The organism is Pseudomonas sp. PVC-3-1 (genome assembly GCF_057444315.1).
In genome coordinates, this window is the sequence record NZ_CM172023.1 from 5,927,269 (window position 1) to 5,984,034 (window position 56,766).

Annotated in this window: 51 protein-coding genes and 1 pseudogene (2 of these 52 cut by a window edge); 32 read left to right on the forward strand and 20 right to left on the reverse strand. The window is 62.8% G+C overall.

The window, feature by feature from the left end:
* The 11 genes from lpxD to rpsB all read right to left on the reverse strand — a co-directional run.
* Positions 1-437 carry the start of a UDP-3-O-(3-hydroxymyristoyl)glucosamine N-acyltransferase gene (gene lpxD, locus AC2T4A_RS27400; RefSeq protein ID WP_416747675.1) on the reverse strand. The gene continues 625 nt to the left of window position 1, outside the view, so 437 of the gene's 1,062 nt are visible here — the first part of the coding sequence; it begins with the start codon at positions 435-437; the stop codon falls past the left edge of the window.
* Complete coding sequence (locus tag AC2T4A_RS27405) at positions 437-940, reverse strand: OmpH family outer membrane protein (protein WP_138522701.1); 504 nt, start codon at positions 938-940, stop codon at positions 437-439. The genes lpxD and AC2T4A_RS27405 overlap by 1 nt, the downstream gene beginning before the upstream one ends.
* A gap of 48 nt (positions 941-988) precedes the next feature.
* Positions 989-3,376, reverse strand: a complete 2,388-nt coding sequence (gene bamA, locus AC2T4A_RS27410; protein ID WP_416747673.1) for an outer membrane protein assembly factor BamA — start codon at positions 3,374-3,376, stop codon at positions 989-991.
* 73 nt (positions 3,377-3,449) lie between these two features.
* On the reverse strand, positions 3,450-4,802 hold the full coding sequence (gene rseP, locus AC2T4A_RS27415) for a sigma E protease regulator RseP (RefSeq protein ID WP_478377125.1): 1,353 nt from the start codon (positions 4,800-4,802) through the stop codon (positions 3,450-3,452).
* Positions 4,803-4,818: 16 nt separating this feature from the next.
* On the reverse strand, positions 4,819-6,009 hold the full coding sequence (gene ispC, locus AC2T4A_RS27420) for a 1-deoxy-D-xylulose-5-phosphate reductoisomerase (RefSeq protein ID WP_478377126.1): 1,191 nt from the start codon (positions 6,007-6,009) through the stop codon (positions 4,819-4,821).
* A complete protein-coding gene (locus AC2T4A_RS27425; protein ID WP_478377127.1) occupies positions 6,006-6,821 on the reverse strand; it encodes a phosphatidate cytidylyltransferase in 816 nt (271 codons plus the stop codon). The genes ispC and AC2T4A_RS27425 overlap by 4 nt, the downstream gene beginning before the upstream one ends.
* Entirely contained in the window at positions 6,815-7,570 is a 756-nt protein-coding gene (uppS, locus tag AC2T4A_RS27430; RefSeq protein ID WP_478377128.1) for a polyprenyl diphosphate synthase, read from the reverse strand. The genes AC2T4A_RS27425 and uppS overlap by 7 nt, the downstream gene beginning before the upstream one ends.
* 16 nt (positions 7,571-7,586) lie before the next feature.
* A complete protein-coding gene (gene frr / locus AC2T4A_RS27435; RefSeq protein ID WP_045210004.1) occupies positions 7,587-8,144 on the reverse strand; it encodes a ribosome recycling factor in 558 nt (185 codons plus the stop codon).
* A 1-nt stretch (position 8,145) separates the two neighbouring features.
* Positions 8,146-8,883, reverse strand: coding sequence for a UMP kinase (gene pyrH / locus AC2T4A_RS27440; RefSeq protein WP_017521181.1), 738 nt, complete (start codon positions 8,881-8,883; stop codon positions 8,146-8,148).
* Positions 8,884-9,089: 206 nt separating this feature from the next.
* The gene (tsf, locus tag AC2T4A_RS27445; RefSeq protein WP_416747662.1) at positions 9,090-9,959 is read right to left on the reverse strand and encodes a translation elongation factor Ts; all 870 of its coding nucleotides are present in this window, start codon (positions 9,957-9,959) and stop codon (positions 9,090-9,092) included.
* Positions 9,960-10,084: 125 nt separating this feature from the next.
* On the reverse strand, positions 10,085-10,825 hold the full coding sequence (gene rpsB, locus AC2T4A_RS27450) for a 30S ribosomal protein S2 (protein ID WP_054908326.1): 741 nt from the start codon (positions 10,823-10,825) through the stop codon (positions 10,085-10,087).
* Positions 10,826-11,143: 318 nt separating this feature from the next.
* Between rpsB and map the strand changes: the two genes are divergently transcribed.
* From map to dapC, 3 genes are all read left to right on the forward strand, one after another.
* A complete protein-coding gene (map, locus tag AC2T4A_RS27455) occupies positions 11,144-11,926 on the forward strand; it encodes a type I methionyl aminopeptidase (protein ID WP_486742272.1) in 783 nt (260 codons plus the stop codon).
* Between the two features lie 143 nt (positions 11,927-12,069).
* A complete protein-coding gene (locus AC2T4A_RS27460) occupies positions 12,070-14,769 on the forward strand; it encodes a [protein-PII] uridylyltransferase (protein WP_416747660.1) in 2,700 nt (899 codons plus the stop codon).
* 39 nt (positions 14,770-14,808) lie between these two features.
* Positions 14,809-16,011, forward strand: a complete 1,203-nt coding sequence (gene dapC / locus AC2T4A_RS27465) for a succinyldiaminopimelate transaminase (RefSeq protein ID WP_478377129.1) — start codon at positions 14,809-14,811, stop codon at positions 16,009-16,011.
* 93 nt (positions 16,012-16,104) lie between these two features.
* Here dapC and AC2T4A_RS27470 read toward each other — a convergent pair whose 3' ends face one another.
* Entirely contained in the window at positions 16,105-17,766 is a 1,662-nt protein-coding gene (locus AC2T4A_RS27470) for a Na+/H+ antiporter (protein WP_486742273.1), read from the reverse strand.
* Positions 17,767-17,978: 212 nt separating this feature from the next.
* Here AC2T4A_RS27470 and AC2T4A_RS27475 point away from each other — a divergent pair, with 212 nt between their 5' ends.
* From AC2T4A_RS27475 to AC2T4A_RS27495, 5 genes are all read left to right on the forward strand, one after another.
* Positions 17,979-18,287 carry an arsenate reductase gene (locus AC2T4A_RS27475; RefSeq protein ID WP_240201774.1) on the forward strand — a complete coding sequence of 103 codons (309 nt, stop codon included), beginning with the start codon at positions 17,979-17,981 and terminating at the stop codon, positions 18,285-18,287.
* 11 nt (positions 18,288-18,298) lie between these two features.
* On the forward strand, positions 18,299-18,925 hold the full coding sequence (locus AC2T4A_RS27480; RefSeq protein WP_486742274.1) for a LysE family translocator: 627 nt from the start codon (positions 18,299-18,301) through the stop codon (positions 18,923-18,925).
* 41 nt (positions 18,926-18,966) lie between these two features.
* Positions 18,967-20,001 (forward strand): 2,3,4,5-tetrahydropyridine-2,6-dicarboxylate N-succinyltransferase, encoded by a 1,035-nt coding sequence (dapD, locus tag AC2T4A_RS27485; protein ID WP_478377132.1) that lies wholly within the window; start codon positions 18,967-18,969, stop codon positions 19,999-20,001.
* 95 nt (positions 20,002-20,096) lie between these two features.
* Positions 20,097-21,302 (forward strand): aminotransferase class V-fold PLP-dependent enzyme, encoded by a 1,206-nt coding sequence (locus AC2T4A_RS27490; protein WP_486742275.1) that lies wholly within the window; start codon positions 20,097-20,099, stop codon positions 21,300-21,302.
* A complete protein-coding gene (locus AC2T4A_RS27495) occupies positions 21,299-21,706 on the forward strand; it encodes a SufE family protein (RefSeq protein WP_416747647.1) in 408 nt (135 codons plus the stop codon). The genes AC2T4A_RS27490 and AC2T4A_RS27495 overlap by 4 nt, the downstream gene beginning before the upstream one ends.
* Before the next feature lie 100 nt (positions 21,707-21,806).
* Here AC2T4A_RS27495 and tcdA read toward each other — a convergent pair whose 3' ends face one another.
* Positions 21,807-22,613: a tRNA cyclic N6-threonylcarbamoyladenosine(37) synthase TcdA gene (gene tcdA, locus AC2T4A_RS27500; RefSeq protein ID WP_478377134.1), complete on the reverse strand. Its 807-nt coding sequence runs from the start codon at positions 22,611-22,613 to the stop codon at positions 21,807-21,809.
* A gap of 283 nt (positions 22,614-22,896) precedes the next feature.
* Here tcdA and AC2T4A_RS27505 point away from each other — a divergent pair, with 283 nt between their 5' ends.
* The 5 genes from AC2T4A_RS27505 (at position 22,897) to AC2T4A_RS27525 (ending at position 28,203) form a co-directional block, all read left to right on the forward strand.
* Entirely contained in the window at positions 22,897-25,494 is a 2,598-nt protein-coding gene (locus AC2T4A_RS27505) for a glycosyltransferase (protein ID WP_416747643.1), read from the forward strand.
* Between the two features lie 184 nt (positions 25,495-25,678).
* Positions 25,679-26,836 carry a succinyl-diaminopimelate desuccinylase gene (gene dapE / locus AC2T4A_RS27510; protein WP_478377135.1) on the forward strand — a complete coding sequence of 386 codons (1,158 nt, stop codon included), beginning with the start codon at positions 25,679-25,681 and terminating at the stop codon, positions 26,834-26,836.
* The gene (locus AC2T4A_RS27515; protein ID WP_416747639.1) at positions 26,833-27,012 is read left to right on the forward strand and encodes a hypothetical protein; all 180 of its coding nucleotides are present in this window, start codon (positions 26,833-26,835) and stop codon (positions 27,010-27,012) included. The genes dapE and AC2T4A_RS27515 overlap by 4 nt, the downstream gene beginning before the upstream one ends.
* A complete protein-coding gene (locus tag AC2T4A_RS27520; RefSeq protein ID WP_486742276.1) occupies positions 27,012-27,821 on the forward strand; it encodes a putative RNA methyltransferase in 810 nt (269 codons plus the stop codon). Before AC2T4A_RS27515 ends, AC2T4A_RS27520 begins: the two co-directional genes overlap by 1 nt.
* A 10-nt stretch (positions 27,822-27,831) precedes the next feature.
* A complete protein-coding gene (locus AC2T4A_RS27525; protein WP_478377136.1) occupies positions 27,832-28,203 on the forward strand; it encodes a hypothetical protein in 372 nt (123 codons plus the stop codon).
* 69 nt (positions 28,204-28,272) lie between these two features.
* Here AC2T4A_RS27525 and AC2T4A_RS27530 read toward each other — a convergent pair whose 3' ends face one another.
* Together AC2T4A_RS27530 and AC2T4A_RS27535 are read right to left on the reverse strand one after the other, a co-directional pair.
* A complete protein-coding gene (locus tag AC2T4A_RS27530; protein ID WP_015476243.1) occupies positions 28,273-28,482 on the reverse strand; it encodes a cold-shock protein in 210 nt (69 codons plus the stop codon).
* A 555-nt stretch (positions 28,483-29,037) separates the two neighbouring features.
* Positions 29,038-29,508, reverse strand: a complete 471-nt coding sequence (locus AC2T4A_RS27535) for a hypothetical protein (protein WP_486742277.1) — start codon at positions 29,506-29,508, stop codon at positions 29,038-29,040.
* 168 nt (positions 29,509-29,676) lie between these two features.
* Between AC2T4A_RS27535 and plsB the strand changes: the two genes are divergently transcribed.
* From plsB to AC2T4A_RS27625, 18 genes and pseudogenes are all read left to right on the forward strand, one after another.
* Positions 29,677-32,187 (forward strand): glycerol-3-phosphate 1-O-acyltransferase PlsB, encoded by a 2,511-nt coding sequence (gene plsB, locus AC2T4A_RS27540; protein WP_486742278.1) that lies wholly within the window; start codon positions 29,677-29,679, stop codon positions 32,185-32,187.
* 89 nt (positions 32,188-32,276) lie between these two features.
* On the forward strand, positions 32,277-32,723 hold the full coding sequence (locus tag AC2T4A_RS27545; RefSeq protein WP_416747628.1) for a low molecular weight protein-tyrosine-phosphatase: 447 nt from the start codon (positions 32,277-32,279) through the stop codon (positions 32,721-32,723).
* Positions 32,724-32,872: 149 nt separating this feature from the next.
* Complete coding sequence (locus AC2T4A_RS27550; protein ID WP_478377138.1) at positions 32,873-33,925, forward strand: glycosyltransferase family 4 protein; 1,053 nt, start codon at positions 32,873-32,875, stop codon at positions 33,923-33,925.
* A gap of 275 nt (positions 33,926-34,200) precedes the next feature.
* Positions 34,201-34,646, forward strand: a pseudogene (locus AC2T4A_RS27555) (low molecular weight protein-tyrosine-phosphatase).
* A 19-nt stretch (positions 34,647-34,665) separates the two neighbouring features.
* On the forward strand, positions 34,666-36,909 hold the full coding sequence (locus AC2T4A_RS27560) for a polysaccharide biosynthesis tyrosine autokinase (RefSeq protein ID WP_486742279.1): 2,244 nt from the start codon (positions 34,666-34,668) through the stop codon (positions 36,907-36,909).
* Between the two features lie 28 nt (positions 36,910-36,937).
* A complete protein-coding gene (rfaH, locus tag AC2T4A_RS27565) occupies positions 36,938-37,444 on the forward strand; it encodes a transcription/translation regulatory transformer protein RfaH (protein WP_478377141.1) in 507 nt (168 codons plus the stop codon).
* A 148-nt stretch (positions 37,445-37,592) separates the two neighbouring features.
* Positions 37,593-38,054 carry an adenylyltransferase/cytidyltransferase family protein gene (locus tag AC2T4A_RS27570; RefSeq protein WP_478377142.1) on the forward strand — a complete coding sequence of 154 codons (462 nt, stop codon included), beginning with the start codon at positions 37,593-37,595 and terminating at the stop codon, positions 38,052-38,054.
* A 5-nt stretch (positions 38,055-38,059) separates the two neighbouring features.
* Positions 38,060-39,328 (forward strand): oligosaccharide flippase family protein, encoded by a 1,269-nt coding sequence (locus AC2T4A_RS27575; protein WP_478377143.1) that lies wholly within the window; start codon positions 38,060-38,062, stop codon positions 39,326-39,328.
* Positions 39,312-39,995, forward strand: a complete 684-nt coding sequence (locus AC2T4A_RS27580; protein WP_478377144.1) for a CDP-alcohol phosphatidyltransferase family protein — start codon at positions 39,312-39,314, stop codon at positions 39,993-39,995. Before AC2T4A_RS27575 ends, AC2T4A_RS27580 begins: the two co-directional genes overlap by 17 nt.
* A gap of 751 nt (positions 39,996-40,746) precedes the next feature.
* Entirely contained in the window at positions 40,747-41,121 is a 375-nt protein-coding gene (locus AC2T4A_RS27585) for a hypothetical protein (RefSeq protein WP_478377145.1), read from the forward strand.
* Positions 41,093-42,169, forward strand: a complete 1,077-nt coding sequence (locus tag AC2T4A_RS27590; protein WP_486742280.1) for a glycosyltransferase family 4 protein — start codon at positions 41,093-41,095, stop codon at positions 42,167-42,169. The genes AC2T4A_RS27585 and AC2T4A_RS27590 overlap by 29 nt, the downstream gene beginning before the upstream one ends.
* A gap of 25 nt (positions 42,170-42,194) precedes the next feature.
* Positions 42,195-43,610, forward strand: a complete 1,416-nt coding sequence (locus AC2T4A_RS27595) for an undecaprenyl-phosphate glucose phosphotransferase (protein ID WP_486742281.1) — start codon at positions 42,195-42,197, stop codon at positions 43,608-43,610.
* A gap of 163 nt (positions 43,611-43,773) precedes the next feature.
* Complete coding sequence (locus AC2T4A_RS27600; RefSeq protein WP_486742282.1) at positions 43,774-44,880, forward strand: polysaccharide biosynthesis/export family protein; 1,107 nt, start codon at positions 43,774-43,776, stop codon at positions 44,878-44,880.
* Positions 44,881-44,889: 9 nt separating this feature from the next.
* Entirely contained in the window at positions 44,890-45,546 is a 657-nt protein-coding gene (locus AC2T4A_RS27605) for a YjbF family lipoprotein (protein WP_486742283.1), read from the forward strand.
* On the forward strand, positions 45,543-46,310 hold the full coding sequence (locus AC2T4A_RS27610; RefSeq protein WP_486742284.1) for a capsule biosynthesis GfcC family protein: 768 nt from the start codon (positions 45,543-45,545) through the stop codon (positions 46,308-46,310). Before AC2T4A_RS27605 ends, AC2T4A_RS27610 begins: the two co-directional genes overlap by 4 nt.
* A 2-nt stretch (positions 46,311-46,312) precedes the next feature.
* Positions 46,313-48,400, forward strand: coding sequence for a YjbH domain-containing protein (locus AC2T4A_RS27615; RefSeq protein ID WP_486742285.1), 2,088 nt, complete (start codon positions 46,313-46,315; stop codon positions 48,398-48,400).
* A gap of 95 nt (positions 48,401-48,495) precedes the next feature.
* Positions 48,496-48,894 (forward strand): YbaY family lipoprotein, encoded by a 399-nt coding sequence (locus AC2T4A_RS27620; protein WP_416747595.1) that lies wholly within the window; start codon positions 48,496-48,498, stop codon positions 48,892-48,894.
* A 110-nt stretch (positions 48,895-49,004) separates the two neighbouring features.
* Positions 49,005-49,682 carry a DUF4197 domain-containing protein gene (locus AC2T4A_RS27625; RefSeq protein ID WP_478377153.1) on the forward strand — a complete coding sequence of 226 codons (678 nt, stop codon included), beginning with the start codon at positions 49,005-49,007 and terminating at the stop codon, positions 49,680-49,682.
* A 105-nt stretch (positions 49,683-49,787) separates the two neighbouring features.
* Here AC2T4A_RS27625 and AC2T4A_RS27630 read toward each other — a convergent pair whose 3' ends face one another.
* Positions 49,788-52,856 (reverse strand): efflux RND transporter permease subunit, encoded by a 3,069-nt coding sequence (locus AC2T4A_RS27630; RefSeq protein WP_486742286.1) that lies wholly within the window; start codon positions 52,854-52,856, stop codon positions 49,788-49,790.
* Between the two features lie 6 nt (positions 52,857-52,862).
* The gene (locus AC2T4A_RS27635) at positions 52,863-53,966 is read right to left on the reverse strand and encodes an efflux RND transporter periplasmic adaptor subunit (RefSeq protein ID WP_416747589.1); all 1,104 of its coding nucleotides are present in this window, start codon (positions 53,964-53,966) and stop codon (positions 52,863-52,865) included.
* Between the two features lie 97 nt (positions 53,967-54,063).
* On the opposite strand from AC2T4A_RS27635, the gene AC2T4A_RS27640 reads away from it, so the two are divergent.
* Entirely contained in the window at positions 54,064-54,696 is a 633-nt protein-coding gene (locus tag AC2T4A_RS27640; protein ID WP_486742287.1) for a TetR/AcrR family transcriptional regulator, read from the forward strand.
* Between the two features lie 231 nt (positions 54,697-54,927).
* Here the strand turns inward: AC2T4A_RS27640 and AC2T4A_RS27645 are convergent, their stop codons facing one another.
* The 3 genes in view from AC2T4A_RS27645 to AC2T4A_RS27655 are tightly spaced (at most 55 nt apart) and all read right to left on the reverse strand, a layout consistent with a single transcriptional unit that may run on beyond the window.
* A complete protein-coding gene (locus AC2T4A_RS27645; protein ID WP_486742288.1) occupies positions 54,928-55,710 on the reverse strand; it encodes a class I SAM-dependent methyltransferase in 783 nt (260 codons plus the stop codon).
* Between the two features lie 55 nt (positions 55,711-55,765).
* Positions 55,766-56,458, reverse strand: a complete 693-nt coding sequence (locus AC2T4A_RS27650; RefSeq protein WP_486742289.1) for an extensin-like domain-containing protein — start codon at positions 56,456-56,458, stop codon at positions 55,766-55,768.
* A gap of 3 nt (positions 56,459-56,461) precedes the next feature.
* Positions 56,462-56,766, reverse strand: partial view of an isocitrate lyase/PEP mutase family protein gene (locus tag AC2T4A_RS27655; protein WP_486742290.1) — the end only. 538 nt of this gene lie beyond the right edge of the window; the window shows 305 of its 843 coding nt (coding positions 539-843); the start codon falls outside the window, past its right edge — the gene reads right to left on this strand; its stop codon occupies positions 56,462-56,464.

The window sequence follows — 56,766 nt, forward strand, 5'->3', positions numbered from 1 at the left end:
CCGACGAAGCAATGGGCACCAATGGTGACATTCGCGCCGATCTGCGCGCCTGCCTCGATCACGGCATAAGGACCGACACTGGCAGTCGCGTCGACCTGGGCACCTTCATCGACCACCGCAGTGGGATGAATGCCCACCGGCGCCTTGGGCTTGCGATCGAACTGGTGGGACAAGCCGGCGTAAGCCAGGTAGGGATTGGGAACGATCAGCGCATTGCCGGTATAGCCCTCGGCATCAGCGGCAGTCAGCAGGATGGCGCTGGCTTTGCTGCCTTCGAGGAACTTGCGGTACTGCGGATTGGCCAGGAAGCTCAGCTGACCGGCGCCTGCATCCTGCAGGGTAGCCAGCCCACTGATGACCTGAGCGGGATCGCCGCGCAACTCGGCATCGAGTTGCGCGGCCAGTTCGGCGAGGGTAAAGGACAGCTCGGTCATCATCAGCGCAGTTGGTTCATGCGCTCGATGACTTGACGGGTGATGTCGTACTGCGGCTTCACGTCGACCACGGCACCACGCTCGACCACGAGGTCATAACCACCTTTCTTGATGGTTTCCTCGACGGCCTGGTCCAGCTTCGGCTTGAGCTTCTTGAGCATGTCGCGGTCAGCGACGGCCTTGGCTTCGTTCAGTTCCTTGGACTGGAACTGGAAGTCACGGGCCTTCTGCTTGAAGTCGCCCTCGGCCTTTTCACGCTCGGCGTTGGACATCTTGCTGCCGCCGTTGACCAGCTTGTCCTGCAGGGACTTGGCGTCGGTTTCCAGCGCCTTGAGCTTGGTCAGTTGGGGGCCGAACTTCTTCTCGGCGTCCACGGCGTACTGCTTGGCCGCGTCGGACTCGAGGAGTGCCATCTGATAGTTGAGCACCGCGATCTTCATGTCGGCGAACGCGGGACTCGCCGCCAGGGCTGCGGTGATCAGGACGAACTGGGTCAACTTACGCACAATGCACTCCTGCACAAAGCATGGTTGTCATTACAACGATACGGCCAATTAGAAGGTCTGTCCCAGGGAGAACTGGAAGATCTGGGTTTCGGCGTTGTCCGGTTTCTTGATCGGAGTCGCCAGGCTGAAGCTCAGCGGGCCCAGAGCGGTGATCCAAGTCAGACCCACACCCGCGGACATGGCCATGTCCTGGAATTTGACGCCGTCACACCCCTGAGTGGTCGATGTCGGGCAATCGGTGTCGAACACGTTACCGATGTCGTAGAACAGGACGGTACGCAGCTGGCGCTGATCCTTCACGAACGGCAGCGGGAACAGCAGTTCGGCGCCACCGGTGATCAGGATGTTACCACCGAAGGCCTCGCGATCCTGATCCGGGTCGGTGTAGCGGCCTTTGCTATCCGGGCCGGGAATCTGATTGCCGTTGGCGTCGCGAGCGATACTCGGGGTACTGCGCGGACCGAGGGAACTATCCTTGAAGCCACGGACCGAGTTGAAGCCGCCAGCGTAGTAGTTCTCGTAGAACGGCAGGCGATCGGTATCGCCATAGGCACCGCCATAACCAAGCTCGGTATGGAAGCGCATGGTGTAGTTCTCAGTCAGCGGCGCAAAGATCTGGCCGCGGTAATCGAGCTTGTAGAACGACAGGTCGCTGCCCGGAATGGTGGTTTCCAGCACCAGGCTCTGCGAGTGGCCACGGTTGGCCAGCACGCCCTTGTTCAGGGTCGACTCGGACCAGCCGATGGACGCCTTGAAGTTGGTGAAGCTGTCGCCTTCCTTGTCGATGAAGTCGAAGATTTCGTCGACGGTGTAGACGCCGGTATCGATATCGTCGCGCTGAACGGTCAGACCATAGGTCAGGCGCGAGGTCTCGCTGATCGGGTAGCCGATGCTGACGCCGGCGCCCAGACTGTTGACCGAGTAGCTGGATACGTCGGTGTCGAGCTCGTCGTAGTCGGTCTTGCGGTAGAAGGCGTTGTAACCCAGGCTCACGCCGTCGACGGTCCAGTAGGGGTCGACGAAGCCGAAGTTGTAGCGAGTCTGGTAGTCGGATTTGGTCAGGCCGATGCTGACCTTGTTACCGGTACCCAGGAAGTTGTTCTGGCTGATCGAGCCACCGAGGATCAGACCGGCGCTCTGGGCGAAGCCCACGCTGGCGGTGATCGAGCCGGACGGCTGTTCTTCCACGCTGTAGTTGACGTCCACCTGGTCGTCGGTGCCCGGTACGGCCGGAGTCTCGACGTTGACTTCCTTGAAGTAGCCCAGGCGCTCCAGGCGCTGCTTGGACTGGTCGATCAGGTAGGTCGAAGCCCAGCCGCCTTCCATCTGGCGCATTTCACGACGGAGCACTTCGTCCTCGGTCTTGGTGTTGCCGCGGAAGTTGATGCGGTTGACGTAGGCGCGCTTGCCCGGATCGACCACGTAGGTGATCGATACGGTCTTGTTCTCGTCGTTCGGCTCAGGAACGCCGTTGACGTTGGCGAAGGTGTAACCCTCGTTACCCAGGCGGCGGGTGATCAGGTCGGAGGTGGTGGTCATCACCTTGCGGGAGAACACCTGGCCTTTCTTCACCAGCAGCAGTTTCTTCACTTCATCTTCCGGCACCTTCAGGTCGCCGGAGAGCTTCACGTCGCTGACGGTGTACTTCTCACCTTCGTTGACGTTGACGGTGATGTAGACGTGCTTCTTGTCCGGGGTGATGGATACCTGGGTGGAAGCGATATCCATGTGGATGTAGCCACGGTCCAGGTAGTAGGAGCGCAGGCGCTCCAGGTCACCGGAGAGTTTCTCGCGGGAGTACTTGTCGTCGTTCTTGAAGAAGGACAGCCAGTTGGTGGTCTTCAGCTCGAACAGGTCGGTCAGGTCTTCCTCGGAGAAGACGGTGTTGCCCACAACGTTGACATGGGCGATGGCCGCCACAGTGCCTTCGTTGATGTTGATCTTCAGCGCGACGCGGTTGCGCGGCTGCGGCACCACTTCAGTTTCGATCTCGGCGGAGTAGCGACCCTGGGCCACGTACTGGCGCTGCAACTCGTTGCGCACGCCTTCAAGGGTGGCGCGCTGGAAGATTTCACCTTCGGACAGGCCGGACTGCTTCAGCCCCTTCATCAGGTCTTCGGTGGTGATGGCCTTGTTGCCCTCGATCTCGATGCTGGAGATGGACGGACGCTCGACCACATTGACGATCAGCACATTGCCATCACGGCTGAGCTGGATGTCCTGGAAGAAACCGGTCTTGAACAGCGAGCGGGTCGCTTCGACCAGGCGGCGATCGTCGATCTGCTCGCCTACGTTCAGCGGCAGGGCCGCGAACACGCTACCGGCAGACACGCGCTGCAGGCCGTTGACCCGGATATCGGAAACAGTGAAGGACTCGGCGTGAACCTGGGCGATCATCAGCGCGGAAAGGGCCGCGGGAAGCAGAAAGCGTTTCATGGAGTCCTTTTATTCCAACTGACAAATAGAGAATCTGCCGCAAGTGGCGGCAGATCCGAAAACCAATGGACGGTTACAGTCGACTCAGATCGTTGACCAGGGCCAACAACATGACCCCGACTACCAGGCTGATGCCAATCTGCATCCCCCAAGCCTGGACCCGCTCCGACAGTGGGCGACCTCGCACCCACTCGACCATGTAGAACAGCAGATGCCCGCCATCGAGGACGGGAATCGGCAACAGGTTGAGAACCCCCAAACTGATGCTCAGATAGGCGAGGAAATGGAGAAAATCCCCTACGCCGGACTGGGCTGAAGCGCCCGCCACTTTAGCAATGGTTATCGGCCCGCTCAAGTTTTTTACCGAGAGCTGCCCGACCACCATTTTCTTTAGAGAATCCAGAGTTAGCAGGCTCATGGACCAGGTTCGGGAGAGCGCCTGCCCCACCGCCGCCACCGGTCCATAGCTCACTTCTCGAAGCATTTCCGGCGGCCACTGGCCGCCAGCGACGCCTGCGCCCAGGTATCCGGTACGGGCCTTGCCCTCTCCTTTGGCCGCCAGGGTCAGGGCCAACGCCTCACGCTGGCCTGCGCGCTCGATGCCCAGGGTCACTTTGCCGTCGGGCATGGCGCGGATACGCGAAACGACTTCTTGCCAATCCGTGACCGATTGGGCATCCAGGCTAACGATTCGGTCACCGATCTTCAGGCCGGCAGCCTTGGCCGGGCCCTTTTCGTCCAATTCGGCGATCACCGGTGCGACAGCGGGTCGCCAGGGCTGGATACCGAGACCGCCAATGGGATCGGGGTTGTCTTCGCTCTTCAGCCAGGATTTGATGCTCACCTGGTGCACAGCAGGCACCGTTGAGCCCTGTTCCAGCACCGAAACACTCAGCTCGCCAGTTTCACCAAGGCGACGCACCAGCTGCAGGTTGACACCACTCCAGCCGTCCACGGCCTCGCCATCCACCGCGACCACTTCCTGGCCGGCCGCCAACCCCGCCTGGGCCGCTGGGCTATCCGCCACCACCGAGCCGATGATCGGCTTGATCTGCTGGCTTCCGAGCATCGCCAGCACCCAAAAGAACAGAATGGCGAGCAGGAAGTTGGCAATCGGGCCCGCCGCTACGATGGCGATTCGCTGGAATACGGTCTTGCGATTGAAGGCGCGGTCGAGCAGCTCGGCAGGGACGTCACCTTCGCGCTCGTCCAGCATCTTCACGTAGCCACCCAAAGGAATAGCGGCGACTACAAATTCAGTGCCCTGGCGGTCATGCCAGCGCACCAGGGGGGTGCCGAAGCCCACGGAGAAGCGCAGGACCTTGACCCCGCAGCGGCGGGCAACCCAGAAGTGTCCGAACTCATGGAAGGTGACCAGTACGCCAAGGGCGACAATCAGTCCCACCACCATATAAAGGGCGCTCATCGCTACCTCCTCGGGCTCAACGCCCGCGTTCCTGCAACCACGCCTGCGCGGCGGCTCGTGCACGCTGGTCAGCTGCCAGCACCGCATCGAGCGATTCGACTGGCGAGCGCGCCTCGCGGTTCAGCACGTCGTCGATGATAACCGGGATATCGGTGAAGCGGATGCGTCGCTCAAGGAACGCCGCAACGGCCACTTCGTTCGCCGCATTGAGCATCGCCGGCACGCTGCCCCCGGCTTCTGCCGCCTGACGCGCCAGACGCAGACAGGGAAATCGCTGCTCATCCGGTGCAGAAAAGTCCAGGCGGGCAATGGAAAACAGATCCAGCGGAGAAACGCCGGAATCGATCCGTTGCGGCCAGGCCAGCGCATGGGCGATGGGGGTGCGCATATCGGGATTACCCAACTGGGCCAACACCGAACCATCGACGTAATCCACCAGGGAATGGATCACGCTCTGCGGATGGATCACCACCTCGACCTTCGAGGGCTGCGCGTCGAACAACCAACAAGCCTCGATTAGCTCCAGGCCCTTGTTCATCATGCTCGCCGAATCGACGGAGATTTTCCGCCCCATCGACCAGTTGGGGTGAGCACAGGCCTGCTCGGGCGATACATCGACCAACTGCTCCAGCGGTGTCTCGCGGAAGGGACCGCCCGAAGCGGTCAGCAGGATGCGCCGAACGCCAACCTCGCCGAGACCGCGAGCGTAGTCCGCCGGCATGCACTGGAAGATCGCGTTGTGCTCGCTGTCGATCGGCAGCAGGACGGCGCCACTGGCCCGCACGGCGTTCATGAACAGCGCGCCGGACATCACCAGCGCTTCCTTGTTGGCCAGCAGCACACGCTTGCCGGCTTCGACCGCCGCCAGCGTGGGCTTCAGGCCGGCGGCACCGACAATAGCCGCCATCACCGCATCTACTTCGGGATGGGCGGAAATCTCGCAGAGACCGGCTTCGCCAACCAGCACGCGGGCATCGAGGCCGGCAGCATTCAGGCGATCTTGCAAGGCACGCGCCTGCTCGAGCTCAGGCACCACGGCAAAGCGTGGACGGTGGCGCAGGCACAGCGTTTCAAGCTCAGCCAGACGAGAGAAGCCACTGAGCGCGAAAACGCGATATCGGTCCGGGTGACGCCCGATGACATCGAGGGTGCTGAGGCCGATCGAGCCGGTTGCCCCCAGCACAGAAATCCACTGCGGATGACTCACGGCGTACCCCAACCCACGGCCCAGAGCAGCGCCGTGAAGACCGGAATGGCTGCGGTCAAACTGTCGATGCGGTCCAGCACACCGCCATGGCCCGGCAGCAGGTTACTGCTGTCCTTGAGGCCCGACTGGCGCTTGAACATGCTCTCGGTGAGGTCGCCGATGACCGACAGGGCTACCACGATGGCCGTACAGGGCAGGGCCAGCAGCAGCTCACGGACGGTCCAGTCACGGTAGATGGAGACAGCGACGGTGATCGCCAGGCACAGCGCCATGCCGCCAAAGAAACCTTCCCAGCTCTTGCCCGGGCTGACGCGCGGGGCCAGCTTGCGCTTGCCGAAAGCCTTGCCGGAGAAGTAAGCGCCGATATCCGCAGCCCAGACCAGCACCATCACGGCGACGATCAGCCAGTTGGAGAGCGGCCACTGCTTGAGCAGGACCAGGCCCTGCCAGGCCGGGAGGAGGATCAGCAGGCCGATCAACAGGCGGCGCCAGCGGCCACCCCAGCTCGACGCGCTATCCGGATAGGTCAGCACCATGACGATAGCCAGAGCCCACCAGAGCAGGGCCAGCACCAGCACGGCCCCCGCCAGCTGCGGCAACCAGGCCAGCACCAGCATCAGCGTAGCGACCACAGCGGCATAGCCGATACGGGCGGGCTGCTCGTTGTAACCGGCCAGACGCGCCCATTCCCAGGCGCCAAGACTCACCACCAGACCGATGAACAGCGAGAACGCCGCACCGTCGAGCAGGAAGAAACCACCCAGCGCGATCGGCAACAGGATCAGCGCCGTGATGATTCGTTGTTTCAACATGACGGGGGTGCCTCGGCCTCGACCTGCTCACTGGTCTTGCCGAAGCGGCGCTGACGAGAGGCGAAGTCCTGCAACGCAGCCTGCATGGCTTCGTGCTTGAAGTCGGGCCAGTAGAGATCGGAGAAATACAGCTCGGCGTAAGCCAGCTGCCAGAGAAGGAAGTTGCTGATACGGTGCTCGCCACCTGTGCGGATGCACAGGTCGGGCAGCGGCTGGTCACCGGTGGAGAGGCAACCCTGAATCAGCTCCGGGGTGATCTCCTCCGCCGCCAGGTGGCCGGCCTGCACTTCACGGGCGAGACGCTGGGCCGCCTGGGTGATATCCCACTGGCCGCCGTAGTTCGCCGCCACCTGCAGCAGCATGCTGCTGCCACCGGCGGTGAGCGCCTCGGCCTCGCGCATCGCCGCCTGCAATTCCGGGGCGAAGCGGCTGCGGTCGCCAATGATGCGCAGGCGGATGCCATTGGCACTGAGCTTGCGCACCTCACGGCGCAAGGCCATGAGGAACAGCTCCATCAGCGCGCCGACCTCATCGGCCGGGCGCTGCCAGTTCTCGCTGGAGAAGGCGAACAGCGTCAGCACTTCGACGCCCGCCTCGGCGCAGGTCTTGATCACTGCACGAACGGCGTCCACGCCGGCCTTGTGCCCGGCAACGCCAGGCATGAAACGTTTCTTCGCCCAGCGATTGTTACCATCCATGATGATCGCCACGTGCCGGGGCACGGGCATCACCTGCTTGGTCTTTTCCATGACGAAAGCCCGGCCGTCAGACGGCCATCAGGTCCGCTTCCTTGGCCTCGAGGGCCTTTTCGATCTCGGCGACGAACTTGTCGGTGATCTTCTGCACGTCATCACCGGCGCGGCGCTCTTCGTCCTCGCTGATTTCCTTCTCTTTCTGCAGGTCTTTCAGCTGTGCCAGCGCATCGCGACGGATATTGCGCACGGATACGCGAGCCTGCTCCGCCTCGGCGCGAGCCTGCTTGGTGAAGCCCTTGCGGGTTTCCTCGGTCAGGGCCGGCATCGGGACGCGGATGGTAGTACCGGCAGTGGCCGGGTTCAGGCCCAGGTCGGAGGTCATGATGGCCTTCTCGACCGCCTGGATCATGCTCTTGTCGAAGACGCTCAGAGCCAGGGTGCGGGAATCTTCCACGGTGACGTTGGCTACCTGACGCAGCGGAGTGTCGGAACCGTAGTAGGACACCATCACACTATCCAGGATGCTCGGGTGCGCACGGCCGGTACGAATCTTGGCGAAGGCATGGCCCAGGGCTTCCAGGGTTTTGCCCATACGATCCTGCGCTTCCTTCTTGATCTCGTTGATCATCTCAATCCTCCTCGATCAGGGTGCCTTCAGCACCACCTACAACAATATTCAGCAGCGCGCCGGGCTTGTTCATATTGAACACGCGCAGCGGCATTTTCTGGTCCCGGCACAGGCAGATGGCGGTAAGGTCCATCACGCCCAGCTTGCGATCGAGCACTTCGTCGTACGTCAGACGTTCGAATTTCTCGGCATTCGGGTCCTTGAACGGGTCGGCAGTGTACACGCCGTCCACCTTGGTCGCCTTCAGTACTACGTCAGCATCTATTTCGATGGCGCGCAGGCAGGCGGCGGAGTCGGTGGTGAAGAACGGGTTGCCGGTACCGGCGGAGAAGATCACCACTTCGCCACTCTTCAGGTGGCGCATGGCCTTGCGGCGGTCGTAGTGATCGGTCACGCCGACCATGGAAATGGCGGACATGACGATGGCGGTGATATTGGAGCGCTCCAGGGCGTCACGCATGGCCAGGCCGTTCATCACGGTAGCGAGCATGCCCATGTGGTCGCCGGTGACACGATCCATCCCGGCTGCGGACAGCGCCGCGCCACGGAACAGGTTGCCGCCACCGATAACCAGGCCGACCTGCACGCCGATACCGACGAGCTGACCGATCTCCAGCGCCATGCGGTCCAGCACCTTGGGATCGATGCCGAACTCCTCGGAGCCCATCAGGGCTTCGCCGCTCAGTTTTAGAAGAATGCGTTTATAGCGAGGTTGACGAGCGCTCAGCTGCTGAGCCATGACCTTTTTCTCCTGCGGCGATTGAATGCTGTGCGCCTTGTGGGCGCCTGGTGGAAAGCTTGGACCAGCCAGCCTTACGGCGCCTTTAAACCCGCCTTGCGGGCCTGCGCCGTGGAAACCGCCCCTTTTGGTTTCCCCAGTTTGGCAAAGAGGCCGCGCGCGTTAGCGGGCAGCCTCTTGCGGGGCGACAGTCGTGAGACTGTCTATTACTGCTTGGAAGCGGCTACTTGAGCAGCAACCTCGGCAGCAAAGTCAGCTTCGACTTTCTCGATGCCTTCGCCTACTTCATAACGAATGAAGGAAACGATTTCAGCGCCGGCTTTCTTGGCCAGGTCGCCGACCTTGACTTCCGGATCCTTGACGAACGCTTGCTCGACCAGGCTGGCCTCGGCCAGGAACTTCGAGATACGGCCTTTGACCATGTTCTCGACGATGTTTTCCGGCTTGCCGGCGATCTTGTCGGCGTTCAGAGCGAGGAAGATTTCCTTCTCTTTGGCGATGGCTTCTTCGGAAACCTGCGACGGATTCAGGAACTGCGGGTTGCTGGCAGCGATGTGCATGGCGATGTCGCGAGCCAGTTCAGCGTTGCCGCCCTTCAGGGTGACCAGAACGCCGATGCGGTGGCCGTGCAGGTAGGCGCCAACCACGTCACCTTCGGCGCGAGCCAGACGACGGATGTTGACGTTTTCACCGCACTTGGCGACCAGAGCTTCACGGGCCGGCTCTTGCTCGGCGATCAGCGGAGCAGCGTCGGTCAGCTTCTGGGCAACAGCCTTGTCCAGGCTGGCAGCCACGAAGTTCTTGAAGTCGTCCTGCAGGGCCAGGAAGTCGGTCTGCGAGTTGACTTCGATGATGGTGGCGGCCTTGTTGTCGTCAGCCACTTTAACGGCGATGGAGCCTTCGGCGGCGATGTTGCCGGCCTTCTTGGCTGCCTTGATGGCGCCGGAAGCGCGCATGTCGTCGATGGCTTTCTCGATATCGCCTTCGGCGGCTACCAGTGCTTTCTTGCACTCCATCATGCCCTGGCCGGTACGCTCACGCAGTTCCTTGACCAGTGCTGCAGTAATTTCTGCCATTTCGAAATCCTCTTGAGTTGCTCTCAAAACCAGATCGCCCGGCTGCCCGGGCGGAATTTACAAGGTGGCAAAAAGGGGGCCTAGCCCCCTTTCCGCGCACCGCAGGACGTCTGGACGTCCTGGAATCAGCCTTCGGCGGATTCGGCCGGCGCTTCTTCTACGAACTCGTCAGCAGTCACGCCACCGGCGTTCTTGCCACGCAGTACGGCTTCGGCCATGGAGCCCAGGTACAGTTGTACGGCGCGGATGGCGTCGTCGTTACCCGGGATAACATAGTCAACACCTTCCGGGCTGCTGTTGGTATCGACGACGCCGATAACCGGGATGCCCAGCTTGTTGGCTTCGGTGATAGCAATGCGCTCGTGGTCAACGTCGATCACGAACAGAGCGTCCGGCAGGCCGCCCATGTCCTTGATGCCGCCCAGGCTGCGATCCAGTTTTTCCAGATCACGGCTGCGCATCAGGGCTTCTTTCTTGGTCAGCTTGGCGAAAGTACCGTCCTGGGACTGAACTTCCAGCTCGCGCAGACGCTTGATCGACTGACGGATGGTCTTGTAGTTGGTGAGCATGCCGCCCAGCCAACGGTGGTCGACGTACGGCATACCGCAACGGGCGGCTTCTTCGCGAACGATCTTGCCGGCGGAACGCTTGGTGCCGACGAACAGGATCTTGTTCTTGCCCTGGGCCAGGCGCTCAACGAAGGTCAGGGCCTCGTTGAACATCGGCAGGGTTTTTTCGAGGTTGATGATGTGGATCTTGTTGCGCGCGCCGAAAATGAACTTGCCCATTTTCGGGTTCCAGTAACGGGTCTGGTGGCCGAAGTGCACACCGGCCTTCAGCATATCGCGCATGTTGACTTGGGACATGATAGTTCCTCGATAAGTCGGGTTAGGCCTCCATGCATCCCAACGGCCAACCCTTCGACTGTGTCGAAAGGCACCCAGGCCATCGTGTCGATGCATGTGTGGGTTAATGCTCGGGAATGGCCGTAGCCTCCAGAGCGGGGCGCTTTATACCACAACCTCGACCAGAACAAAACCCGAAAGGACGCCTGGCATCTCCCCCGCGACCTCATCCGACTACCCCGACGGACGCTCCGCCCTTAATAGAAGGACGCCAAATCTGATAGACTTGCGTATTCCTCTCATTTACCCGCGCGTACGCAGCGCCTGAAGAGAAGTCGCATGACCGTCACCATCAAGACGCCCGAAGACATCGAGAAAATGCGCGTCGCCGGCCGTCTGGCCGCCGAAGTGCTGGAAATGATCGGCGAGCACGTCAAGCCCGGTGTCACCACCGACGAGCTGGACCGCCTCTGCCACGACTACATCGTCAACGTGCAGAAAGCTATTCCCGCACCGCTCAACTACAAGGGCTTCCCCAAATCCATCTGCACCTCGATCAACCACGTGGTGTGTCACGGCATTCCCAACGAGAAGCCGCTCAAGGAAGGCGACATCGTCAACATCGATGTCACCGTGATCAAGGACGGCTACCACGGCGACACCAGCAAGATGTTTTCGGTTGGCAAGACACCGGAATGGGCTGACCGCCTGTGCCAGATCACCCAGGAATGCATGTACAAGGGCATCGCGCTGGTCAAGCCAGGCGCGCGCCTGGGCGATGTGGGCGAAGTGATCCAGAAGTACGCCGAGAAGAACGGCTTCTCCGTGGTGCGCGAATATTGCGGCCACGGCATCGGCAAGGTGTTCCACGAGGAGCCTCAGGTGCTGCACTACGGCCGCGCCGGCACCGGCCTGGAGCTCAAGGAAGGCATGATTTTCACCATCGAGCCGATGATCAACCAGGGCCGCCCGGAAACCCGCCTGCTGGGCGACGGCTGGACCGCCATCACCAAGGACCGCAAGCTGTCTGCGCAGTGGGAGCACACGGTGCTGGTCACCGCCGATGGTTACGAAATCCTGACCCTGCGCAACGACGAAAGCTTCCCGCGCACCTCGGCCTGAGGAGCGGTTTGCAATCTCGCCGACGGCTGGGTAGAACATACAAATCCCGGCCCGGCACAGCCATCGGGCCTGTCGCCATGTGCGCAGACCCGGTTGCCCTCTAGCCCCTGCCCTCCCCTAAGCCATTGATCAGGAAGGCCGCCATGCCGCAGGTGGATCCCGAGTTGTTCGACCGTGGGCAGTTCCAGGCGGAACTGGCCCTCAAATCCAGCCCCATCGCCGCCTTCAAGAAGGCCATTCGCCAGGCCAACGAGGTGCTCGACGCCCGCTTCAACGGCGGCCGCGACATCCGCCGGCTGATCGAGGATCGCGCCTGGTTCGTCGACCAGATCCTGCAGCAGGCCTGGAACCGCTTCGACTGGGGCGACGACGCCGACATCGCGCTGGTCGCCGTGGGCGGCTACGGACGCGGCGAGCTGCACCCCCACTCGGACATCGACCTGCTGATCCTGCTCGACAGCGAGGACCAGGAGAGCTTCCGCGAGCCCATCGAAGGCTTCCTCACCCTGCTCTGGGACATCGGCCTGGAGGTCGGCCAGAGCGTGCGCTCCGTGGCCGAATGCGCCGAGGAAGCGCGCGCCGACCTGACCGTGGTCACCAACCTGATGGAGTGCCGGACCATCTCCGGCCCCGACAGCCTGCGCCAGCGCATGCTCGAAGCCACCAGCGCGAAGCAGATGTGGCCCAGTGGCCAGTTCTACCTGGCCAAGCGCAAGGAACAGATTCACCGCCACACCAAATACAACGACACCGAATACAACCTCGAGCCCAACGTGAAGGGCTCGCCTGGCGGCCTGCGCGACGTCCAGACATTACTCTGGGTCGCCCGACGCCACTTCGGCAGCCTCAACCTGCATGCCCTGGTGCGAGAAGGCTTCCTGGTCGAAAGCGAATGCGCGGTGCTCGCCTCCAGCCAGGAGTTCCTCTGGAAGGTCCGCTACGCCCTGCACATGCTCGCCGGCCGCGCCGAAGACCGCCTGCTGTTCGACCATCAACGGCGTATCGCCGGGCTGCTCGGCTACGAAGGCAACGACGCCAAGCTGGCCGTCGAACGTTTCATGCAGAAGTACTACCGCGTGGTGATGGCCGTTTCCGAGCTCAACGACCTGATCATGCAGCACTTCGAGGAAGTGATCCTGCGTGCAGGGGAGAACGGCCAGATCCAGCCGCTCAACAGCCGCTTCCAGCTGCGCGACGGCTACCTGGAAGTCACCCACGCCAACGTTTTCAAGCGCACCCCGTTCGCCCTGCTGGAAATCTTCGTCCTGCTGGCCCAGCACCCTGAGATCAAGGGCGTGCGCGCCGATACGATCCGCCTGCTGCGCGACAGCCGGCACCTGATCGACGACGACTTCCGCCACGACATCCGCAACACCAGCCTGTTCATCGAGCTGTTCAAGTGCCAGGAAGGCATCCACCGCAACCTGCGGCGGATGAACCGCTACGGCATCCTCGGCCGCTACCTGCCGGAGTTCGGGCTGATCGTCGGGCAGATGCAGCACGACCTGTTCCACATCTATACGGTGGACGCGCACACCCTCAATCTGATCAAGCACCTGCGCAAGCTGCGCCGTCCGGACATGGCGGAAAAGTACCCGCTGGCCAGCAAGATCATGGAGCGCCTGCCCAAGCCCGAGCTGATCTACATTGCCGGCCTCTACCACGACATCGCCAAGGGCCGCGGCGGCGACCACTCGGAACTGGGCGCGGTGGACGCCGAGCACTTCTGCCAGCGTCACCAGTTGCCGCCATGGGACACCAATCTGGTGTCCTGGCTGGTGCAGAACCACCTGATCATGTCCACCACGGCCCAGCGCAAGGACCTCTCCGACCCGCAGGTGATCTACGACTTCGCCCAACTGATGGGCAACCAGACCTACCTGGACTACCTCTACGTGCTCACCGTGGCCGACATCAACGCCACCAACCCGACGCTGTGGAACTCCTGGCGTGCCAGCCTGCTGCGCCAGCTCTACACCGAGACCAAGCGCGCGCTGCGCCGCGGCCTGGAGAACCCGGTGGACCGCGAGGAGCAGATTCGCCAGACGCAGAGCGCGGCAATCGACATCCTGGTACGCGGCGGCATCGACCAGGACGACGCCGAACAACTCTGGAGCCAGCTGGGCGACGACTACTTCCTGCGCCACAGCGCCGCCGACGTAGCCTGGCACACCGAAGCGATTCTCCAGCACCCGGACGACGGCACCCCGCTGGTGCTGATCAAGGAAACCGCCCAGCGCGAGTTCGAGGGCGGTACGCAGATATTCATCTATGCCGGCGACCAGCACGATTTCTTCGCCGTGACCGTGGCAGCCATGGATCAGCTCAACCTGAACATTCAGGACGCGCGGATCATCACCTCCACCAGCCTGTTCACCCTCGACACCTACATTGTGCTCGACGCCGATGGCGGCTCGATCGGCAACAATCCAAGCCGAGTCGAGGAAATTCGCCAAGGTCTGGTCAACGCCCTGAAGGACCCGGACGAGTATCCGACCATCATCCAGCGCCGCGTCCCGCGCCAGCTCAAGCACTTTGCATTCAACCCGCAGGTGACCATCTCCACCGACGCGGCCCGCCAGGTCAGCGTGCTGGAGGTGATAGCGCCGGATCGCCCCGGCCTGCTGGCGCGCATCGGCGGGCTGTTCCTGGACTTCGACCTGTCGGTGCAGAACGCCAAGATCGCCACCCTGGGCGAGCGCGTGGAGGACGTGTTCTTCGTCACCGATGCGCACAACCAGCCGCTCTCCGACCCGGAGCTGTGCAAGCGCATCCAGACCGCGCTGGTGGATATTCTCTCGGACGGCGGCCAGCCGAGCATGCCGGTCCGTATCAGTATCTAGTCCCTATTTTTGTACGCATCAGAACGAAAGAGCCTTGCCATGAACCCTGCCCTCGACTCGCTCCAGCCCTACCCCTTCGAGAAGCTCCGCGCCCTGCTGGCTGGCGCCCAGCCGCCGGCTGAGCTGAAGCCCATCGCGCTGTCCATCGGCGAGCCCAAGCACCGCTCGCCGGAGTTCGTCGCCAAGGCCCTGGCCGACAGCCTCGACCAACTGGCCGTGTACCCCACCACCTTGGGCATTCCCGCGCTGCGCGAAGCCATTGCCGACTGGTGCGAGCGCCGCTTCAAGGTGCCCGCCGGCTGGCTGGACGCTGCGCGCCACGTGCTGCCAGTGAACGGCACCCGCGAAGCGCTGTTCGCCTTCACCCAGACCGTGGTCGACCGCAACGCCAAGGGCCTGGTGATCAGCCCGAACCCGTTCTACCAGATCTACGAAGGCGCAGCCCTGCTGGCCGGCGCCGAGCCGCACTACCTGCCGTGCCTGGAAGACAACGGCTTCAATCCGGACTTCGATGCCGTGCCGGCGGACGTCTGGGCGCGCTGCCAGATTCTCTTCCTCTGCTCGCCGGGCAACCCCACCGGGGCGCTGGTACCGCTGGAAACCCTGAAGAAGCTGATCGCCCTGGCCGACGAGCACGACTTCGTGATCGCCGCCGACGAGTGCTACAGCGAGCTGTACTTCGACGAGCAGAACCCGCCGGCCGGCCTGCTGACCGCCTGCGCCGAATTGGGCCGCGCGGACTTCAAGCGCTGCGTGGTATTCCACAGCCTGTCCAAGCGCTCCAACCTGCCTGGCCTGCGTTCGGGCTTCGTCGCCGGCGACGCCGACGTACTGAAGAAATTCCTCCTCTACCGCACCTACCACGGCTGCGCCATGCCGGTTCAGACCCAACTGGCCAGCGTCGCGGCCTGGAAGGACGAAGACCACGTGCGCGCCAACCGCGACCTGTACCGCGAGAAATTCGACGCGGTGCTGGACATCCTCGGCGGCGTACTCGACGTGCAGCGCCCGGACGGCAGTTTCTATCTGTGGGCAAAGACCCCGGTGGCCGACACCGAGTTCTGCCGTGGCCTGTTCGACCAGCAGCACGTCACCGTGGTACCGGGCTCCTACCTGTCCCGCGAAGTGAACGGCGAGAACCCCGGCGCCAACCGCGTGCGCATGGCGCTGGTAGCTCCGCTGGCCGAGTGCGTGGAAGCGGCCGAGCGCATCAAGCGTTACGTGCAGAACCTGCAAGTCTGATAGCTGTAGGAGCGAGCTTGCTCGCGAACAGAGCGATCCTGCGGCTCCAGAGCCCAGCGGTTCGCGAGCAAGCTCGCTCCTACAAGAGCACCATTACACCCAGCGCCCCGCCTTGCTGGTGACCCAGGCTTCCTGGCTATCCAGCTCGCCCAGCACCTCGCGCATGGTCTCGTCGTCGATCTCGTGCTCCCGGCGCATGCGATACAACTCCAGCCGCTGCGCCCGCAGCGCCTTGATGCGCAAAGCCTGATCGGCCAACTCCAGGCCCCGGGCACGCTCGCGGGCTTCCTGGGTATCAGGCGCCGGGTCCAGTTCATGGCGGTACTCGGCCATCAGCCGCGCCTTCACCTCCGCCAGCCGGGCCGCTTCGTCAGCATCCGCGCCGTCGCGAGCAGGCATTTCCTCCCCCTCCAGCATGTGGATGGCCGCCGCTGCGGTCTTGCGCCAGACCGACTGCACCTCGCGCTCGCGCTGATCATTGCTGGCCGCTGGCAGCCCCCGAAGCAGGATGGGCAGGCCGATGGTGGCGGCGATCAGCGACACCAGGATCACCCCCGTGGCAATGAAGATGATCAGGTCGCGCTGCGGGAACGCCGAACCATCGAGCAACAGCAAGGGCACCGAAAGTACACCCGCCAGGGTCACCGCCCCGCGCACCCCGCCCAGCGCCGAGATCGCCGACAGCCGCAGAACCGGCTCGCCGGATCGGCCGCCCAGCTCGATCCCCCACCACTGCTCGAAGCGCACGGACACCTTCCAGTAGCACCAGACCCAGCCGAAGCGCAGCAGGAGCAGCACGGCGAACACCGCCAGAACGTAGAACAGCAGCAGCGACGAGCGCCACATCACGTCATCGGCATGGTGGGAGACCGATTTCAGGATGTCCGGCAACTGCAGGCCCAGCAGCAGGAACACCACGCCGTTGAAGGCGAACTCCAGCATCGACCAGACGCTGCGATTGAGCAGACGGGTGTTGGTTTGCCGTGGCAGCAGGTCGGCCCAGCTCTGCATCATGCCGGCCGCCACCGCCGCCAGGATGCCGGAGACGCCCAGATCCTCGGCGATCATGTAGCAGGCAAAGGGCAACAGCAGCATCAGCACCACGTGGGTCGCCGGATCATCCCAGCCGCGGCGGATCATCCAGGCGCGAATCCGCCCCAGCAGCCAACTGATGAACACGCCACAGGCCAGCCCGCCGATCGCCACCAGCAGGAAGCTCAGGCTGGCATCCATCAGCGAGAAGGTGCCAGTCATGGCCGCCGCGATGGCGAACTTGAACGCCACCAGGCCGGAAGCGTCGTTCATCAGTGCCTCGCCCTGCAGAACGTGCATCAGGCGCCTGGGCAGGCGGTCCTGGGCGATGGCCGAGACCGCCAGCGCATCGGTCGGCGATAGCACCGCCGCCAGGGCGAAGGCCGCCGCCCAGGGAATCTCGGGGATCAGCAGGTGGATGAAGACGCCGCCGCCGAGCACGGTGAACAGCACCAGGGCGAAGGCCAGGGTGAGAATCGGCCAGCGCATCTTCCAGAACTCGCCCTTAGGCATGCGCCAGCCATCGGCGAACAGCAGTGGCGGGATGAACAGGAACATGAACAGCTCGGGGTCCAAGCCAACATGCAGCCCCAGGCTCGGCCAGGCCAGCGCGGCACCGGCGACGATCTGGATCAAGGGCAGCGGCAGCGGGATCAGCTGCGCGGCGAGTCGGGTTCCCCCCACGACCAGCAGCAGGATCAATACGGTGTAAACGGTTTGCATCGACGAACTCCAGCACAACCATCCATTGAAGCACCTGGTGCAGGCCGGATCAGCCCCGCATCGGGCAAAAAACTGTTGCAATACGCCGGCCTCCCGGCGGCGTCCCGCAAGGCGCTGGGAAATGGCATAATCCCGCGCCTGAAAAAAGCATCGAAAAGGAGTAGCGCCCCGTGAGTGAGCGGACGCTGTATGGAATCAAAGCTTGCGACACCATGAAGAAGGCCCGTACCTGGCTGGAAGAACATGGCGTCGACTACGCCTTCCACGACTACAAGACTAGCGGAATAGACCGCGCGCACCTGGAGCAATGGTGCAACGAGCATGGCTGGGAGATCGTCCTGAATCGCGCCGGCACCACTTTTCGCAAGCTCGACGACGCACAGAAGGCCGATATCGACCAGGCCAAGGCCATCGAACTGATGGTCGCGCAGCCGTCGATGATCAAACGTCCGGTGCTCGACCTGGGTGATCGCACCCTGGTCGGCTTCAAGCCCGACCTCTACGCCGCCGCCCTGGCCTGAGTCGCAAGACGATGAGCATCGCCTGGGCCCTGTTCCTCCCCGCCTGCTTCGCCCTGAACCTGGCGCCGGGACCGAACAACCTGCTGTCGCTGAACAATGCCGCACGCTTCGGCCTGCTGCGCGCCACCCTCGCGGGCGGCGGCCGGCTGGTCGCCTTCGCCGGCATGCTGGCCTTCGCCGCCTCCGGCCTGGCGCTGGTGCTGCAGGCCTCGGCCTGGCTGTTCCTGGCGATCAAGCTGGTGGGCGCCGGTTACCTGCTGTGGCTGGCCGTGCAACTGTGGCGCGCGCCGACAGCGGACCTGTCCGTCGAGGGCGCCCCCGCTACCGCCACCAACCTATGGCGCCTGGCCCGCCAGGAGTTCTGGGTAGCCGCCGGCAATCCCAAGGCGATCCTCATCTTCACCGCTTTCCTGCCGCAGTTCGTCGACCCGCGTCAGGCCGTGGGCGCCCAGTTCGCCCAACTCGGCGCAGCCTTCCTGCTTCTGGAATGGCTGGCCATCGCCCTTTACGGGCTCGCCGGGGTCCGCCTCGGCAAGCTGCTCGCCGGCGCACGCGCCCGGCGCCTGTTCAACCGTGGTTGTGCCGCGCTGCTGGGCAGCGCCGGGCTGGGCCTGCTGCTCAGCCGCCGTCCGGCCTGACCGAATCCGTTATTCGAGAATCTCTTTCAAGGAATCCCCACATGTCGAAATCCCTGTTCAGCATCGCTTTCGGTGTCGGCACCCAGAACCGCCAGGGCAACTGGCTGGAAGTTTTCTACGCGCAGCCGCTGCTCAACCCCAGCGCCGAACTGGTCGCTGCCATCGCCCCGCTGCTGGCCTATGAAGGCGGCAACCAGGCGATCGCCTTCACCGCTCACCAGGCCTACCAGTTGGCCGACGCCGTCGAGACCGTGGACGCCGCCCAGGCCGCCCTGCTGAACCGCCTGGCCGAGAGCCAGAAGCCGCTGGTCGCCACCCTGCTGGCCGAAGACGCCGCCCCCAGCTCCACCCCGGAGGCGTACCTGAAGCTGCACCTGCTGTCCCACCGCCTGGTCAAGCCGCACGGCCTGAACCTGACCGGCATCTTCCCGCTGCTGCCGAACGTGGCCTGGACCAACCAGGGCGCCGTCGACCTCGCCGAGCTGGCCGAGCTGCAACTGGAAGCGCGCCTGAAGGGCAAGCTGCTGGAAGTCTTCTCCGTCGACAAATTCCCGAAGATGACCGACTACGTGGTTCCGGCTGGCGTGCGCATCGCCGACACCGCCCGCGTGCGCCTGGGCGCCTACATTGGTGAAGGCACCACCGTGATGCACGAAGGCTTCGTCAACTTCAATGCCGGCACCCAGGGCCCGGGCATGATCGAAGGCCGCGTGTCCGCTGGCGTGTTCGTCGGCAAGGGTTCCGACCTGGGCGGCGGCTGCTCCACCATGGGCACCCTGTCCGGCGGCGGCAACATCGTCATCAGCGTCGGCGAAGGCTGCCTGATCGGCGCGAACGCCGGCATCGGCATCCCGCTGGGCGACCGCAACATCGTCGAAGCCGGCCTTTACGTCACCGCCGGCACCAAGATCGCCGTGCTGGACGACCAGAACACCCTGGTAAAAGTGGTCAAGGGCCGCGACCTGGCCGGCCAGGCTGACCTGCTGTTCCGCCGCAACTCCCAGACCGGCGCAGTCGAGTGCAAGACCAACAAGACTGCCATCGAGCTGAACGAGGCGCTGCACGCGCACAACTAAGCTGGGCGCCCCGCTCGCGCGGGGTACGCACTAAGCTTGGAGAAGCGGGGGCTGCGGCCCCCGTTTTACTTTCTTCCGCAACCGGCCGCACGCCCATGTCCATTCCCTCGCCCTGGCGCTCCGACTTCCCGGCCCTCGCCGCCTTCGAGGCCGAAGGCCAGACCTACCTCGACAGCGCCGCCACCGCGCAGAAACCGCGGGCCATGATCGACGCCCTCGCCGGCTACTACGCCAGCGGCGCTGCCAATGTGCACCGCGCCCAGCACCTGCCCGGCGAGCGCGCCACCCGTGCCTTCGAGGCGACCCGCAGCCTGGCCGCCAACTGGCTCAATGGCGGCAGCCCGGCGCAGATCGTCTTCACCCGCGGAGCCACCGAAGCGCTGAACCTGCTGGCCTACGGGCTGGAAAGCCAGCTCCAGGCGGGCGACGAGATCGTCGTCAGCGCGCTGGAACACCACGCCAACCTGCTGCCCTGGCAGCAACTGGCGCAGCGCCGAGGGCTGAAGCTGGTGGTGCTGCCGCTGGACGCCGACGGCCGTATCGACCTGAATCGCGCCGCCGGCCTGATCGGCCCACGCACCCGCCTGCTCGCCATCAGCCAGCTGTCCAACGTGCTCGGCACCTGGCAACCGCTGCCGGAACTGCTGCAGATGGCCCGCCAGCACGGCGCACTGAGCGTGGTCGATGGAGCGCAAGGGGTGGTTCACGGCCGGCACAACCTGTCGGCGCTGGGCTGCGACTTCTACGTCTGCTCCAGCCACAAGCTCTACGGCCCGGAGGGCCTCGGCCTGCTCTGGGGCCGCCCGGAGGCGCTGGAACGCGTGACGCATTGGCAGTTCGGCGGCGAGATGGTGCGCGCGGCGGACTACTTCGATGCGCAGTTCCACAGCGCGCCCATGGGCTTGGAAGCCGGTACTCCGCCGATCGGCCAGGTGATCGCCCTCGGCGCCACCTTGGAATGGCTGGCTGCCCAGGACAGCGCCGAAGTCAGCGCCCACGAAGATTTTCTCCACGCCCGCCTGCTGGCCGGCCTGCGCGCCCGTGACGGCGTGCGCGTGCTGGGCGAGCCGGAAGTGGCGCTGGCCAGTTTCGTGGTCGATGGCGTGCACGTCTCCGACCTTGGCCACCTGCTTACCGAGCAAGGCATCGCCGTACGTGCCGGGCACCATTGCGCCATGCCGCTGATGAAAACCCTGGATGTTGCCGGCGCCCTGCGCGTTTCCCTCGGCCTGTACAACGACGGCGCCGATCTGGAGCGTTTCTTCACAGCGCTGGACGGTGCTCTGGAGCTGCTGCGATGAGCCTCCCCGCCGCTGCCGCCGAGGCGCTGCAGGCCTTTACTGTCCTGCAGGGCTGGGAGCAACGCGCGCGATTGCTGATGCAGTGGGGCGAAAAGCTGGAGCCGCTAAGCGAGGCTGAACTAGGCGACGAGCAACGCGTGCAGGGCTGCGAGAGCAACGTCTGGCTGGTGGCGGATCGGCGTGACGAGCGCTGGCACTTCCGCGCCTATAGCGATGCGCGCTTGCTGCGCGGCTTGCTGGCCCTGCTGCTGGTGCGGGTGGACGGTCTGCCGGCGGAGGAGCTATCCGCGCTCGACCTGCCGGGCTGGTTCGAGCAATTGGGGCTGGGCCGGCAGCTGTCGCCGTCGCGTAGCAATGGCTTGAATGCCGTGCTGAAACGGATGCGGGAACTGACCGCCGCCTGAACCTCCGGCTTTTCGTAGGAGCGAGCTTGCTCGCGAAAGCTTTGGCGGAATGCCACGGTGTCGGGCGGGTTCGCGAGCAAGCTCGCTCCTACAAGAGCATTCAGCCTGCGGAACGCTCCGAAGGCCGCCGCGCGCCGGCAACGATCTTGTCCACCGCCCGCGCCGCCGCGACCATGCCGAAGGTCGCGGTAACCATCATCACCGCACCGAACCCTCCAGCGCAGTCCAGCTTCACGCCCTCGCCGACGAAGCTCTTGGATTGGCACACGGTGCCGTCCGGCTTGGGATAGCGCAGCTGCTCGGTGGAGAACACGCACTGCACGCTGTAGTGGCGGCCGGGCGTACGCGAGAAGTTGTAGTCACGGCGCAGCGTGGAGCGGACCTTGGCAGCCAGCGGGTCGTTGAAGGTCTTGTTCAGGTCGGCCACCTGGATCTGCGTCGGGTCCACCTGCCCGCCCGCGCCACCGGTGGTGATGATCTGCAGCTTGCGGCGCTTGCACCAGGCGATCAGTGCGGCCTTGGCGGCGACACTGTCGATGCAGTCGATCACGCAGTCCAGTTCGGGAGTGATGTAGTCCGCCATGGTTTCGCGGGTGACGAAGTCGGCTACGGCGTGTACGACAATGGCTGGGTTAATCGCTTTCAGGCGATCGGCCATGACGTCGACCTTGGGCTTGCCCACGGCTCCCTGGATGGCATGCACCTGGCGATTGGTGTTGGTAACGCAGACGTCGTCCAGATCGAACAGCGAAATCTCGCCCACGCCGCTGCGCGCCAGGGCCTCGGCCGCCCAGGAACCCACGCCGCCGATCCCGACCACCGCCACATGGCTGGCCGCCAGCCGCTCCAGGCCCTCGCGACCATAAAGCCGCGCGATTCCGCCGAAACGCTGTTCATCCAGTTGCATCGCCCACACCTCATCTCGAAACGGCCGGCATTCTATAACGACCGAGCTCCCGTAAGGAGCAACCCTGGCACGCCTGCAACAAAGCCCGATTGCCGCAGTCTCAGTCACGCACCTACAGCACATTCTAAACTGTCGGAAAATACCCACGGACGCCTACGCGGCGGACGGCGCCGGCAACCTGTACAGCCCCGGAAGTGCGGGGTAGGATGCGCCCCGACCGAGCCATCCCCACAGAGATTGTCCCGGCCCCTCCCCGTTCCACCCTTTGGAACCCGATCGCACCATGCCTGCACGCAAGTTCGGCCTCAACCTGGTGGTGTTCGTCGCTCTCGCGGCACTCTTCACCGGCTTCTGGGCTCTCTATAACCGCCCCGTCAGCGTTCCTGACTGGCCGGAAAGCATTTCCGGATTCTCCTTCTCGCCCTTCCGCCTGAACCAGAATCCCCAGAAGGACCAGTTCCCCAGCGACGACGAGATCCGTTCGGACCTGGAACTGGTCTCCAAGCAGACCGACAACATCCGTACCTATTCGGTGAAGGGTTCGCTGGCCGATATCCCGCGCTTGGCCGAAGAGCTCGGCATGCGCGTCAGCCTCGGTATCTGGATCGGCCCGGACGAAGCCGATAACGAAGCCGAGATCGAACGCGGCATCGAAATCGCCAACAACTCGCGCAGCGTGGTGCGGGTCATTGTCGGCAACGAGGCGCTGTTCCGCCGCGAAGTCACGGTGGAGCAACTCAACGCCTACCTGGACCGCGTGCGCAAGGCGGTGAAGGTCCCAGTGACCACCGCCGAGCAGTGGCACATCTACGAGAAGTACCCGGAGCTGGCCAAACACGTCGACCTGATCGCCGCCCACGTACTGCCGTACTGGGAATACACGCCGATGGACGACGCCGTGCCGTTCGTCCTCGAACGCGCCAAGGAGCTGCGCGCCAAGTTCCCGCGCAAGCCGCTGCTGCTGGCCGAGGTCGGCTGGCCGAGCAATGGCCGCATGCGCGGTGGCGCCGACGCCACTCAGGCGGACCAGGCCATCTACCTGCGTACGCTGACCAACCTGCTGAACAAGAAGGGCTACAACTACTTCGTCGTCGAGGCCTTCGACCAGCCGTGGAAAGTCGGTGACGAAGGTTCGGTGGGCGCCTACTGGGGCGTCTACAACGCCCAGCGCCAGCCGAAGTTCAACTTCGATGGCCCGGTGGTGAACATCCCGCAATGGCGTGCCCTGGCGGTTGCCTCGGTGGTGATGGCGCTGCTCGCCCTGACCCTGCTGATGATCGACGGCAGCGCCCTGCGCCAGCGCGGACGGACCTTCCTCACTGTGGTCGCCTTCGCCGGCGGCTCGGTGCTGGTGTGGATCGCCTACGACTACAGCCAGCAATACAGCACCTGGTTCAGCCTGACCGTCGGCGGCCTGCTGGGTATCGGCGCGCTGGGCGTGTTCATCGTCCTGCTGACCGAGGCCCACGAACTGGCCGAGACCGTCTGGGTACGCAAGCGCCGCCGGCCGTTCGACCCGGTGCTCACCGATACCGGCTACCGCCCCAAGGTCTCGGTGCACGTGCCCTGCTACAACGAACCGCCGGAGATGATGAAAAAGACCCTGGATGCGCTATCCAGGCTCGACTATCCGGACTTCGAAGTCCTGATCATCGACAACAACACCAAGGACCCGGCGGTCTGGGAACCTGTACGCGATTATTGCGAAATCCTCGGCCCGCGCTTCCGCTTCTTCCACGTCGCGCCGCTGGCCGGTTTCAAGGGCGGCGCGCTGAACTACATCCTGCCGCACACAGCACCGGACGTCGAAGTCGTGGCGGTGATCGATGCCGACTACTGCGTCGAGCCCAACTGGCTCAAGCAGATGGTGCCGCACTTCAGTGATCCGAAGATCGCGGTGGTGCAGTCCCCGCAGGATTACCACGACGGCGAGGAAAACGTCTTCAAGAAGCTCTGCTACGCCGAATACAAGGGCTTCTTCCACATCGGCATGGTCACCCGCAACGACCGCGACGCGATCATCCAGCACGGCACCATGACCATGATCCGCCGCACCGTGATGGACGAGCTGAAGTGGGCCGACTGGACCATCTGCGAGGACGCCGAACTGGGCCTGCGGGTGTTCGAGAAGGGCTATTCGGCCGCCTACTCGCACCAGAGCTTCGGCAAGGGCGTGATGCCCGACACCTTCATCGACTACAAGAAGCAGCGCTTCCGCTGGGCCTACGGCGCCATCCAGATCATGAAGGGCCACGCCCGCGCGCTGTTCCAGGGCAAGGACAGCAAACTGACCCTTGGCCAGCGCTACCACTTCATCGCCGGCTGGCTGCCATGGATCGCCGACGGCATGAACATCTTCTTCACCGTCGGCGCGCTGCTCTGGTCCTCGGCGATGATCATCGTGCCCAAGCGGGTCGACCCGCCGCTGCTGATCTTCGCCATCCCGCCGCTGGCGCTGTTCTTCTTCAAGTTCGGCAAGATCATGTTCCTCTATCGCCGCGCGGTGGGCGTCGACCTCGTGCGCTCGTTCCAGGCGGCAGTGGCGGGCCTGGCGCTATCGCACACCATCGCCAAGGCGGTGCTGTACGGAACGTTCACCAAGACCATCCCGTTCTTCCGCACACCGAAGATGGCCTCCAATCACGGCCTCCTGGTGGCGCTGGCCGAGGCTCGCGAAGAAGTGTTCATCATGCTCCTGCTGTGGGGCGCGGCGCTGGGTATCGTGCTGGTGCAGGGCGTGCCAAGCCGCGACATGATGTTCTGGGTGGCCATGCTGCTGGTGCAGTCGCTGCCCTACCTAGCGGCATTGGTGATGGCGCTGCTGTCCGCGGCGCCCAAGGCTCAGGAGGCGCCGGCAGCGGACGCCGCACCGGCCAACTGATGCAGCCCCTGCAGGAGCGAGCTTGCTCGCGAACGCTGTGGCCTGATGCTCTTGCGTCAGGCGGGTTCGCGAGCAAGCTCGCTCCTGCAAGGTGAAACGCACCGCTGATCCGCTCCCAAGAACGCCGGCCATTCGCCGGCGTTTTTGCTTTAAGATGGGCGCCTTTTTCCGTTCCACCCCCAGGATGCCCTCAATGTCCCTCTCGCCGACACTGGCCCTCGCCTGCGAGCTGATTCGCCGTCCCTCCGTCACACCGGTCGATGCCGACTGCCAGCAGTTGATGATGCAACGCCTGGACGCCTGCGGTTTCGCCCTGGAGCCCATGCGCATCGAGGATGTGGATAACTTCTGGGCCCTGCGCCAGGGGCGCGACGGCGCCAGCGCTCCGGTGCTGTGCTTCGCCGGTCACACCGACGTGGTCCCCACCGGCCCCGAGCAGGCCTGGCAGCACCAGCCGTTCGACGCGCTGATCGACGCCGACGGCATGCTCTGCGGCCGTGGTGCGGCAGACATGAAAGGCAGCCTGGCATCGATGATCATCGCCACCGAGCGTTTCGTCGCCGACTACCCGGACCATCGCGGCAGCATCGCCTACCTGATCACCAGTGACGAGGAAGGCCCCGCCCATCACGGCACCAAGGCCGTGGTCGAGCGCCTGAAGGCCCGCAACGAGCGCCTGGACTGGTGCATCGTCGGCGAACCGTCGAGCACCACTCTGGTGGGTGACATCGTCAAGAACGGCCGTCGCGGCTCCCTCGGCGCCACCCTTACCGTGCGTGGCAAGCAAGGCCACGTGGCTTACCCGCACCTGGCGAAGAACCCGATCCACCTCGCCGCCCCGGCCCTGGCGGAACTGGCCGCCGAGCACTGGGACAACGGCAACGACTACTTCCCGCCGACCAGCTTCCAGATCTCCAACATCAATGGCGGCACCGGCGCGACCAACGTGATCCCCGGCGAGCTGAAGGTGATCTTCAACTTCCGCTTCTCCACCGAGTCCACCGTCGAAGGCCTGCAGCAGCGCGTCGCAGCCATCCTCGACAAGCACGGCCTGGAGTGGCACATCGACTGGGCGCTGTCCGGCCTGCCGTTCCTCACCCAGCCGGGCGAACTGCTCGATGGCGTGGCCGCAGCAATCCGCGCGGTCACCGGTCGCGAGACCACCCCCTCGACCTCCGGCGGCACCTCCGACGGCCGCTTCATTGCCACCATGGGTACCCAGGTGGTCGAACTCGGCCCGGTGAACGCCACCATCCACCAGGTGGACGAACGCGTACTGGCCAGCGACCTCGATGTGCTGACCGAAATCTATTACCAGACCCTGGTGCGACTGCTGGCATGAGTGGACCGAACAAAGGCTTCTGCCTGGGCGCCGTGCAGCCCGATACTCCTCCGCCCGCGCCAGCCGCCGAGCGCCGCTATTCCCTGCGCGTGTACCAGATCGCCCAGCGCCGCCGCTCCCTGCCCACCGTGCTGCGCAACGACCTGCCGCAGCCGCTGGCACCGGGGAAAAAGTGATGCTGATCTGTCCGCTGTGCCGCGAGGCGCTGACCGAGGTCGACAACGGCGTCGCCTGCCCTGCTGGCCACCGCTTCGACCGCGCCCGCCAGGGTTATCTGAACCTGCTGCCGGTGCAGCACAAGAAGAGCCTCGATCCGGGCGACAACGCCGCCATGGTCGAGGCGCGCCGGCACTTCCTCGGCGCCGGTCACTACGCCCCATTGGCCAAGCGCCTGGCCGAACTGGCCGCCGATCGCGCTCCGGGGCGCTGGCTGGATATCGGTTGTGGTGAGGGTTACTACACCGCACAACTGGGTGAAGCCCTGCCCAAGGCCGACGGCTATGCGCTGGATATCTCCCGCGAGGCGGTCAAACGCGCGTGCAGGCGCGCCCCGCAACTGACCTGGATGGTCGCCAGCATGGCTCGCGTGCCGCTGGCTGATGCTTCCTGCCAACTGCTGGCCAGCGTGTTCAGCCCGATCGACTGGAAAGAAGCCTCCCGCCTGCTGACTCCAGGCGGCGGCGTGCTGCGCTTGGGCCCGGCTCGCGATCACCTGCTCGAACTGCGCCAGCGCCTGTACGACGAAGTGCGCGAGTACGTCGAGGACAAGCACCTCGCCGACCTGCCCGATGAGCTGAAACTGGCGCACACCGAGCAACTGAGCTTCACGCTTGCGCTGGAAACCCGCGAAGCCCGCGAGCACCTGCTGGCGATGACGCCCCACGGCTGGCGCGTCAATCCCGAACGGCGCGAGCGCATCCTCGCCGAACCCTTCGAGGTGACGGTCGCGGTACGCTACGATTGGCTGCAACGCCAAGAACCCTGACGAGGACGCCATGCGCCAACCGGATATCGAGATCTACATCAAGGATGCCGACCAGGCCGCCGTCAGCGCCTGGCTGGAAAAGGCACTTGGCCCGTGCAGCGAATGGCGCGCCCAGGGCGAAACCCTGAAGTGCACCGCCGGCAGCATTCCCGCCACCTGGCTGCCCAAGGCCGTGGGTAAGTGGAACAGCCTGTTCCTGGACAGCGACAAGACCCCATGGGACGACGATGTCGCCTGCGCCCGCGACGCCTGCGCTGCGCTGGAAGTCGAGGTGCGCTGCGCACCGGGGAGCTGGAGCGAGGATCAGGGCGAGGAAGACGCGGACCGCTGGCTGAAAGTGACCGCGGCAGGCGTCGAAGAGATCACTTGGCGCACGGGCTGAAAACCGACTTGCGCAAGGCTTGAAAAACAAAGGCCCGTCCAATGGACAGGCCTTTGCTGTTTCGGGGGCTCAGACCTTGGCGACGTCTTCCGCCTGGAGGCCTTTCTGACCCTGGATCACCGAGAACTCCACTTTCTGGCCTTCGACCAGGGAGCGGTGACCATCGCCACGAATGGCACGGTAGTGAACGAAAACGTCCGGACCGCTATCGCGTTGAATGAATCCATAACCTTTGGCGTCATTGAACCACTTGACGGTTCCGACCTCACGATCAGCCATTACCACACTCTCCAACTTGCCTATTATTTTTGGATGGCCCCCGGGAATGAGGACTTCGGCAGTCGCCGGGTGAACGCTTTCCTTATCATCCAACCCGCGCCGAATGGCACGTAGAAGGTAATTCGAATAACGCCCAAGGACGACAGCGCTCCCGAGTATATAAATCAAAAGTTACAGCTGAAAAGCACTTTTTCATCAACGCCGCGCCCCTATGACCAAACAGGCCAAAGTGCCATTTTTCGGGGCCTGCAGAGCCATTTTGGTGCTCGTTACCCAGCGTAACGAAAGTGTTTCGAACGTGGACCCTTTCGCACTTTTGCGCATTTACGGCGGGTAGTTTCGTTCCCGTTCATCCGCTTTTGGCGCTGTGCGGATATGTCTTTCAAACGCTGCGAGAACGCGCCCTGCAGTTCAAGCTGCGGCAATATGCCCAATCATCTATCTGATGAATTCGCAATCCGCCAATCCATTCAGCTCGATGGATAACCGCCACAGCTTCCCCTCCTGAGTGCACCTGGGCGCGCCAGTCGTGCACCATCAAAGGACCACCGTCGATCAGGGGCTGACCTGATAACCGCGTCCCTGCAGGCAACCGCTGTAAGCGCTGGCACTGGCCGAGCTTTGGGCTTCATTCTGCGTGCGGCGATTCTGCCGACGATCCTGCCGCTGCCGCGAAGCACCCACCACGGCCCCGGCAGCGGCGGCATCGCCGGCGCGATTCTGCCGGTACTGCTGCTTGGCATCGTCACTGGCGCGGTCATAGATCTCGTCATGCCGCTGCCCACGCACCTCGGCCGCCACAGCACCCGCTGCCGCGCCCCTGGCCGCTCCGCGAACCCGGCCACCGACATTCGGGTCGGAGCTGGTGGTGGCACTGCTCGCCGCATTGGCAGCAACGCTATTGCACTCGCTCATATCCTGCTGCATCTGCTGGCTGCTCTGGCCCTTGAGCGGGACGACGGTCTGAGCCTCGGCGGGCAGCACAACCGACAAGGCGAGCAGGCATCCCCAAGTGAATGTACGCATCGCGGAACCTCCACAGAATGTCATCCCCTAAATGGCAGGATAGCCGCAGTCCATGGGCTGTCCGCGTGCTCCGACCAAGCGTTGGTGGCTTTGCTGGCGGGGCCTAATCCGGCAAACTAGCCGGCCTGAGCAATCGCTCGTTTTACCTACGCCAGCCATAGGGCCTGTATGCCTCGTTACCCGTTCCGCCGCTTCGGTTTTGGTGCCCTGCGCCGCCTGCTGTACCTCTGGGTGCGCTCGGAAACCATCAACCAGTCGGCCTTCAGCCTGAAGATCGACCGCAGCAAACCGGTCCTCTACGTCCTGCAGCAGCCCTCGGTGAGCGATCTCGCGGTGGTCGATACCGAGTGCCGCAAGGCTGGCCTGCCGCGCCCGGTGATGCCGGTGGCAGTAGGTGAATCCATCGAGCCTGCGGCCTTCTTCTACCTGACGCCGGAGCCCGACTGGCTCGGCCGCCAGGACAAGCGCGGCGCGCCGCCGGCGCTGGTACGCATGCTCGGTGCCATCGGCCAGAACGGCATCGATGACGCGCAGATCATCCCCGTCAGCGTGTTCTGGGGCCAATCCCCGGACAGCGAAAAGAGCGCCTGGAAGCTGCTGTTCGCCGACAACTGGGCCGTCACCGGCCGCCTGCGCAAGCTCGCGCGCATCCTCATCCTTGGCCGCAAGACCCGCGTGCAGTTCTCCGCGCCTATCCACCTGCGCGAGCTGGTGGAACAGAACAAAGGCCACGAACGCACATTGCGCATGGTCCAGCGCATCCTGCGCGTGCACTTCCGCAACCAGAAGACCGCGGTGATCGGCCCGGATCTCTCCCATCGGCGCACCCTGGTCAAGGGTCTGCTGCGCGCGCCACTGGTGCGCCAGGCGATCCAGGAAGAATGCGAGACCCAGAAGATCTCCCAGGATAAGGCTGAGGCCGCCGCCCTGCGCTACGCCAACGAGATCGCCGCCGACGTTTCCTACCCGGTGATCCGTTTCCTCGAAGTCACCCTGACCTGGTTCTGGAACAAGCTCTACGAGGGCGTGAAGGTCAACCACATCGAGCGTGTGCAGGAAGTCGCCCAGGGCCATGAGATCGTCTACGTGCCCTGCCACCGCAGCCACATCGACTACCTGCTGCTGTCCTACCTGCTGTTCCGCAATGGCCTGACCCCGCCGCACATCGCCGCCGGGATCAACCTCAACATGCCGGTGGTGGGCTCGATCCTGCGCCGTGGCGGTGCCTTCTTCATGCGCCGCAGCTTCAAGGGTAACCAGCTGTACACCGCGGTATTCAACGAATATCTGCACACCCTGTTCAGCCGTGGGTTTTCCACCGAATACTTCGTGGAGGGCGGCCGCTCCCGCACCGGGCGCATGCTGCACCCACGCACCGGGATGCTGGCGATCACCCTGCGCAGCTTCCTGCGCGACTCGCGCCGGCCCATCGTCTTCGTCCCCGTGTACATCGGCTACGAGCGCGTGCTCGAAGGCCGTACCTACCTGGGCGAACTGCGCGGCGCGGCGAAGAAGAAAGAATCGATCTTCGACATCTTCAAAGTCGTCGGCGCACTGAAACAGCGCTTCGGCCAGGTCTGGGTGAATTTCGGCGAGCCGATTCACCTCGACGACTTCCTCGACCAGCAACAACCGGACTGGCGTGAGCAGGACCTGGGCCCGGAGTACCGCCCAGCCTGGCTCTCGGAAACGACCAACCACCTGGCTCGCGACGTCGCCCGCCACCTCAACGACGCCGCCGCGATCAACCCGGTGAACCTGGTGGCCCTGGCGCTGCTGTCCACCACCCGCCTGGCCCTGGACGAAACCGCCCTGGCACGGGTCATCGACCTTTATCTCGACCTGCTGCGCAAGGTCCCGTACTCGCCCAGCGCCACGCTGCCCAAGGGCGACGGCCAGCAACTGATCGAGTACGTGAAGAGCATGAACCTGCTCAGCGAGCAGAAGGACGCGCTCGGCCGTATCTGCTACCTCGATGAGCAGAACGCGGTGCTGATGACCTACTACCGCAACAACGTGCTGCACATCTTCGCCCTGCCGGCGCTGATCGCCAGCTTCTTCCAGAACAGCGGACGGATCAGCCGCGAGCAACTCCTGCGCTACACCCGCGCGCTGTACCCGTACCTGCAGGCCGAGTTGTTTATCCGCTGGAGCCTCGACGAACTGGATGCGGTGGTCGATCAATGGCTGCAGGCCATGGTTGCCAGTGAGTTGCTCAAACAGGAAAACGACACCTTCATCCGCCCGGCGCCCAGCTCTCGCCAGTACGTACTGCTGACCCTGCTGGCCCGAGCCATCACCCAGACCCTTCAGCGCTTCTACATGTCCATCTCCCTGGTGCTCAACGCAGGGCAGAAGCAGCTCACCGCCGAAGAACTGGAAAACCTCTGCACCGTGATGGCCCAGCGCCTGTCGGTCCTCCACGGCCTCAACGCGCCGGAGTTCTTTGACAAGAGCCTGTTCCGCCACTTCATCCAGACCCTCCTGGACGAAGGCGTGCTGCGCAAGGACGAGAACGGCAAGCTGAGCTACCACGAGCTGCTGGGCGAACTGGCTGAAGGCGCGGCCAAACGCGTGCTGCCTGCGGAGATTCGCCTGTCCATCCGCCAGGTCGCCCTGGAGCGCCCGCCCCAGGAAGAAAGCGCCGTCGCCGAGCAGCCTCCTGCCAATCAGGGCTGAGCTGAACACCTCTGCCGGCGGCTTGACGCCTCTGCACTGCGACCGATAGATTTCTGACGATCCATCGGTCGCGGTCAGGGACGCTCCCCGTGTTCAACAGGATTCTGATCGTCTGCGTCGGCAACATCTGCCGCAGCCCCATCGCCGAACACCTGCTGCGCGAATTCCTGCAGGGCACTGACATCGCCGTGGGCTCTGCCGGGCTCAGCGCGCTGGTCGGCCACCCCATCGACAGCACCGCCCTCGCCATCCTCCGCCAACACGGCCACTCCCCCCACCCTCACCGCGCCCGTCAGCTCACCGCCGAACTGCTCCACGAAGCCAATCTGGTCCTGGTCATGGAGCAATCACAGATCCAGAGCGTGATCCGCCTCGCCCCCGAAGCTCGCGGCAAAACCTTCCTGCTGGGCAAATGGCAGGCCGACCAGGAGATCCCGGACCCTTATCGCCAAGGCCCGGAAGCCTTTGAACGCGCCTATACGCTGATCGAATCGGCCGTCGCCCCCTGGGGCGAGCGCTTGCGATTTCGCCGGTAATTTGACGAAAAATTACTTGCCCGAAAAAAGCGTCAGAAATCCTTACAAAGCCCTGATGAAAAAGGCTACGCTCTAGCCCAGCAAGACCATATTCAGCTGTTTGGTCTCCCAGTTACGACAAGTAATTTTCCAGGGGCCTACATCGCTTTATGAAGATCCTGCACATTACCGAGTCCTTCGGCGGCGGCGTCACCTCGGCCATCAACTCCTACATCCTCAACTCCCAGCAGCATGAGCACTACCTGCTGGCCTCGGTGCGCAAAGGCGACACCACAGGAGAGGAAGGCAACGGCCTGTTCAAGCACATGGAACTGGTGCCACGACGCCTCACCAGCCTTGTGCGGGTGAAACCATATATTGATCGCGTGCAGCCCGATGTCATTCATCTGCACAGCACCTACGCCGGCGCGCTAATCCGCGCCCTGCCCTTCATCCCCGCACAGAAGATTGTCTACACCCCCCATGGTTTCGCTTTCCTTCGTGGCGACCATCCCATGATGCTCAAGGCCTATCGCACCATCGAATCGTTGCTGGCACGACGCACCGCCGTAATTGCAGGCTGCGGCCTGGACGAGCAGCGCATCGCCGGCGAACTGATCGAACCGGGAAGCACCTTGGGGCTGGTCAACGTCTGCGATGAGCTACCCGACGTTCCGGCGATCAGAAGCCTCACCAGCAAGCCAGTAATCGGCATGGTCGGCCGCATCAGCCGGCAAAAGGGCTACGACTACTTCCGCAACGTGGCCGACGCCTGCCGGAATGTCGCGCATTTCAAATGGATCGGTGGTGGCGACATCCAGGCCATGGCCGAATTGGAGCGAGCCGGCATAGAAGTCACAGGCTGGCGCCCGCGCAACGAAGTGGTCGCCCACATGAAGGGCCTTGACCTGTATTTCCATAGTGCTGCCTGGGATGGCTTCCCGATTTCAGTCCTGGAGGCTGCGAAACTCGACTTGCCCATTGCGCTGCGACAGATTGGGCCGTTCAGCGCAGAGGGCCTCTCGACCCTTCAAAGCCTTAGCGAAGCGAACCAGGAAATGAGCGCCTTCGCCGAGGGCGCGCCGAATGCACTGACTAGACTGCGACAAAATACCCGGCGCATCCAGGCACTCCACAATCAGGAGCATTTGCGCAACTCGCTCGATCAACTCTACTCGCGCTTCGCTCCCCAACAGTCCGGCGGCCGACTCGCCATCAGCTGATCCAGCCGGATCCCCGTAGTGCCTCGCCTCCCGCTCAGGGGGGCTTCCGTGCATTGTCCTCAGGCATATTTTCGCAACGTCGAACATGCGCCGCGATAGTGTGTGCCCATCAGAATTGTCCCCTCCCCGTGGCGCATTGAAAGTTTTCCCCTAATCCCGGCTCAGAGAATTCCTAAACCCTTGAAATGGCCGGAAAGCGCATTGAATCGTCCCCGTCCGAAGCTTAATTTCCGCCCCTCTATGGTTATCGATCAATCCATGCAGTGGTGGTTAGCGTGTTCAAGGAAGTACTGGTTGTCTGCGCAGGAAACATCTGCCGCAGCCCAATGGGCGAATATCTGCTCCAGCAGAATCTGGCCGGTACTGGCATCCGGGTCAGCTCCGCCGGCCTGACTGCCGTAGTCGGTCACCCCATCGAACCCCACGCCCTCGCCACCCTGCGGCGTCACGGCCAGCAACCGCACGAACACAAGCACGGCAACTAACTCCCAGCCTCCTGACGGCTGCCGACCTGGTACTGGTCATGGAGCAGCGCCAACTGCAGGACGTCATTCGTCTCTCGTCTACTTCCCGAGGCAAGACCTTCTTGCTCGGCAAATGGCAGCACGACTGCGAAATCCCCGCCCCCTATAGACAGGGCACCGCTGCTTTCGAACACGCCTACGCGCTGATCGAGGAAGGCGTAAAGACCTGGTCCCACCGCCTCCAACTTCAACGCTGAACTCATCAAGAAGCCGCCCATGCAATACCCGCAGACGCTCCCTATTCCGCCCGCTATCGAAGACAGCGACGAAATTGACCTACTCGCCCTACTTGGCACGCTGCTCGATCGCAAATGGCTGATTGCAGGCATAACCGCCAGCTTCATGGTCGTGGGCACGGCTTATGCACTGCTGGCGGCACCGGTTTATCGCGCCAATGCGATAATCCAGGTGGAGCAGAAGAAGCCGGGTATTCCTGGTCTGTCAGATATGTCGGACTTGCTGGGGGCGCAGTCACCAGCAGTCACCGAGATCCAGTTGCTGACCTCACGCAACGTAATCGGAAAGGCCGTGGATGCGCTCAAGCTGGACATCGATACCCAGCCGTCCCTGTTCCCAGTGATCGGCAACTTCCTCCATCGCCACTACCAACCTGAACAGGAAAGTGATGTAGCTCCACCTTTGCTGGGCATGAGCCGCTTTGCCTGGGGTGGCGAGGCGCTGAAGATATTTCAGCTCGAAGTGCCGGATGCATTGCTGGAAAAAGATCTAACTCTGATTGTCAGCGAGAACGGCAGCTTCAGCCTGTTCGATGACGATAATAATCTGCTGGTGAAGGGTATTGCTGGCCGACCGGCGGAGCAGAACGGCGTGAAAGTGCAGGTGGAAACCCTGCACGCCAATCCGGGGACTCGTTTCACGGTTACCCGTGAACGCCGCCTGAGTGCCATCCTCGATTACCAACAGGCCCTCAACGTCAGCGAAACAGGCAAGGATTCAGGAATCCTTGCGCTGTCCTTGGATGACGAGCAGCCCGATCAGGCACTCGCCGTGCTGAATGCCATCAGCCAACAGTATGTGCTCCAGAACGTAGAGCGAGCCTCCGCCGAAGCCGCCTCCAGCCTGGATTTTCTCCGCGGACAACTGCCGGAGGTCCGTCGTGACCTGGAAAAGTCCGAAAACGCCCTGAGTAGCTACCAGTCGCAAGCCAAGTCCGCCGACATCAGCCTGGAAACCAAGGCACTGCTGGACCAGATAGTCGCCCTGGACACCAGCATCTCGCAGCTCAAGCTGCAGCAGGCGGAGATGGACCAGAAGTTCACCCGCCAGCACCCAGCCTACCAGGCTCTGATGCGACAGATAGGCGAGCTGAGCAGCAAACAGGCTGGCCTATCCAAACGTGTGGAAGCGCTACCGGAAACGCAGCAAGACCTGCTGCGCCTGACACGCGATGTGCAGGTCAGCACAGCCATCTATACCCAAATGCTGAACAAGGCCCAGGAACTGGACGTCATGCGCGCTGGTGCCGTTGGCAACGTGCGAATCATTGATGCGGCGGATGTGGACCTGACGAAACCAGTAAAGCCCAAGAAACCATTGATCATCGCCATTGCCACTCTACTGGGCTTGTTCGCTTCTATAACACTCGTCCTGTTCCGCAAGGCACTGAATCGAGGCATAGAATCGCCGGAGGCCATAGAGCAATTGGGTTTGCCGGTCTACGCCTCCATTCCCTACAGCGCACTGCAGAAATCGGAAGAAGACCAGCGCAACAAGGGGAAAAGGAACCGCAAGGGCAACATTAATCCTGCGCCGTTGCTCGCGACGGGGCACCCCACGGACTTGGCCGTCGAGTCCCTTCGCAGCCTGCGCACCAGCCTACATTTCGCCATGCTTGAATCCGGCGACAACCGCCTGATGATTTCCGGGCCAAGCCCCGTGGTGGGGAAATCCTTCGTCAGCTCCAACCTCGCCGCCGTGATTGCCCAGGCCGGCAAGCGAGTACTACTGATTGATGTCGATATGCGCAAAGGCTACCTGCACAAGGTATTTGCCCGACAGGAGCAAATGGGCCTTTCCGATCTGCTGGTCCAGCGCTGTGACTTCAGCAGTGCCATCCAGCCGACCGAAGTGGAGAACCTCAGCTTCATCTCCCGCGGCCAGATCCCCCCCAACCCTTCTGAACTTTTGATGCACCCCAACTTCACCGAGGTGCTGGAGAGAGCGAGCATCGAGTTCGACTTGGTAATCCTCGATACCCCTCCTCTATTGGCCGTGACCGACGCAGCCATCGTCGGGCGTCAAGCGGGCACCAGCCTGATCGTCACTCGATTTGGAAAGAACGCGCCACGGGAAATAGAACTGACCATTCGACGTTTTGAGCAGAACGGCATCGAACTCAAAGGGGCCATTTTTAACGGCGTTGAGCGACGCGCCTCGGACTATTACGGCAACGGGGCGTATGCCAATTACCAGTATGAATACCTGTCGGGAAACCGCTGACGCCAGATGGTCATTCCGGAGCGAATCCATGCAAGCAGTCAAAGAAAGGCGCTGGTACCTAGTGCAATGCAAGCCCAGGCAAGACCTGCGGGCGCTGGCCAATCTGCAACAACAGCACTACGAATGCCTGTTGCCAATGCGTCAGGTCGAGCGAGTCAGCCAGGGAACACTGCAGCTTCGCTCGGAACCGCTTTTTCCTGGCTACCTCTTTATCGCGCTCGACACGCAGCAGGACAACTGGATGCCTATTCGCTCCACTCGAGGGGTCAGCCAGATAGTTCGCTTTGACAACGCTCCATTGCCCATCCCGCACTCGGTCATAGAAGGAGTGAGATCGCACGCAGCTGCCGTGGTTCGCCTGTTCGAGACGGGGGACCGAGTCCGAGTCAGCGTTCCTGGATCCCTCGGTATAGAAGCGATCTTCGAAGCCCGGGACGGAACTGAGCGAGTGATCCTGCTGATCAATCTGCTGCAAAGAGAGTCGCGCGTCAGCGTGCCAGTTACCCACATCCAGCGGCTCGCACACCACAGGTAGAAGCAGCACGCGACACCACACTACAACCCGGCCCCAGTGGCCGATAACAACAACCTCATCCGCGTTCTCAGGAAATCAACCAAAAATCCTGGGGCGGTAGCGTGCCGACGCCTTGGTGTTGAGGCACGCGCCATGAACCCTGCGCTCAATGAAAACGACCGTTCTCACCTATGGTACCTTCGATCTTTTCCACCACGGCCACCTGAAACTACTGACCCGCCTGAAAGCCTTGGGCGATCGATTGATCGTTGGTGTTTCCACCGACGAGTTCAACGCCGGCAAGGGCAAGAAGACCATTATTCCGTTCGCCGATCGAATAGAAATCGTGCAATCGATCAAGTTCGTCGACCTGGCAATTCCGGAAACCGACTGGGGGCAGAAAGCGCGGGACATCGAGTCCTACGACGTAGCGATTCTCGGCATGGGACACGATTGGGAAGGGAAGTTCGATCACCTGAGTTCGTTGTGCAAGGTCGTCTACCTGCCTCGCACCGAAGGTATCTCCAGCACGCAGATCAAACAAAGCCTGGGCTATTTCGATAAGTCCCACCTCTCTGATCTGAAGGCTTCGCTCGATACCATCTCATCGATCATCGAGCGCCTTCGCTGACGCCCATGAGTTCGATTACACGGCTTTTCACCCATCCGCTGGCAGCAAACACGCTGGCTGCCAGCCTAACGCAGCTGGCCAACTTCCTACCGTTGCTCTTGTTGCCGATCCTCACCCAACGGCTGGGCATCGCCAGTTTCGGGTCGGTGGCGATGGTGCTTTCCCTCAGTCAGTTGTCGCTGATCATCACCGATTTCGGCTATGGCCTCTCGAGCACCTACAGGATCGCTTGCCATCGCGAAGAACCGCTGCTGATCGGCCGACTACTGGGCTCGGTATTCCTGGGAAAGTTGCCTCTCGTTGCCGGAGCGTCATTGATCGGCATGCTGGTTCCTATATTGATTCCAGCATACCGCCAGGATACTCCGCTCTTCGCCCTGGGCATTCTCGCCATCGTAGGCCAGGCGTATCAGGCCAATTGGCTGTTCATCGGCCTGGAGCGTATGAAGGTCATCACCTTCTACAACCTATCGACCAAGACGCTCTACCTACTGATCGTACTGTTGTTCGTCCACGATAGCCGCGACGCGTGGCTGGTAATTCTTGGTTGGGGCCTAGCCCAGCTGGCAGCGGCCGGACTTTCGATCGCACAGATCTACCGTTGCGGCTTTCGCGTGCTCAGGCCGCGGATGCACGAGGTCGTGCAAGAATTTCGCACAGCGTTGCCCTTCTTCACCTCACGAATCGCCGTCGCGACCTACACCTCGGCAGCCACGACTGTCGTCGGCCTGTCCGGACAGATCCAGGCAGCACAGTTCTATGCCTGTCAACAGGTCTATCGGATTGGCTCTGCCCTGCCGGTGAACCAGGTGCTCTATCCGTTCATGGCCAAGAATCGCAACTGGCGGGTGTTCCTGATGGTGACCCTGGGCTCTGCCTCGGCACTCGCCTTGCTGGCAAGCCTCCTCGCAGCCCTTTCCGGAGAAATTCTGCAAAGAGCTCTGGGCGAAGACTTCATCGCCGCCCGAGGCACTTTCATCGTCATGCTCGCCGCCATGGTGGCGAGTTATCTTGCCGCCGCATTCGGATATCCGGCCTTTGCCGCACTGGATCGTCTCGACCATGCCAACCGCACGGTCGTGCACGCCTCGATTGCCAACATCCTCGTGCTGGCATGCCTCTATGTTTTCGACCAAATCAACGCCCGCAACGTCGCCCTGGCAATCCTGGCGACAGAACTTCTGGTGTTAGTGCTGCGTATCCGCGCACTCCTGAGTTGCCGCAAATCTCTTCCCCAACCAATCACTACCGACAGCCATGCCGACCATTACTGAAATCAAGCAGTCCATGCCACGGGACAAGAGCCACTACGACCGCTGGGGAAATCCGGCGGCCTACTTCTGTGCCAGGCCACTGTCCTATCCCATCACCGCACTCTTCATCGCCCTGGGCATGAGCGCCAATGCGGCGTCTGCCGCCTCCATCGTGTTTGCCCTGCTCTCCATCGCCGCAGCGGCGATGGCGTCATCAGCCTGGCTGGTCGGTGGACTCGTTATGATGTGGCTCATACTCGACTGCGTGGACGGCAACATTGCCCGCTATACGCGCACTGGTTCCAATCGAGGTGAATTCCTCGACGCCATGGGCGGCTACACCATCACAGCAGGCCTCTACCTGGCGATTGGCTACGGCACAGGAGATATCGAAAGCCTGGCGCTGGGCGCACTGGCCAGCATCTTTTCGCTCTTCTCCCGATTGATTCTGAACAAGGTCAACGTACTGGCAGGAGCACGCCGAGATGGATCAGGGGACACCGGTTCGGGCACGGTGGCCATGTGGTTGCTGTCCATCTACAACCTCTCCGGCATCGGCATGCTGCTGCTGATCCTGGCCATCCTGTTCAAGCATGAAGCGGGGTATCTCGCATTCCAGGCACTGACCGGGGCGGCCCTCACCGGCGGAGCATTCCTGCAAGGCTGGAGGAAGCTTCACGCAAGCTGACCTCCGGCCATTGTCCCGGACGCTCAGTTGCATCGTCGTCTTCCTGGTGGCACGTCCCAAAAGTTGCCTCTATGCAGGAAGCACCCGATCCCGCTGATGCTTCGGCTGAACACGCCAGGAGCACTGCACTTGGGCGATTGCGTCCTTTTGGGAAGTCTGGGGTTGCAACTGAGCTGTTCATCAGTCACGAGAACGTCGGTTATCTCGGTGGGTATCTGCTCGTGTTCATCCTGATACCGACCTTCTTCTACCTGCTATCTCTGCTGTACAACGAACAGACTCAGACAACCATTTTTCAAACACTGACACTCTGCATTCGAGTAGTAGCTGTGGTCGGAATTCTCTCTCCTGCACGCAGCACTGACCGTCGATTATCTCAGTCTCCCCCATCTGTCGGCTGGAGGCGGTGATGATGTTATTTCCGTCTGGCGGCGCAACAACCAGCGCGGGGACTTGTTCAAGCCGGTTTACACCTACAACAACGGCAACATCTACGGCCTAAGCATGGCCACGCTAACCCCGCTCTGCTTCCGCCTCGAACACCGCCCGCTCTTCAAGATGATCCTGGTCGCCAGTATGCCCCCCTCCCTCTCTCGCACGTCGTGGTTACTCACCGCCCTCGCCTTGCTGATGACCTACGGAGGAAGGACTCACACTTCGTCTGCTAATTGCTCTGGTCGCAAGCCTCGTTCCCTGCGCGGCAGCCGCCATATTCGCCTCCACCATCTATCTCGGCGGTGATCGCATCCTGATGGATAGCTCTCTGAGCAATCTTGATCAGTTCTTCTTGATGCTTAATGAGTTCCGGCTCATGCCTCAGGAGCCGATTTCAGCCATCACTGAAACTCCCTACCTGTCGATCTATCACGACTTCGGCCTGATAGGCCTGGCCTGCTTCTCCCTTTTCTTCATCTCGCCGTTGCTGATCGGAAATCCGAGCCCGTTCAGTCTCCGCCTCCGCCCCGATCTGCGCGCGGTAAAAACGGGAGTACAGATCTTTTTGTTCGTCGCCCTGAACGACTCGGCACCGCTCTTCGTGCCGAGTTTCTCTTGCTACGGATTTCTCGCATTCCTGAAACTTTCCCTGTCACGCCGCCATGAACGAACTTTCCCTCCGTACCCTTAAGATCCTCCACGTTGCAGAGACCATCCAGGGAGGTGTCGCCACCTACCTGGAGACACTGGACAAGACATCATCCCACGACAATCGGTATCTGATCCCAGGTAGCCAGCGCGAGTGCATCGCCATCGGTGGCTCGAAGCTCCTGCTGTTCAAGGGAGACCGACGCATCAGCCGTGCGGCTCATCTTTTCCAGGCACTGCACAAGGCACTCAAGCAGGACCGCTATGACCTGATCCACCTGCACAGCTCCCTGGCCGGCTATATTTTCGTGTTGCGCCGGCTGATGCTGTTGAAGAATCCCCCTGCAATCTATTGCGCCCATGGCTGGTCATTCCTGCGCGAAACCTCGCGTATAGAGAACCTGGCCAGCCGGTCACTGGACCTCCTCACCGGAATTCTCTCCGACGGCATTATTCATATTTCCAGGACCGAGCAGCAGCGAGCGGCATTCATACCCAATGGCAATCAGGTAATCATCTACAACCCTGTCGACCCGCATTATCTGTCCGGCCTGCCCTGGCAAGGTCGCAAGCTGGACAGCACGGTTCTGTTCGTCGGCCGACTGGACCGCCAGAAGGGGTTCGACCTCCTCTACCGCGCGTTCACCAGCCCATCCCTCAGAAATGTCCAACTGCTGGTCGCTGGCTCAGCGGTATTGGAGGGCCACGAATACGTCGCCACCGACAATATTCGGTTCCTGGGATGGCAGGACAAGAACTCCCTGTCCGAGCTCTATGAACGAGCGACTCTGACGATCATGCCGTCTCGCTGGGAAGGCTTCGGACTGGTTGCCATCGAGTCCCTCGCCAAAGGCACGCCGGTACTGGTCAACCAGACAGGCTCGTTGCCGGAAATAGTTTCCCCCGTGGGACTGGTTGCGGATCTTTCCAGCGAAGAAACGTTGATCAGGCATATCAAGAGCGCCCTCTCGGCAGGCACGACTCGCCCCCCCGAAGAACTGCGCGACTTTGTTCGCCAACGCTTCGCACCCGACAGATTCGCCCGCGAGCTCTCGGAGTTCTACGCCCGCACCCTGCGCCTCACCGCCTGAACCAATTGTCCTAGAGACTCACTCGATGAACAGAAGAGATCGCGGAATCCTGCGCGCCCATCAGGCCGGCATATCCGTCATTCAAAGACTGCTCGACCTGTTGATCATCCTGATCACCGTAGTCTGCCTTTACGTCTTCCAGGGAATACAGCAGAACCGGGACATGCTGGCGGTTGCTGCCTTTACACTGCTGGCCTTTTCCCTGCTCGCCGATACAGTCGGCCTCTATGGTTCCTGGCGGGGTGAACGAATTCGGGACGAACTTCAAAAAATAACCGGCACCTGGCTGGTGAGTGCACTGGTGCTCATCAGCACGGACAAGCTGCTGCTCGATCCGAAGCCCACCTATGTCTTGCAGCTCTCGCTATTGGCCGGCCTCCCCCTGCTGGCCCTGGCGATCTACCGCATACTCCTTCGAAAAGCTCTGAAAGCCCTGCGATACCATGGGTTCAATACCCGGAAAGTAGCAGTCGTGGGAGCTGGTTCGCTCGGGGTTCGACTGGCGGGAAACATTGCGAGGGCTCCCTGGATGGGGCTTGAACTTCTCGGTTTCTACGATGACGAGCGAGTCGAACCAGTGACGCTTCCGGGCAGCCGAGTACAATTGGGAGTGTCCGGCAATCTCGAGCAATTGGTGCAGCAGGCCCGCGCCGGGGCTCTCGACCGCATCTACATTGCACTGCCCATGCGCAGCGAAGAACGTATTCGCTGGCTGGTCGATCAGCTCAGCGATACCACCGCGTCGGTCTACATCGTTCCGGATGTCTTCGTCTTCAACCTGCTTCACGCGCGCGCGGAAAACATTGATGGCATCCCGACCATCAGCATCTTCGATAGTCCGATGGCGGGAACCGGGGCCCTGGTCAAACGTCTGGAGGACATCCTGCTGTCATCCGTAATTCTCTGCCTCATCGCCCTTCCCATGCTGCTGATCTCTGCCGCGATCAAACTCACTTCGCGAGGCCCTGTGTTCTTCCGCCAGAAGCGTTACGGCATCGACGGTCGCCCGATCGAAGTGTGGAAGTTCCGCAGCATGCAGGTAATGGAGAATGGCGCGACAGTCACCCAGGCCACGCGCAACGACAGCCGCATAACGCCGGTAGGGGCATTCCTGCGCCGGACTTCGCTGGATGAGTTGCCGCAGTTCATCAACGTGTTCATGGGTGATATGTCCATCGTCGGCCCCCGCCCCCATGCCATCGCACACAACGAGGAATATCGCGGACAGATCAGCAGCTACATGCTGCGCCACAAGGTAAAGCCGGGGATCACAGGCTGGGCCCAGGTGAACGGCTGGCGAGGTGAAACCGATACGCTGGAAAAAATGCAAAAACGCGTCGAGTTCGACTTGGCCTATATCAACAACTGGTCCCTCTGGTGGGATCTGAAAATCGTCTTTCTGACCTTGTTCAAGGGCTTCGTGCACCAGAACGCGTACTGATCGAACCACTCCTCTGTTAGCGAAATTCCTGCTTTTACCTAGTCGCCTTTTCCTACATCCCCAACAGGCACGAGTTGCTACCGTGCGCTGCCTTCTGGCGCGTTCCCTTTGCCATCGAAACTGGCGCCTAGCGCCTTCCGATCCCTTCCGTTGTGTAGCCCTCATGATCCGTCCGTTATCGCTTGCCATCGTATCCGCCCTTGCGCTTCAGGGATGCATGTTCTCCCCTGGCCAGAACCTGGAAACAGGTAGGCTGGTGCAGGCAGACTCTGCCGAGTCGAGCCGCATCCAGCTGGTGCAGATCACCCCCAAGCTGTTGACCGTGGAAGCTGCAACGCAGCAGCAACGCTCGATTCCTCAGGAGCTGCTCGGCTACCAACCGGAGAGCTATCGAATCGGCGCGGGGGATCTGCTGTACATCACCGTGTGGGACCATCCGGAACTGACTTCCCCGGCCGGACAACAGCAGCAATTGGATGCCAACGGCCGCCTGGTGCGTCCTGACGGCACGCTGTTCTATCCCTACATCGGCCAAATCCATGTTGGCGGCCGAACCATCGAAGAGGTGCGCGGAAACATCACCAGCGCCCTGGCCGCCTATGTCGAGCAACCGCAGGTGGATATCGCCGTCTTGCGTTACGGGAGCCAGCGTATCGTGCTCAATGGCGCCTTCTTGAAGGCGGGCCCGCAGGCCATTACTGCCACTCCGCTCTCACTGATGGAAGCCATCGGCACCGCCGAGCTGGACACTACTAATGCGGACCTCTCCGGCCTCACGCTCAAGCGCGATGGCAAGGTCTTCAGCTTGAATCTGGATGCCCTGAACACCGCACAGGATACGGACCTGTACAGCGTTTACCTCAAGGATGGCGACCGGCTCTACCTGCCCTACAACGACCGCAAGAAGGTCTACCTGATGGGTGAGGTCAATGCGCCGCGGGCGCTGACCTTCAAGACACACGAGATGAACCTGGCCGATGCTCTGGGCAGTGTCGGCGGTCTCAACCAGACCACGGCCAACGGCAAGGCGGTGTACGTGATCCGTGGGGTGGAGAACCTCGAGCAGGAGCCCGCCAAGGTATTCCAGCTCGACGCTAACTCTCCTACGGCTTTCATCCTCGCCCAGCAATTCCAGCTGCAGCCGCAGGATGTGGTGTACGTCGGCCCGGCCGGGGTGACGCGCTGGAACCGTCTGATCAGCCAGTTGGTGCCCTCTGCCGGCATTCTGGGGACTGGCTCCTCCATTCAGCACAACCTCAACACCAACTGATCCGGCGTCATGAACCCCCTTCGCCTGATCGCGCTGACAGCGCTAGCCAGCTGTCTGTGCGCCTGTAATCCCTTGATGCACGCCTCGTTGAATACTCTTGGCGGCAGCCTCAGCGGTCCCGCTGCGCTCGAGCTCACTCGTGCGCAAGTCGATGCGCTGCCCTATTACCAGATCGAAGTGACGAGCGAGTATGGATCGGCGGTCATGGCATTGGTGCGGGTGCGAGGCGACCTGCAGTACTGGCAAGCCTCCTCACGCCAACTGCTGTTACTGCAGGACGGCGTGGTGGTGCGCACCCTGGGCTTTCCAGACGAGCTGCTGGGAACCCGCTTCCCAACGAATGCGCCCTTCCATGATGGACTGCAGCGCGTCGTTGACGATCAGCCCAGCCAACGCTGGGTCGACCTCGGTCCCGGCTATCAATTGGACCTTCCGCTCACCGGCAGCTTCCACCGCGCTGGCGTGGAAACCGTGCGAATCCTGCATCTGGACTACGCCTTGCTGCGCGTTGACGAACACCTGAAATCCCCACTCAAGAACCTGTCCGCCACCAACAGCTACTGGGTCGACCCCAGCGACGGCTTCGTGATGAAGAGCCGACAACAAGTAACTCCCAGCCTGAGCGTTACCCTCACGCAGCTGCGTCCGTTCCGGGGGCAGCCATGAGGGTTGTCCGCGGCGGTCTATTGCTGATCGGCCTCTTTGCCAGCGCGGCAGTCTTGGCAAACACCCGAATCGAGCTGCTAGGGGACCTGCCTTCCCCAGGAGAAAAGGAAATCGTCGCAGGCTTGCGCCTGGGAGAACTGCTGCAACAGGCACAGATTAGCCCCGACGGCTATTGGCTGGGTGCATCGTGGTTACGCGAGAGCCTGAAGCAGGAACAGAAGCGGCTGAAGGCCGGCGTGCTATTCGACCTGATCCAGGTTCAGCGCCTTGCCCTCCTCCAACAGAAGCCAGAGCTTGCCGCGGCCGCGAAACATCTCGAGGAACAAGTCACGGCACTTCCGGTGACGGGTCGTCGGTTCTATCACCTCGACCCGCTGGCCGTGGAACTGAACACAGCGCACTCCCCCCGGCTACAGGGCGGCGACCGACTGATCTTCCCTTACCGCCCGACCACCGTGGCCGTAAGAGGAGCCGTACGCGACAGCTGCGAGTTGCCCTTCGTGGCGCTGCAACAGGCGTATCGCTACGCGCAGCAGTGCCCCGCGCTGGTCGACGCGGATCCGGACTACCTCTACCTGATCCAGCCGGATGGGCACGTTAGCCGTCTGGGCATTGCCTTGTGGAATCGAGAAGAAGCGGCACCGCCGGCACCTGGCGCCACCTTGCTGGTGCCACTTGACGCCGCGCAGATCAAGGACAGCGCCCCCAACCTCAACCAGGAGTTGGCCGAGTTCCTGGCGACTCAACCCTTGTCGTCGGAGTAACCATGAATCGCCGTCACGGCCTCTATCTGCTGCTGGCCGGCGCCAGCCTGGCCAGCGCAGAGCCACGCGTCACCCAGAGCGACTTCGGCGGCGCCGGCCTGCTGCAGACCCCCACTGCGCGCATGGCGCCGGCCGGCGAGATCAGCGTCAACGCGAACCGCACCGATCCCTACTCGCGCTACAGCTTTTCATTGCAGCCTTTCGACTGGATGGAGGGCACTTTCCGCTATACCTCGATCAGCAACCGCAAGTACGGCGCAGAGGACTTCAGCGGCAACCAGAGCTACAAGGACAAAGCCTTCGACGTCAAATTCCGCCTGCTCCAGGAAAGCCGCTGGATACCGGAAGTATCGTTGGGCGGCCGGGATATCGGCGGCACCGGCTTGTTCTCCAGCGAATACTTCGTGGGTAACAAGCGCGTTGGTGACGTTGATTTCAGCCTGGGGCTCGCCTGGGGTTACATCGGCAATCGCGGTCAGCTGGATAACCCGCTGGGCTGGATCGATGACAGATTCAATACGCGCCCAAAATCCGAAGGCACTGGCGAGCTCAGCTCCAACAGCTACTTCCGCGGTCGTCCCTCCCCGTTCGGTGGCATCAACTGGCAGACACCCTGGGAACCGCTCTCGTTCAAGCTCGAGTACGACGGCAACGATTACCAGCACGAGCCGCTGAGCGACAACCAGAAACAGAGTTCGCCCTTCAATATCGGCCTGGTCTACAAGGCCGCGGACTGGGTCGACCTCACCGCCGCCTTCGAGCGTGGCAACACCGCCATGTTCGGCATCACGCTGCACACCAACTTCGTGACCCGCACAACACCGGCGAAGGTTCGTGATCCTGCACCGGAGCCCCTGGCTGATACCTCATCTGGAAAGCCGCTCGACACCGTGGACTGGGCCGACGTCTCCCATCGCATCGAGGAGAACGCCGGCTACAAAGTGCAGCGCATCACCCGCAAGGACAGCGAAGTCGTGGTCTATGGCGAGCAGACACATTTCCTCTACCCGCCCGAAGGTGTAGGCCGCACCGCGCGAATACTCGACAACAGTACCGATGAAGACATCCGCTGGTTTACCGTGGTCGATACCCGCTACGGCCAACCCATGGTCGAAACCAGCGTACCGCGACAGGTATTTCGCGACGTGGCGAACCAGGAGCGCCCGCTGGACGACCTGCGCAGGAGCACCGAGCAGAATCAACCGCTGCCGCAACGCGAAGAACTGCTTTACCAGCAGCGACCGAACCCGTTCAGCTACAACCTGGGCCTGGGCTACAACCAGAGCATTGGCGGGCCCGATAACTTCCTGCTGTACCAGTTCACCGCCGACCTGGAGAGCGAGTACCGCTTCACCCCGAGCCTTTGGTGGAACGGCCTTCTCAGCGTGAACCTGTTCAACAACTACGACAACTTCACCTACGACGCGCCCAGCAACCTGCCACGCGTGCGCACTGACATCCGCCAGTACATGACCACTTCCAATGCCATGCTGCCGACCTTCCAGTTGAACAAAACCATACGCCTGGAACAGGACCTGTACGGGATGGTCTATGGCGGCTACCTGGAAACCATGTACGCCGGCGTGGGCGGCGAATTGCTGTACCGGCCGATGGGCCAGGACTGGGCGCTGGGCGCCAACCTCGACCTGGTGCGCCAGCGCGACTTCGACCAGCATGTCGGCCTACGCGACTACCAGACTGCAACCGGCTTCGCCACGCTGTACTGGCAGACCGGCTTCGAAGGCGTGCTCGCGCAGATAAGCGCAGGCCGCTACCTGGCCCGCGACTGGGGCGGCACGCTCGACCTCTCGCGCCAGTTCCACAACGGCGTGCGCTTCGGCGCCTGGGCAACCCTCACCACCGCCAACAAGGAAGCCTACGGCGAAGGCAGCTTCGACAAGGGCATCTACGTCTCCATACCCTTCGATGAATTGATGAGCAGCTCTACCATGCGCCGCACCAACCTTTCCTGGGACCCGCTGACCCGTGATGGGGGAGCGCGACTCAACCATGACTATTCGCTCTATGACCTCACCGATACTCGCGATCCGGTGATGTTCCAGAACCTCTTCGGGCGAATTGTCGAGTAGCACGAAGCGACGCCAAACATTGCGTGAATCATGGTGAGGAAACCAAAGTCATCCACAATGGTCAGACGCCCTTCGTGTTAAAGGAGAGTCTCACCATGAAAGCCCTGCCCCTACTGCTGATGACCGGCCTGCTCGCCGCCTGTGGCACCACTGCCTCCGGCGACAAGGCGTCGCTGGATGGCGAAGTCTTTTACCTGCAGCGCATCGCCCTGCCGCCGAGCGCGCAGGTTACCGTCAGCCTGCAGGACGTTTCCCTGGCGGACGCTCCGGCCGTCGATCTGGCGCAACAGCAGTTACAGTCCGGACGCCAGGTCCCACTCGCATTCCACCTCGACTACGACCGCAGCCAGGTCAAACCGGGGCACAGTTATGCGGTCAGCGCGCGCATCGAAGACAACGGTCGCCTGCTGTTCATCACCACCGAGCGTCACAGCGTCAAACTCGACGGCAGCGATCCGCAACCGCTGCGAGTGCGCGTCGACCCCGTGCGCTGATTCACCGCGCCGCCGGGTTTTCCCTGGCGGCCTTCCTCCGTTAATCTCCCTCCTCCATTCTCCACCCCGGTGGCCGGACCGGCCGCTGGGTTTCGCCCAAGGAAGTATCGATGCTGCGATTCCCCGTTCTGCTGGCCGGCGCCCTGCTGTCCGTCAATGCCTTCGCCCTGTCCCTCTCCGACCTCAGCCAGAGCGACGCCACCGGCGGCCTGAAGGATGCGCTGACTCAGGGCGCACAAGTGGCCGTGAAACAGCTCAGCCAGCCCGGCGGTTTCAGCAATGACCCGGCCGTGCGCATCGAACTGCCCGGCAAACTGGGCAAGGCCGCCAAGACCATGAAGCAGTTCGGCATGGGTGCCCAGGTCGACCAACTCGAAGCGAGCATGAACAAGGCGGCCGAGGCGGCCATGCCGCAAGCACAGGTACTGCTGGTGGATGCAGTGAAAAAGATGAGCGTGACCGATGCCAAGGGCATCCTCCAGGGCGGCGACCACTCCGCCACGGATTACCTGAACCGCAGCAGCCGCGAACAGCTGCGCGCCAAGTTCCTGCCGATCATCAAGCAGGCCACCGACCAGGTTGGCGTAGCCAAGCAGTACAACGCCTTCGCCAGCCAGGCCGCTGCCTTCGGCGTGGTCGATGCGAAGAATGCCAATATCGAGAACTACGTGACCGAGGAAGCGCTGGACGGCCTGTTCAAGCTCATCGCCGAGCAGGAGAAGACCATTCGCCAGAACCCCACTGCCGCGGCCACTGGCCTGGCGAAGAAGGTGTTCGGAGTGCTTTGATCGGCTATGTGCCGAGAGCGGCGTAGCGTTCGCGAGCTCGTTCCTACCAGTAAAAGAAAAAGCCCGGCAGATGCCGGGCTTTTTCATGAACTCACGTCACCGCAGCTAGGCCTCTTTCTTCACCCTGAACCAAGCTGCATAGAGCGCAGGCAGGAACAGCAGGGTCAGCGCTGTGGCGACGATCAGGCCGCCCATGATCGCCACCGCCATCGGCCCGAAGAACACGCTGCGCGACAGCGGGATCATCGCCAGCACGGCGGCCAGGGCGGTGAGCACGATGGGGCGGAAGCGTCGCACCGTGGCCTCGATGATGGCGTGCCAGGTGTCCAGGCCCTGGGCGCGGTCCTGTTCGATCTGGTCCACGAGGATCACCGAGTTACGCATGATCATCCCCGCCAGCGCGATGGTGCCGAGCATGGCGACGAAGCCGAACGGCTTCTGGAACACCAGCAGGAACAGGGTCACGCCGATCAGCCCCAGCGGCGCGGTGAGGAACACCATGATCATCCGCGAGAAGCTGCGCAGCTGGATCATCAGCAGGCTAAGCACCACCACGATGAACAACGGCACACCAGCATTCACCGAGCTCTGGCCCTTGGCAGAATCCTCCACGGTGCCGCCGACGTCCAGCAGGTAGCCGTCGGGCAGTTCGGCGCGAATCGGGTCAAGTGTCGGCGAAATCTGCTTCACCAGGGTCGCTGGTAGCGAGTCATCGTAGATATCGGCACGCACGGTCACCGTGGGCAGGCGGTTGCGCCGCCAGATGATGCCTTCCTCGAAGCCGTATTCCAGCGTCGCCACTTGCGACAGTGCCACGCTGCGGCCGCTGCTGGTCTGCATCGACAGGCTGGGCAACTGCGACAGGTCATGCCGGCCGCGCTCGTCGCCGCGCAAGAGGATTTCGATCAGCTCGTTGTCCTCGCGGTAGTAGCTGACGGTGGAGCCGGTCAGCGAGCTCTGCAGGAACTGCGAGATGTCCGAGGTACTCACGCCCAGGGCACGGGCGCGCTCCTGGTCGATGTCGAGGAAGATCGCCTTGCTCGGCTCCTCCCAGTCCAGGTGCACGTTCACCACGTGGGGGTTTTCGCGCATCTTTTCCGCGACCTTGCGCGCCAGCTCGCGGACCTCCGGGATGTGCTCGCCGGAGACGCGGAACTGCACCGGGTAGCCCACCGGCGGACCGTTCTCCAGGCGGCTGATACGGGTGCGCAGGGTCGGGAAATCTTCGTTCATGTGCTTGATCAGCCACTGACGAATTTCCTCGCGCGATTCGAGACTCTTCGCCAGCACCACGAATTGCGCGAAGCTCGCTGCGGGCAGTTGCTGGTCCAGCGGCAGGTAGAAGCGCGGCGAGCCGGTGCCGACATAGGCCACGTAGTTGTCGATGCCCGGATGCTCGGCGAGCATTTTCTCCAGGCGATTGACCTGCTCTGTGGTGGCGGTGAGTGAGTCGCCCTCAGCCAGCTTCAGGTCCACCAGCAATTCCAGGCGCGCCGACGGCGGGAAGAACTGCTGCGGCACCAGGCGGAACAGCATGATCGAGCCGATGAAGGCGGCTACGGTCAGCAGGATCACCGTCTTGCGGTAACGCACGCACCACTCCACCACGCGCCGGAAGCGCTGGTAGAAGGCGGTGGAATATGGGTCATGGCCCTTGTCGCTGCCGCCGTGCTTTTCCGCATGACGCTTGGCGAGATCCGGCAGCAGCTTTTCGCCCAGGTAGGGCACGAAAACCACGGCGGCGATCCACGACACCAGCAGTGCGATGGTCACCACCTGGAACAGCGAGCGGGTGTATTCGCCGGTGCCGGACTGCGCGGTGGCGATCGGCAGGAAGCCGGCGGCCGTGACCAACGTGCCCGTGAGCATCGGGAAGGCCGTACTGGTCCAGGCGTAACTCGCTGCCTTGAGCCGGTCGTAGCCCTGCTCCATCTTCACCGCCATCATCTCCACGGCGATGATCGCGTCGTCCACCAGCAGCCCCAGCGCCAGCACCAGCGCGCCGAGGGAAATCTTGTGCAGGCCGATGCCGAAGTAGTACATGCAGGCGAAGGTCATCGCCAGCACCAGCGGGATCGACAGCGCTACCACCAGGCCGGTGCGCAGGCCGAGGGAGAAGAAGCTCACCAGCAGTACGATGATCAGCGCCTCGGCCAGCACGCGGACAAACTCGCCGACGCCCTCACGCACCGCCGCCGGCTGGTCGGACACCTTGCGCAGGTCCATGCCCGCCGGCAGCGTCTGCTGCAGGCGCTCGAACTCGGTGTCGAGCTTCTTGCCCAGCACGAGGATGTCGCCGCCGTCCTTCATGGCCACGGCGATGCCGATGGCGTCCTCGCCCATGAAGCGCATACGCGGCGCGGGCGGATCGTTGAAGCCACGGTGCACGTCGGCTACATCGCCGATGCGGAAGGTGCGGTCGCCGACGCGGATCGGGAAGGAGCGGATGTCCTCCACCGAATCGAAGCGCCCGGACACGCGCAGTTGCACGCGGTCTGTCGCGGTCTCGAAGAAGCCGGTGGCGGTCACCGCGTTCTGCTCTTCCAGCGCCTTCTGTACCGCCGCCAACGGCAGGCCGAGTGTGGCGAGCTTGGTGTTGGACAGATCAATCCAGATCTTCTCGTCCTGCAGGCCGACCAGTTCGACCTTGCCCACGTCCTTGATCCGCTGCAGTTGCAGCTGCAGGCGGTCGGCGTAGTCCTTGAGCACCGCGTAGTCGAAGCCCTTGCCCGACAATGCGTAGATGTTGCCGAAGGTGGTGCCGAACTCGTCGTTGAAGAACGGCCCCTGGATGCCCTGCGGCAAGGTGTAGCGGATGTCGTTGACCTTCTTGCGGATCTGGTACCAGAGCTCGGGAATGTCGCGGGAATGGAAGTCCTCGCGGGCGACGAAGGTCACCTGGGATTCACCGGGGCGGGAGAAAGAAACGATGCGGTCGAAATCACCGGTCTCCATCAGCTTCTTCTCGATGCGCTCGGTGACCTGGCGCGAGACTTCCTCGGCGGTCGCGCCCGGCCAATTGGTCTTCACCACCATGGCCTTGAAGGTGAACGGCGGGTCCTCGCTCTGCCCCAGCTTGGTGTAGGACAACGTACCGACGATGCCCAGCAGGAGCATGAGGTACAGGACGATGGAGCGGTTCTGCAGCGCCCAGGCGGAAAGGTTGAATTGCATCGGGCGTTACTCCTTCGCCACCAGCTTGACCGACCGGTTCTCCCGGTCGACAGGCCGTACCTCCTGCCCTTCACGCAGCACCTGCACACCGGCCGCCACCACCCAGTCACCATCCTTCAGACCTTCAAGCACCGGCACGCGGTCTTCAGCATAGGGGCCAACGCGCACCAGACGACGGTGCAGGGTGGACGTCTTCGGATCGACCACCCAGACAAATGGCTGGCCGGCTTCCGAGGTCAGTGCGGCGAGCGGTACCGCCAGCGGCACAGCACCTTCGGCATGGATATAGACGCGGGCACTCTGGCCCAGCTCGGCCGGCACCTTGGCGTCGTCGAAGGCGACGCGCGCGGCAAAGGTGCGCGACTGCGGATCGGCCGCCGGCGACAGTTCGCGAATCTTGCCGCTGAAGCGTTTGTCACGCTGCGACCAGAGCTCGACGCTCACCGCCTCGCCGACCCGGAAGCGCTCGAAGGCGTGCTCGGGGAAGCTGATCAGCACTTCGCGGTCGCCGTCGGCGGCCAGGGTGAAGACGGTCTGCCCGGCGGCGACCACCTGCCCCACCTCCACCCGGCGGGTGGCGATCACGCCATCCTGCGGCGAGCGCAGCACCGCGTAGCCAGCCTGGTTGCTGGCCACATCGTATTCGGCGCGAATCTGCTTAACGCGCGCTTCGCCGGCGCGGTAGGTGTTCTCGATGTTGTCGAACTGCGACTGGCTGACCAGCTGGCGCTCCAGCAAGGTCTTGTAGCGGGTGTATTCGGAGCGCACCGTCTGCAGGTTGGCTTCGGCAGCAGCCACCTGGGCGCGCGTGGCTTCGAGTTGCAGGCGCACGTCCTCAGGATCGAGCTCCGCGAGCGGCTGGTCCTTCTTCACCCGTTCGCCGGTTTCCACCAGACGCTTGCTGACTTTTCCGCCGATGCGGAAGGCCAGTTCTGGCTCATGTCGGGCGTGCACTTCACCGGGATAAGCCTCGGTGATGTCCCGCGCCGGAAGCGGCTGCACCACGATGGCCGGACGCACAGCGGGCTTGGGTGGCTCGCCGTTACCGCAAGCAGAAAGGGAAAGGATGAAGGCAGCAGGCAGCGCGACAGACAGAGCATGGCGGAACATGATGTGTGACCTTTCGCAAAACGCGGTTGGAATTCTTATACTCCCCGGTATAGTAAAAATACAGAACCCATCAGTCCAGTATTAGAAATGTAAAGACATGTCACCATCGAACTCATCGAACGGACCGGGTCGCCCCAAGGACCCGGCCAAGCGCAAGGCCATTCTTGAGGCCGCCAAGGAGCTGTTCGTCCGCTACGGCTACGACGGCAGCAGCATGGAGGCCATCGCCGCCGAGGCCGGGGTGTCCAAGCTCACGGTGTACAGCCACTTCACGGACAAGGAGACGCTGTTCGTCGAGGCGGTGCAGGCCAAGTGCGCGGAAAACCTGCCCGAGCTGTTCGCCGAGCCGCCGGCCGATGCGCCGCTGGAAAGCCTGCTGCTGACCCTGGCGCGTGGCTTCAACCAACTGATCAACAGCCCGGAGGCCATCGCCCTGAGCCGGCTGATGATTGCCCAGGGCGGGCAGAACCCTCACTTGTCCCAGCTGTTCTTCGATGCCGGCCCGCAGCGGGTGCTGGATCAGATGGAGCGCCTGCTGGAGCAGGCCCGCCAGCAGGGCAAGCTGGCGATGGAGAGCCCACGCCGGGCTGCCGAGCATTTCCTGATGCTGGTGCAGGGTTGCGTGCACTTCCGCTTGATGATCGGTTGCGTGGAGCCGCCGACCGAAGCGGAAACCGAAGCGCACGCTCAGGAAGTCGTGGCGCTGTTCCTCAAGGCTTTCAGGCCCTGACTCACGCCGGAGTGCCTAGGGAAGCAGTAGGAGCGAGCTTGCTCGCGAACAGGACTTCCTGGCCACTCCAGCGCCGGGCGGGTTCGCGAGCAAGCTCGCTCCTACAAGAGCAAAGCTGCGGCGACATGTTCTGTAGGAGCGGACTCTGTCCGCGATGGGTTCGAATCACACCGGAAGTCATCGCGGACGAAGTCCGCTCCTACGCCAATCCTCGGAACCTCGAGCAGGCCGTCAGCCCTTCAGGCTCTTGAGCGGATAAATGTCATACCGGCTGGACTTGCCTTCCAGGCTGTAGCTGGGCTTTGTGCCCTCGATGATCGGCGCCTTGCGCGGGCGCTTGACCACCACGCGGTGGCTGGCCAGCTTCAGTGCGGCCTCCAGCAGCGCCGGGGCGTCCAGGTCGTCGCCCACCAGCGGACGGAACAAGCGCATTTCCTTCTTCACCAATGCGCTCTTGTCGCGGTGCGGGAACATCGGGTCGAGGTAGATAACCTGCGGCGCGTCCCCCTCCCAGGCGGCCATGCGCTCGATGGCATTGCCCTGCAGCAGGCGCATGCGCGCAACAATGGCGCCCACCTCGAAATCCCCCGCCGCACGGGCCAGGCCGTCCTCCAGCAGCGCGGCGATGATCGGCTGGCGCTCGGTCAGATCCATCTGGCAGCCCAGGGTCGCCAGCACGAAGGCGTCCTTGCCCAGGCCGGCAGTGGCATCCAGCACATGCGGGCGTACGCCCTGCTGGATGCCCACAGCCTTGGCGATCATCTGCCCCGTGCCGCCGCCGAACTGGCGGCGATGTGCGGTGGCGCCCTCGAGGAAGTCCACGCGAACCGGACCGGGAGAGTCGGGGCCCAGTTGCAACAGTTGCAGACCTTCATCGCCCAGTTGCAGGGAAAAGTCCGCATCGCCCTCGCCCAGCGGCAGACCGAGCCGCTGCGCCCACTGCTCGGCAGCAGCCTGCCAGGCAGGAGCCAGTGCCTGGACGACGATGCGCGGCGGGGTAAGGACTTCGGTCATGGTGGGGCGATCCTGGAAAAAACCACGATTCTACCGCAGCACGCCCTCGGCGGGCTCAACGGCAGACCTGCCAACCGCCCAGGTCGAGGTGGAAATGGTCGTGATGCGCGCGGTTATAGTCCGGCCCGAGCACGCCGTCGAAGTTGCGGCAGGCGCCGTCGCGCACCGCACGCAGGAAGCGCGCCGCATCGCCCTCCCCGCTCCAGTCCTTCGCCACCACGATCCGCCGGCCGTCAGCGAGGCGGAAGGCCGCGATGTCCAGCGCATTGGCGGTAGCGTGCTGGCTGCGCCGGGCATCGGCGCGCCCATAGATATTGCGGCAGGCGAAGCTGCCCAGGTGCTCCACGCCTGTCACCGGCTGGCCGTAGATTTCCCGCGCGGCGGGTTGCAGGGAATGGCGCTCGAACAGCGCAAAACTCACCGCCAACGGGCAACTGGCGAGGAAACTGCTGCTCAGCTTCACCTCGGCGGCCTGCACCCGCCATACGTGCTGCAGCGGACAGCCGGCCACCGGTTCGCTGTCCGCCATGGGCTGCGCCTTGAGCCCGGAGGTTTGCAGTGCCAGCCGGCAAAGCTGCACATCGTCACGCAGGCGCCAGAGCTTGTAGCGGGTCAGCAGGTTCGGCTCATCGCGCACGTCCAGCGGTGCCCAGGGGTTCCAGCGACCGGGCAGGGTCACCCATTGCTGCTGAACCGCCAGCGCGAAGCCGGCGCACGCGAGGACCGACCCGAGCAGCCACCAGCGCAAGCGTCAGCCTCGGAACAACCCGTTGATACGATCGAACGGCATGGCACCATGCATGGGGGTCAGGTCGCCCTTGGCCAATGCCTCGGAAGCGCTGAAGAACGCCCCGTACGCCGCCCGCGCCAACGTCGAGCCGACACTGACGCGTTTCACGCCCAGCTCCGCCAGTTCTCCCAGGCTTAATTGCACGGCGGGTGAACCCACCAGCACATTGACTGGTCGCGGCGCCACGGCGCTGACCACCGCGGCAATTTCCTCTCGGGTCTTCAGGCCCGGCGCATAGAGCACATCGGCGCCAGCTTCGGCGAAGG

What these genes read in the sequence shown, in the direction of transcription:
- bamA (WP_416747673.1), bottom strand. Translation starts at nt 3,376, where the DNA reads ATGAAACGCTTTCTGCTTCCCGCGGCCCTTTCCGCGCTGATGATCGCC.
- rseP (WP_478377125.1), bottom strand. Translation starts at nt 4,802, where the DNA reads ATGAGCGCCCTTTATATGGTGGTGGGACTGATTGTCGCCCTTGGCGTA.
- AC2T4A_RS27425 (WP_478377127.1), bottom strand. Translation starts at nt 6,821, where the DNA reads ATGTTGAAACAACGAATCATCACGGCGCTGATCCTGTTGCCGATCGCG.
- uppS (WP_478377128.1), bottom strand. Translation starts at nt 7,570, where the DNA reads ATGGAAAAGACCAAGCAGGTGATGCCCGTGCCCCGGCACGTGGCGATC.
- frr (WP_045210004.1), bottom strand. Translation starts at nt 8,144, where the DNA reads ATGATCAACGAGATCAAGAAGGAAGCGCAGGATCGTATGGGCAAAACC.
- pyrH (WP_017521181.1), bottom strand. Translation starts at nt 8,883, where the DNA reads ATGGCTCAGCAGCTGAGCGCTCGTCAACCTCGCTATAAACGCATTCTT.
- tsf (WP_416747662.1), bottom strand. Translation starts at nt 9,959, where the DNA reads ATGGCAGAAATTACTGCAGCACTGGTCAAGGAACTGCGTGAGCGTACC.
- rpsB (WP_054908326.1), bottom strand. Translation starts at nt 10,825, where the DNA reads ATGTCCCAAGTCAACATGCGCGATATGCTGAAGGCCGGTGTGCACTTC.
- map (WP_486742272.1), top strand. Translation starts at nt 11,144, where the DNA reads ATGACCGTCACCATCAAGACGCCCGAAGACATCGAGAAAATGCGCGTC.
- AC2T4A_RS27460 (WP_416747660.1), top strand. Translation starts at nt 12,070, where the DNA reads ATGCCGCAGGTGGATCCCGAGTTGTTCGACCGTGGGCAGTTCCAGGCG.
- dapC (WP_478377129.1), top strand. Translation starts at nt 14,809, where the DNA reads ATGAACCCTGCCCTCGACTCGCTCCAGCCCTACCCCTTCGAGAAGCTC.
- AC2T4A_RS27470 (WP_486742273.1), bottom strand. Translation starts at nt 17,766, where the DNA reads ATGCAAACCGTTTACACCGTATTGATCCTGCTGCTGGTCGTGGGGGGA.
- AC2T4A_RS27475 (WP_240201774.1), top strand. Translation starts at nt 17,979, where the DNA reads ATGAAGAAGGCCCGTACCTGGCTGGAAGAACATGGCGTCGACTACGCC.
- AC2T4A_RS27480 (WP_486742274.1), top strand. Translation starts at nt 18,299, where the DNA reads ATGAGCATCGCCTGGGCCCTGTTCCTCCCCGCCTGCTTCGCCCTGAAC.
- dapD (WP_478377132.1), top strand. Translation starts at nt 18,967, where the DNA reads ATGTCGAAATCCCTGTTCAGCATCGCTTTCGGTGTCGGCACCCAGAAC.
- AC2T4A_RS27490 (WP_486742275.1), top strand. Translation starts at nt 20,097, where the DNA reads ATGTCCATTCCCTCGCCCTGGCGCTCCGACTTCCCGGCCCTCGCCGCC.
- AC2T4A_RS27495 (WP_416747647.1), top strand. Translation starts at nt 21,299, where the DNA reads ATGAGCCTCCCCGCCGCTGCCGCCGAGGCGCTGCAGGCCTTTACTGTC.
- tcdA (WP_478377134.1), bottom strand. Translation starts at nt 22,613, where the DNA reads ATGCAACTGGATGAACAGCGTTTCGGCGGAATCGCGCGGCTTTATGGT.
- AC2T4A_RS27505 (WP_416747643.1), top strand. Translation starts at nt 22,897, where the DNA reads ATGCCTGCACGCAAGTTCGGCCTCAACCTGGTGGTGTTCGTCGCTCTC.
- dapE (WP_478377135.1), top strand. Translation starts at nt 25,679, where the DNA reads ATGCCCTCAATGTCCCTCTCGCCGACACTGGCCCTCGCCTGCGAGCTG.
- AC2T4A_RS27515 (WP_416747639.1), top strand. Translation starts at nt 26,833, where the DNA reads ATGAGTGGACCGAACAAAGGCTTCTGCCTGGGCGCCGTGCAGCCCGAT.
- AC2T4A_RS27520 (WP_486742276.1), top strand. Translation starts at nt 27,012, where the DNA reads ATGCTGATCTGTCCGCTGTGCCGCGAGGCGCTGACCGAGGTCGACAAC.
- AC2T4A_RS27525 (WP_478377136.1), top strand. Translation starts at nt 27,832, where the DNA reads ATGCGCCAACCGGATATCGAGATCTACATCAAGGATGCCGACCAGGCC.
- AC2T4A_RS27530 (WP_015476243.1), bottom strand. Translation starts at nt 28,482, where the DNA reads ATGGCTGATCGTGAGGTCGGAACCGTCAAGTGGTTCAATGACGCCAAA.
- AC2T4A_RS27535 (WP_486742277.1), bottom strand. Translation starts at nt 29,508, where the DNA reads ATGCGTACATTCACTTGGGGATGCCTGCTCGCCTTGTCGGTTGTGCTG.
- plsB (WP_486742278.1), top strand. Translation starts at nt 29,677, where the DNA reads ATGCCTCGTTACCCGTTCCGCCGCTTCGGTTTTGGTGCCCTGCGCCGC.
- AC2T4A_RS27550 (WP_478377138.1), top strand. Translation starts at nt 32,873, where the DNA reads ATGAAGATCCTGCACATTACCGAGTCCTTCGGCGGCGGCGTCACCTCG.
- AC2T4A_RS27560 (WP_486742279.1), top strand. Translation starts at nt 34,666, where the DNA reads ATGCAATACCCGCAGACGCTCCCTATTCCGCCCGCTATCGAAGACAGC.
- rfaH (WP_478377141.1), top strand. Translation starts at nt 36,938, where the DNA reads ATGCAAGCAGTCAAAGAAAGGCGCTGGTACCTAGTGCAATGCAAGCCC.
- AC2T4A_RS27570 (WP_478377142.1), top strand. Translation starts at nt 37,593, where the DNA reads ATGAAAACGACCGTTCTCACCTATGGTACCTTCGATCTTTTCCACCAC.
- AC2T4A_RS27575 (WP_478377143.1), top strand. Translation starts at nt 38,060, where the DNA reads ATGAGTTCGATTACACGGCTTTTCACCCATCCGCTGGCAGCAAACACG.
- AC2T4A_RS27580 (WP_478377144.1), top strand. Translation starts at nt 39,312, where the DNA reads ATGCCGACCATTACTGAAATCAAGCAGTCCATGCCACGGGACAAGAGC.
- AC2T4A_RS27585 (WP_478377145.1), top strand. Translation starts at nt 40,747, where the DNA reads ATGGATAGCTCTCTGAGCAATCTTGATCAGTTCTTCTTGATGCTTAAT.
- AC2T4A_RS27590 (WP_486742280.1), top strand. Translation starts at nt 41,093, where the DNA reads ATGAACGAACTTTCCCTCCGTACCCTTAAGATCCTCCACGTTGCAGAG.
- AC2T4A_RS27595 (WP_486742281.1), top strand. Translation starts at nt 42,195, where the DNA reads ATGAACAGAAGAGATCGCGGAATCCTGCGCGCCCATCAGGCCGGCATA.
- AC2T4A_RS27600 (WP_486742282.1), top strand. Translation starts at nt 43,774, where the DNA reads ATGATCCGTCCGTTATCGCTTGCCATCGTATCCGCCCTTGCGCTTCAG.
- AC2T4A_RS27605 (WP_486742283.1), top strand. Translation starts at nt 44,890, where the DNA reads ATGAACCCCCTTCGCCTGATCGCGCTGACAGCGCTAGCCAGCTGTCTG.
- AC2T4A_RS27610 (WP_486742284.1), top strand. Translation starts at nt 45,543, where the DNA reads ATGAGGGTTGTCCGCGGCGGTCTATTGCTGATCGGCCTCTTTGCCAGC.
- AC2T4A_RS27615 (WP_486742285.1), top strand. Translation starts at nt 46,313, where the DNA reads ATGAATCGCCGTCACGGCCTCTATCTGCTGCTGGCCGGCGCCAGCCTG.
- AC2T4A_RS27620 (WP_416747595.1), top strand. Translation starts at nt 48,496, where the DNA reads ATGAAAGCCCTGCCCCTACTGCTGATGACCGGCCTGCTCGCCGCCTGT.
- AC2T4A_RS27625 (WP_478377153.1), top strand. Translation starts at nt 49,005, where the DNA reads ATGCTGCGATTCCCCGTTCTGCTGGCCGGCGCCCTGCTGTCCGTCAAT.
- AC2T4A_RS27630 (WP_486742286.1), bottom strand. Translation starts at nt 52,856, where the DNA reads ATGCAATTCAACCTTTCCGCCTGGGCGCTGCAGAACCGCTCCATCGTC.
- AC2T4A_RS27635 (WP_416747589.1), bottom strand. Translation starts at nt 53,966, where the DNA reads ATGTTCCGCCATGCTCTGTCTGTCGCGCTGCCTGCTGCCTTCATCCTT.
- AC2T4A_RS27640 (WP_486742287.1), top strand. Translation starts at nt 54,064, where the DNA reads ATGTCACCATCGAACTCATCGAACGGACCGGGTCGCCCCAAGGACCCG.
- AC2T4A_RS27645 (WP_486742288.1), bottom strand. Translation starts at nt 55,710, where the DNA reads ATGACCGAAGTCCTTACCCCGCCGCGCATCGTCGTCCAGGCACTGGCT.